Source organism: Streptomyces pseudovenezuelae, assembly GCF_001513955.1.
Lineage (GTDB): Bacteria > Actinomycetota > Actinomycetes > Streptomycetales > Streptomycetaceae > Streptomyces > Streptomyces pseudovenezuelae.
Genome location: NZ_KQ948149.1, coordinates 96,227 through 152,837, shown reverse-complemented (window position 1 = coordinate 152,837; position 56,611 = coordinate 96,227). Strand labels below are relative to the sequence as shown.

General features: G+C 70.7%; 51 protein-coding genes, 2 pseudogenes and 1 riboswitch (1 of these 54 only partly in view). Of the genes and pseudogenes, 19 read left to right on the top strand and 34 right to left on the bottom strand.

From position 1 onward, the window contains the following. The 3 genes in view from AQI94_RS25030 to AQI94_RS25020 are tightly spaced (at most 1 nt apart) and all read right to left on the bottom strand, a layout consistent with a single transcriptional unit that may run on beyond the window. Positions 1–672, bottom strand: partial view of a DUF3710 domain-containing protein gene (locus tag AQI94_RS25030; protein WP_031040382.1) — the 5' portion only. The gene continues 87 nt to the left of window position 1, outside the view; 672 of the gene's 759 nt are visible here — the first part of the coding sequence; its start codon is at positions 670–672; its stop codon lies off the left edge, out of view. Position 673: 1 nt separating this feature from the next. Next, positions 674–1,225, bottom strand: coding sequence for a dUTP diphosphatase (gene dut, locus AQI94_RS25025; RefSeq protein WP_031040380.1), 552 nt, complete (start codon positions 1,223–1,225; stop codon positions 674–676). Continuing rightward, positions 1,222–1,806, bottom strand: a complete 585-nt coding sequence (locus AQI94_RS25020; RefSeq protein WP_031040377.1) for a PaaI family thioesterase — start codon at positions 1,804–1,806, stop codon at positions 1,222–1,224. Before AQI94_RS25020 ends, dut begins: the two co-directional genes overlap by 4 nt. 113 nt (positions 1,807–1,919) lie before the next feature. Between AQI94_RS25020 and AQI94_RS25015 the strand changes: the two genes are divergently transcribed. After that, the gene (locus tag AQI94_RS25015) at positions 1,920–2,384 is read left to right on the top strand and encodes a DUF3093 domain-containing protein (protein WP_031040375.1); all 465 of its coding nucleotides are present in this window, start codon (positions 1,920–1,922) and stop codon (positions 2,382–2,384) included. 65 nt (positions 2,385–2,449) lie between these two features. On the opposite strand, the gene AQI94_RS25010 is transcribed toward AQI94_RS25015, so the two are convergent. The 4 genes from AQI94_RS25010 to AQI94_RS24995 all read right to left on the bottom strand — a co-directional run bounded on the left by AQI94_RS25010 (position 2,450) and on the right by AQI94_RS24995 (position 5,955). Further along, the gene (locus AQI94_RS25010; RefSeq protein WP_107064218.1) at positions 2,450–3,346 is read right to left on the bottom strand and encodes a hypothetical protein; all 897 of its coding nucleotides are present in this window, start codon (positions 3,344–3,346) and stop codon (positions 2,450–2,452) included. A 13-nt stretch (positions 3,347–3,359) separates the two neighbouring features. Further along, positions 3,360–3,656, bottom strand: coding sequence for a DUF4193 domain-containing protein (locus tag AQI94_RS25005; RefSeq protein WP_005481602.1), 297 nt, complete (start codon positions 3,654–3,656; stop codon positions 3,360–3,362). A 405-nt stretch (positions 3,657–4,061) separates the two neighbouring features. Next, on the bottom strand, positions 4,062–5,297 hold the full coding sequence (locus AQI94_RS25000) for a sensor histidine kinase (RefSeq protein ID WP_031040371.1): 1,236 nt from the start codon (positions 5,295–5,297) through the stop codon (positions 4,062–4,064). 4 nt (positions 5,298–5,301) lie between these two features. Further along, the gene (locus AQI94_RS24995) at positions 5,302–5,955 is read right to left on the bottom strand and encodes a response regulator transcription factor (protein ID WP_010983842.1); all 654 of its coding nucleotides are present in this window, start codon (positions 5,953–5,955) and stop codon (positions 5,302–5,304) included. A gap of 413 nt (positions 5,956–6,368) precedes the next feature. On the opposite strand from AQI94_RS24995, the gene AQI94_RS45115 reads away from it, so the two are divergent. Continuing rightward, on the top strand, positions 6,369–6,533 hold the full coding sequence (locus AQI94_RS45115) for a hypothetical protein (protein ID WP_164784887.1): 165 nt from the start codon (positions 6,369–6,371) through the stop codon (positions 6,531–6,533). Between the two features lie 111 nt (positions 6,534–6,644). Here AQI94_RS45115 and AQI94_RS24990 read toward each other — a convergent pair whose 3' ends face one another. Together AQI94_RS24990 and AQI94_RS24985 are read right to left on the bottom strand one after the other, a co-directional pair. Next, on the bottom strand, positions 6,645–7,460 hold the full coding sequence (locus tag AQI94_RS24990; protein WP_031040367.1) for an inositol monophosphatase family protein: 816 nt from the start codon (positions 7,458–7,460) through the stop codon (positions 6,645–6,647). Positions 7,461–7,468: 8 nt separating this feature from the next. After that, on the bottom strand, positions 7,469–8,596 hold the full coding sequence (locus AQI94_RS24985; protein WP_031040366.1) for a ferrochelatase: 1,128 nt from the start codon (positions 8,594–8,596) through the stop codon (positions 7,469–7,471). 168 nt (positions 8,597–8,764) lie between these two features. On the opposite strand from AQI94_RS24985, the gene AQI94_RS24980 reads away from it, so the two are divergent. From AQI94_RS24980 to sepH, 3 genes are all read left to right on the top strand, one after another. Continuing rightward, positions 8,765–10,003, top strand: coding sequence for an MFS transporter (locus tag AQI94_RS24980; RefSeq protein WP_031040363.1), 1,239 nt, complete (start codon positions 8,765–8,767; stop codon positions 10,001–10,003). After that, the gene (locus AQI94_RS24975; RefSeq protein ID WP_031040361.1) at positions 9,963–11,282 is read left to right on the top strand and encodes a D-arabinono-1,4-lactone oxidase; all 1,320 of its coding nucleotides are present in this window, start codon (positions 9,963–9,965) and stop codon (positions 11,280–11,282) included. The genes AQI94_RS24980 and AQI94_RS24975 overlap by 41 nt, the downstream gene beginning before the upstream one ends. Before the next feature lie 431 nt (positions 11,283–11,713). Continuing rightward, positions 11,714–12,748, top strand: a complete 1,035-nt coding sequence (sepH, locus tag AQI94_RS24970) for a septation protein SepH (RefSeq protein WP_031040359.1) — start codon at positions 11,714–11,716, stop codon at positions 12,746–12,748. A gap of 65 nt (positions 12,749–12,813) precedes the next feature. Here the strand turns inward: sepH and AQI94_RS24965 are convergent, their stop codons facing one another. Further along, positions 12,814–13,671 carry a sulfurtransferase gene (locus AQI94_RS24965; RefSeq protein WP_031040356.1) on the bottom strand — a complete coding sequence of 286 codons (858 nt, stop codon included), beginning with the start codon at positions 13,669–13,671 and terminating at the stop codon, positions 12,814–12,816. A gap of 295 nt (positions 13,672–13,966) precedes the next feature. Here AQI94_RS24965 and AQI94_RS24960 point away from each other — a divergent pair, with 295 nt between their 5' ends. Continuing rightward, positions 13,967–14,758, top strand: a complete 792-nt coding sequence (locus tag AQI94_RS24960) for a VOC family protein (protein WP_031040353.1) — start codon at positions 13,967–13,969, stop codon at positions 14,756–14,758. Positions 14,759–14,776: 18 nt separating this feature from the next. Here AQI94_RS24960 and AQI94_RS24955 read toward each other — a convergent pair whose 3' ends face one another. The 4 genes from AQI94_RS24955 to AQI94_RS24940 are packed head-to-tail and all read right to left on the bottom strand — an operon-like array spanning position 14,777 to position 20,219. Further along, positions 14,777–15,436 (bottom strand): thymidine kinase, encoded by a 660-nt coding sequence (locus tag AQI94_RS24955; RefSeq protein WP_031040351.1) that lies wholly within the window; start codon positions 15,434–15,436, stop codon positions 14,777–14,779. A gap of 50 nt (positions 15,437–15,486) precedes the next feature. After that, positions 15,487–16,737, bottom strand: coding sequence for an alkaline phosphatase family protein (locus tag AQI94_RS24950; protein WP_031040347.1), 1,251 nt, complete (start codon positions 16,735–16,737; stop codon positions 15,487–15,489). After that, positions 16,737–17,324, bottom strand: a complete 588-nt coding sequence (locus AQI94_RS24945; RefSeq protein ID WP_031040346.1) for a DUF5998 family protein — start codon at positions 17,322–17,324, stop codon at positions 16,737–16,739. The genes AQI94_RS24950 and AQI94_RS24945 overlap by 1 nt, the downstream gene beginning before the upstream one ends. Before the next feature lie 51 nt (positions 17,325–17,375). Next, on the bottom strand, positions 17,376–20,219 hold the full coding sequence (locus tag AQI94_RS24940) for a bifunctional acetate--CoA ligase family protein/GNAT family N-acetyltransferase (protein WP_062229940.1): 2,844 nt from the start codon (positions 20,217–20,219) through the stop codon (positions 17,376–17,378). Positions 20,220–20,407: 188 nt separating this feature from the next. Here AQI94_RS24940 and AQI94_RS24935 point away from each other — a divergent pair, with 188 nt between their 5' ends. Further along, complete coding sequence (locus AQI94_RS24935; RefSeq protein ID WP_007385204.1) at positions 20,408–20,689, top strand: HPr family phosphocarrier protein; 282 nt, start codon at positions 20,408–20,410, stop codon at positions 20,687–20,689. A 126-nt stretch (positions 20,690–20,815) separates the two neighbouring features. Here the strand turns inward: AQI94_RS24935 and AQI94_RS24930 are convergent, their stop codons facing one another. From AQI94_RS24930 to AQI94_RS24915, 4 genes are all read right to left on the bottom strand, one after another. After that, positions 20,816–21,511 carry a GntR family transcriptional regulator gene (locus AQI94_RS24930; RefSeq protein ID WP_031059752.1) on the bottom strand — a complete coding sequence of 232 codons (696 nt, stop codon included), beginning with the start codon at positions 21,509–21,511 and terminating at the stop codon, positions 20,816–20,818. Between the two features lie 188 nt (positions 21,512–21,699). Beyond that, positions 21,700–22,452 (bottom strand): M23 family metallopeptidase, encoded by a 753-nt coding sequence (locus AQI94_RS24925; RefSeq protein WP_031059749.1) that lies wholly within the window; start codon positions 22,450–22,452, stop codon positions 21,700–21,702. A 13-nt stretch (positions 22,453–22,465) separates the two neighbouring features. Further along, a riboswitch (cyclic di-AMP (ydaO/yuaA leader) is annotated at positions 22,466–22,630 on the bottom strand. A 191-nt stretch (positions 22,631–22,821) separates the two neighbouring features. After that, complete coding sequence (locus AQI94_RS24920) at positions 22,822–24,210, bottom strand: M16 family metallopeptidase (RefSeq protein WP_031059747.1); 1,389 nt, start codon at positions 24,208–24,210, stop codon at positions 22,822–22,824. Beyond that, positions 24,207–25,601 carry a M16 family metallopeptidase gene (locus tag AQI94_RS24915; protein WP_199814406.1) on the bottom strand — a complete coding sequence of 465 codons (1,395 nt, stop codon included), beginning with the start codon at positions 25,599–25,601 and terminating at the stop codon, positions 24,207–24,209. The genes AQI94_RS24920 and AQI94_RS24915 overlap by 4 nt, the downstream gene beginning before the upstream one ends. Before the next feature lie 327 nt (positions 25,602–25,928). Between AQI94_RS24915 and AQI94_RS24910 the strand changes: the two genes are divergently transcribed. Further along, positions 25,929–28,382: a DNA gyrase/topoisomerase IV subunit A gene (locus AQI94_RS24910; RefSeq protein ID WP_031059741.1), complete on the top strand. Its 2,454-nt coding sequence runs from the start codon at positions 25,929–25,931 to the stop codon at positions 28,380–28,382. Here AQI94_RS24910 and AQI94_RS24905 read toward each other — a convergent pair. Then, positions 28,379–29,470 (bottom strand): CobW family GTP-binding protein, encoded by a 1,092-nt coding sequence (locus AQI94_RS24905; RefSeq protein WP_031059739.1) that lies wholly within the window; start codon positions 29,468–29,470, stop codon positions 28,379–28,381. The two genes, AQI94_RS24910 and AQI94_RS24905, sit on opposite strands and share 4 nt — an antisense overlap. Positions 29,471–29,855: 385 nt before the next feature. On the opposite strand from AQI94_RS24905, the gene AQI94_RS24900 reads away from it, so the two are divergent. Continuing rightward, entirely contained in the window at positions 29,856–30,293 is a 438-nt protein-coding gene (locus AQI94_RS24900) for a DUF6082 family protein (protein ID WP_318658117.1), read from the top strand. Between the two features lie 80 nt (positions 30,294–30,373). Here AQI94_RS24900 and AQI94_RS24895 read toward each other — a convergent pair whose 3' ends face one another. Continuing rightward, complete coding sequence (locus AQI94_RS24895; RefSeq protein ID WP_031059733.1) at positions 30,374–30,610, bottom strand: hypothetical protein; 237 nt, start codon at positions 30,608–30,610, stop codon at positions 30,374–30,376. Positions 30,611–31,386: 776 nt separating this feature from the next. On the opposite strand from AQI94_RS24895, the pseudogene AQI94_RS24885 reads away from it, so the two are divergent. Next, positions 31,387–32,025: pseudogene (locus AQI94_RS24885) on the top strand (nucleotidyltransferase domain-containing protein); the annotation flags it as partial. A gap of 67 nt (positions 32,026–32,092) precedes the next feature. Here the strand turns inward: AQI94_RS24885 and AQI94_RS24880 are convergent. Next, complete coding sequence (locus tag AQI94_RS24880; protein ID WP_031059727.1) at positions 32,093–33,259, bottom strand: citrate synthase; 1,167 nt, start codon at positions 33,257–33,259, stop codon at positions 32,093–32,095. A gap of 340 nt (positions 33,260–33,599) precedes the next feature. Between AQI94_RS24880 and AQI94_RS24875 the strand changes: the two genes are divergently transcribed. The 7 genes from AQI94_RS24875 (at position 33,600) to AQI94_RS24850 (ending at position 40,335) form a co-directional block, all read left to right on the top strand. After that, complete coding sequence (locus AQI94_RS24875; RefSeq protein WP_404817933.1) at positions 33,600–34,421, top strand: helix-turn-helix domain-containing protein; 822 nt, start codon at positions 33,600–33,602, stop codon at positions 34,419–34,421. Between the two features lie 30 nt (positions 34,422–34,451). Then, positions 34,452–34,577 carry a hypothetical protein gene (locus AQI94_RS46260; protein ID WP_263973313.1) on the top strand — a complete coding sequence of 42 codons (126 nt, stop codon included), beginning with the start codon at positions 34,452–34,454 and terminating at the stop codon, positions 34,575–34,577. Between the two features lie 80 nt (positions 34,578–34,657). Further along, the gene (locus tag AQI94_RS24870) at positions 34,658–35,464 is read left to right on the top strand and encodes an SAM-dependent methyltransferase (protein WP_062229939.1); all 807 of its coding nucleotides are present in this window, start codon (positions 34,658–34,660) and stop codon (positions 35,462–35,464) included. Positions 35,465–35,622: 158 nt separating this feature from the next. After that, positions 35,623–36,885, top strand: a complete 1,263-nt coding sequence (locus AQI94_RS24865) for a citrate synthase (RefSeq protein WP_031043623.1) — start codon at positions 35,623–35,625, stop codon at positions 36,883–36,885. A 52-nt stretch (positions 36,886–36,937) separates the two neighbouring features. Beyond that, positions 36,938–37,882 carry a sucrase ferredoxin gene (locus AQI94_RS24860; RefSeq protein WP_031043627.1) on the top strand — a complete coding sequence of 315 codons (945 nt, stop codon included), beginning with the start codon at positions 36,938–36,940 and terminating at the stop codon, positions 37,880–37,882. A 105-nt stretch (positions 37,883–37,987) separates the two neighbouring features. Further along, positions 37,988–39,655: an ATP-binding protein gene (locus AQI94_RS24855; protein ID WP_051832089.1), complete on the top strand. Its 1,668-nt coding sequence runs from the start codon at positions 37,988–37,990 to the stop codon at positions 39,653–39,655. Beyond that, positions 39,655–40,335, top strand: a complete 681-nt coding sequence (locus AQI94_RS24850) for a response regulator (protein ID WP_031043638.1) — start codon at positions 39,655–39,657, stop codon at positions 40,333–40,335. Before AQI94_RS24855 ends, AQI94_RS24850 begins: the two co-directional genes overlap by 1 nt. A gap of 6 nt (positions 40,336–40,341) precedes the next feature. On the opposite strand, the gene AQI94_RS24845 is transcribed toward AQI94_RS24850, so the two are convergent. From AQI94_RS24845 to AQI94_RS24835, 3 genes are all read right to left on the bottom strand, one after another. Then, positions 40,342–41,412: an ABC transporter substrate-binding protein gene (locus AQI94_RS24845; protein WP_031043641.1), complete on the bottom strand. Its 1,071-nt coding sequence runs from the start codon at positions 41,410–41,412 to the stop codon at positions 40,342–40,344. A gap of 67 nt (positions 41,413–41,479) precedes the next feature. Next, complete coding sequence (locus AQI94_RS24840; RefSeq protein WP_031043643.1) at positions 41,480–42,358, bottom strand: ABC transporter permease; 879 nt, start codon at positions 42,356–42,358, stop codon at positions 41,480–41,482. Continuing rightward, complete coding sequence (locus AQI94_RS24835; protein WP_020121891.1) at positions 42,348–43,163, bottom strand: ABC transporter ATP-binding protein; 816 nt, start codon at positions 43,161–43,163, stop codon at positions 42,348–42,350. The genes AQI94_RS24840 and AQI94_RS24835 overlap by 11 nt, the downstream gene beginning before the upstream one ends. A gap of 162 nt (positions 43,164–43,325) precedes the next feature. On the opposite strand from AQI94_RS24835, the gene AQI94_RS24830 reads away from it, so the two are divergent. Next, positions 43,326–44,018 (top strand): response regulator, encoded by a 693-nt coding sequence (locus AQI94_RS24830; protein ID WP_031043649.1) that lies wholly within the window; start codon positions 43,326–43,328, stop codon positions 44,016–44,018. A 41-nt stretch (positions 44,019–44,059) separates the two neighbouring features. Here the strand turns inward: AQI94_RS24830 and AQI94_RS24825 are convergent, their stop codons facing one another. The 6 genes from AQI94_RS24825 to AQI94_RS24800 form a co-directional block, all read right to left on the bottom strand. After that, complete coding sequence (locus AQI94_RS24825) at positions 44,060–45,652, bottom strand: solute symporter family protein (protein ID WP_031043652.1); 1,593 nt, start codon at positions 45,650–45,652, stop codon at positions 44,060–44,062. Then, complete coding sequence (locus tag AQI94_RS24820; RefSeq protein ID WP_031043655.1) at positions 45,652–46,212, bottom strand: DUF485 domain-containing protein; 561 nt, start codon at positions 46,210–46,212, stop codon at positions 45,652–45,654. Before AQI94_RS24820 ends, AQI94_RS24825 begins: the two co-directional genes overlap by 1 nt. Positions 46,213–46,272: 60 nt before the next feature. After that, positions 46,273–46,965, bottom strand: a complete 693-nt coding sequence (locus tag AQI94_RS24815; RefSeq protein WP_031043657.1) for a response regulator transcription factor — start codon at positions 46,963–46,965, stop codon at positions 46,273–46,275. After that, entirely contained in the window at positions 46,962–48,113 is a 1,152-nt protein-coding gene (locus AQI94_RS24810) for a sensor histidine kinase (RefSeq protein ID WP_031043660.1), read from the bottom strand. Before AQI94_RS24810 ends, AQI94_RS24815 begins: the two co-directional genes overlap by 4 nt. Next, positions 48,110–48,643: a hypothetical protein gene (locus tag AQI94_RS24805; RefSeq protein WP_031043662.1), complete on the bottom strand. Its 534-nt coding sequence runs from the start codon at positions 48,641–48,643 to the stop codon at positions 48,110–48,112. Before AQI94_RS24805 ends, AQI94_RS24810 begins: the two co-directional genes overlap by 4 nt. Before the next feature lie 242 nt (positions 48,644–48,885). Beyond that, positions 48,886–51,009, bottom strand: coding sequence for a DNA gyrase/topoisomerase IV subunit B (locus tag AQI94_RS24800; RefSeq protein WP_031043665.1), 2,124 nt, complete (start codon positions 51,007–51,009; stop codon positions 48,886–48,888). Positions 51,010–51,451: 442 nt separating this feature from the next. Between AQI94_RS24800 and AQI94_RS24795 the strand changes: the two genes are divergently transcribed. After that, positions 51,452–51,682 (top strand): DUF7455 domain-containing protein, encoded by a 231-nt coding sequence (locus AQI94_RS24795; RefSeq protein WP_007385181.1) that lies wholly within the window; start codon positions 51,452–51,454, stop codon positions 51,680–51,682. Between the two features lie 123 nt (positions 51,683–51,805). Here the strand turns inward: AQI94_RS24795 and AQI94_RS24790 are convergent, their stop codons facing one another. The 4 genes and pseudogenes from AQI94_RS24790 to AQI94_RS45745 form a co-directional block, all read right to left on the bottom strand. After that, on the bottom strand, positions 51,806–52,669 hold the full coding sequence (locus tag AQI94_RS24790) for a S1 family serine peptidase (RefSeq protein ID WP_031043669.1): 864 nt from the start codon (positions 52,667–52,669) through the stop codon (positions 51,806–51,808). Positions 52,670–52,789: 120 nt separating this feature from the next. Further along, entirely contained in the window at positions 52,790–54,328 is a 1,539-nt protein-coding gene (locus tag AQI94_RS24785) for an RNA polymerase sigma factor (RefSeq protein ID WP_031043673.1), read from the bottom strand. Between the two features lie 421 nt (positions 54,329–54,749). Continuing rightward, positions 54,750–55,637: a FadR/GntR family transcriptional regulator gene (locus AQI94_RS24780; protein WP_078902700.1), complete on the bottom strand. Its 888-nt coding sequence runs from the start codon at positions 55,635–55,637 to the stop codon at positions 54,750–54,752. Between the two features lie 162 nt (positions 55,638–55,799). Then, a pseudogene (locus tag AQI94_RS45745) lies at positions 55,800–56,611 on the bottom strand (ABC transporter ATP-binding protein); the annotation flags it as partial.

Here is a 56,611-nt window from a genome sequence, read left to right as displayed (position 1 = left end):
CTCGGGGACCATCTGGGCGTCGTTCGGCAGCTTGAGGACGATCGGGTCGCGGGGTGCCATCGGGCCCTCGCCGCGGACCACGACCGTGTCCCGGAAGATCTGCTCCAGGAGTCCGGCCGCCTGCGGCTGCACCGCGCCCTGGCCGGAGATCACACCACGCAGGAACCAGCGCGGGCCGTCCACACCCACGAACCGCACGACCTGGAAGCCGCCCGTCCCGTCCGGCAGCTGCACCGGCACCTGGGCCCGCAGCTCCCAGCCCAGCGGACCCTCGACCTCGTCGATGATGCCGCCCTGCTGGGTGATGCCGGAGCCGATCTCCTCGCGCACCTCGCCCCAGATGCCCTCGCGCTTGGGAGCGGCGAAGGCCTGCAGCTGGATGGCGCTGTCGCGCAGCACGACGGTGGCCGCGACGATCGCGTCGCCCGCGACCTCGACCCGCAGCTCCATGCCGTCGACACCCGGTACGAACAGACCGCCCAGGTCCACGCGGCCCTCGGCGGGGTCGCGGACCTCGGTGTCGTCCCAGGGCCCGTCGGGGCGCGGCTCCGGCTCCAGCCTTACGCGCTCACGCTCCACGTCGTCCGCCTCAGTGTCGACGCTGTCGACGACCTGCTCGGCCTCGCCGGCCGCGTCCTCGGCGGCACCCTTCTTGTTGCGACGTCCGAACACGTCACTGTCCTTCCCGGTCGGATACGACCGATGCGTATCGATTCCCACCCGTTGTGCCGCCCGAAGCGGCCTCAGCGCTTGTATCGCCCCCGTCGCCCACGGCGGCGTGACCGCCGGTGGACCCGAAGCCCCCCTCGGCCCGCGCCGACTCGGGAAGCTCCGCGACCTCCTGGAAGCGGACCCTCTCGACCTGCTGGACGACGAGTTGGGCGATCCGGTCGAAACGCTCGAACCGCACCGACTCGTGCGGGTCGAGATTCACCACGATCACCTTGATCTCCCCACGGTACCCGGCATCAACCGTCCCCGGGGCATTCACGAGAGCGACACCGCAGCGGGCGGCGAGACCGGATCGTGGGTGCACGAAGGCCGCGTACCCCTCCGGAAGCGCCACAGACACCCCCGTGGGCAGCACGGCCCGCTCTCCCGGCTTCAGTTCACGACTCTCGGTGGTCCGCAGATCGGCTCCCGCGTCACCCGGGTGCGCGTACGACGGAAGCGGTACGTCGGGGTCGACGCGCCGGATCAGCACGTTCAGGGGGGTACGGCTCACGGGTTCACCTCGAAGGCACGGGCACGCCGGACCTGGTCCGGGTCGTCCATGGCGGCCCGGATCTCCTCCGGGCGGCCGTTGTCGATGAAGTGGTCGACCTTGACCTCGATGAACAGGGCGTCGGCGCGGACCGCGACCGGCCCCTCGGGCCCGCCGATCCGGCCGGTGGCGGTCGAGTAGATCTTCCGCCCCGCCACCGCCGTCACCTCGGCCTCCAGGTGCAGCACGGTGCCGACCTGCACGGGCCGCACGAAGTCGGTCTCCAGGCGTCCGGTCACGGCGATCGTGCGCAGCAGCCAGTTGAGCGAGCCCAGGGTCTCGTCGAGGGCGGTCGCGAGCACTCCGCCGTGCGCGAGGCCCGGAGCGCCCTGGTGGGCGGGGCGCACGGTGAACTCGGCGGTGACCGAGACCCCCTCGCCGGCCCGCGCCTCCAGGTGCAGTCCGTGGGGCTGCTCGCCGCCGCAGCCGAAGCACCGGCCGTAGTGCGCACCGAGCAGCTCACCGGGCGCGGGGGCGTCCGGGTGGCGCACAGGTCGCGTCGCGTCGGCGGGAGGCTGGAGAGCCGGGGAAGTACCACTCACAGGCGCAGACCTTACCCGCCCGCCCGTCACCCACCGCCACCCTGCCGGACGGCGCTTCGCGCCGGCTCCCCCTGACAGTGGAGGTATCAGGACCCCGTGCCAAGCTTGGTTTCATGCAGCCCTCCGCCGTCCCGTACGACGAACGCCTCACCGCCCCCCGCTCCTGGTGGCTCATCTCCTTCCTGGTCGGGGTCGCCTTCGCGCTGATCCTGCTTCCCTTCGGGACGCTTCCGCTGCTCGGCGGTCTGGTCGGCGGCACCGCCGCGGCGGCGGTCGTCGCCAGTTCCTACGGCTCGCTGCGCATCCGGATCGTGGGTGACTCGCTGATCGCGGGCGAGGCGAAGATCCCGGTGTCGGCGCTGGGCGAGGCGGAGATCCTGGACCCGGAGGAGGCCCGCGCCTGGCGGACCTACAAGGCCGACACCCGCGCCTTCCTGCTGTTGCGCGCCTACATTCCGAGGGCGCTGAAGGTCGAGGTCACCGATCCGCAGGACCCGACGCCGTATCTGTACCTGTCGACGCGCGAGCCGGAGCGGCTGGCCGAGGCGCTGAAGACGGCCCGCACGACCGCCGCCTAGAACGTTCGTGCAGGGCTTCACCCGACCGCGAGGACGGTGAGGCCCTGCCACTTCTCACGGAAGTCTTACTTCTCCAGTTCCAGCGGGTTCGCCGGCACCTCCAGGGCCGGCAGCGCGGGAAGATCGCCCCAGGGCACCTGGGTCCTGCGCAGGTCCTTGCGGATCCGTTCGGCGAGCTTTCTGGTGTCCCGGCGGTTCATGACGGCACCCACGGCCGCGCCGACCAGGAACGGCATGAGGTTCGGCAGGTCGCGGATCATCCGCTTCATGATCTGCTGCCGCAGCTGCTGCTTCATCTGGGTGTTGAGCGCACCGCTCACGGTCGACGGCTTCTTCACGTCGATCCCGCGCTCTCCTGACCAGGAGTTCAGATACGCGGTGCTGCGCTCCTTGAGGTTGCCGGGCGGCCGTGCGCCGTAGACCTCGTGGAGTTCGGCGATCAGCTTCAGCTCGATCGCGGCGACGCCGGTGATCTCGGCGGCCAGTTCGGTCGGCATCGCCGGCGGCACGGGAAGCATCGCCGCCGCACCGACCCCCGCTCCGACCGTCGCCGTGGCGCTCGCGGCTCCCGCGACGAGCTTGTCCGCGATCTCCTCCGGTCCGAGACCGGGGAACTGGCGGCGGAGGGTCGCGAGGTCCCGTACGGGGACACGCGGGGCTATCTCGATGATCCGGTCGGCCAGGTACGCCAGCCCCGCCCTGGCGCGGCTGCCGCCCTTGCGGACCCCTTCCCGGGTCCTTTCCCGGATCGCCGCCACCCGTCGTCTGGCGACGGGCGCGGGCGTCCTGGTCGAATCGGTCGGCGCCGGGTGGTCGGCCCGGTCGGCCACCGGTTCGAGCGAGGCTCCCGGGTCGAAAGAGCCCCGCTCGTCGTCACGCGCGCGGTGGGGGCCGTCGGACGGCCCCTGCCCCGCTCCCTGCCGGAGGGAGCGGCGCTTCCAAGGAGGGGTCGAGCCAGTCATGCCCGACCCGCCCTCAGTCGCAGTCGCGGCAGATCGGCTGGCCGTTCTTCTCCCGGGCCAGCTGGCTGCGGTGGTGCACCAGGAAGCAGCTCATGCAAGTGAACTCGTCCTGCTGCTTGGGCAGCACCCGGACGGCCAGCTCCTCGTTCGAGAGGTCCGCTCCGGGCAGTTCCAGGCCTTCGGCGGCCTCGAACTCGTCGACGTCCACTGCGGAGGTCGACTTGTCGTTCCTACGCGCCTTGAGCTCTTCAAGGCTGTCCGAGTCGACGTCGTCGTCGGTCTTGCGTGGGGTGTCGTAATCCGTTGCCATGTCGCTCTCCCCCTCTGGGTGTCTGCGGTGTCTCCAGCGCACGTAACGCGTGAGAGGCCGGACTTGTGCCCGACCCGAGGCGGAGATTTTGCCTCACATCAAGGTCTGTTACTCAATCGACACCCAACCGGACTCCTCTTGAGTGATCGGGTTGGATGGCGATCGGGACCGTACACGGTCCGAATCCCGCACTTCAAAGGCGTCTCACCGTGTACTTCCCGTGATCAGGACCCCTGAAAACCCGGAGTTTCCCGACTTTCCGACAGGGTGCATGATCACGGAGAGTTGATGGCGGGAAAATCTCCCTTGTGATCGATCACACATTCGGCAGTCCTCTCGCTGCCCAGAAAATTCCGCGCAAAGCGAACATCCCTGTGTATCGATCCCGGTGCGGGGGCCATGGTCTCAGACCGGAAGGGTGACTCGCATCACCAGTCCACCCCCTTCGCGTGGCTGAGCGGTGATGTGCCCGCCGTGCGCCCGTGCCACGGACCGCACGATGGACAGTCCGAGACCGACGCCCTTGTCGCTGCCGGTGCGGTCGGCGCCGCGCAGCCGCTTGAAGGGCTCGAAGAGATTGTCGACCTCGTACGCCGGCACGACCGGGCCCGTGTTGGAGACCGTGAGGACCGCGTGGCCGTGCTCGACCGCCGTGGTGACCTCGACCCAGCCGTCCTCCGGCACGTTGTAGCGCACGGCGTTCTGCACCAGGTTCAGGGCGACGCGCTCGAGCAGGACGCCGTTGCCCTGGACCATGGCCGACTTCTGTTCGCCGCGGATCGCCACGCCCTTGGCCGCCGCCTCACCGTGCACCTGGTCGACCGCCTGCTCGGCGACCTCGGCCAGGTCCACGGGCTTGCGCTCGACGATCTGGTTGTCGCTGCGGGCGAGCAGCAGCAGGCCCTCCACGAGCTGTTCACTGCGTTCGTTGGTGGCCAGCAGCGTCTTGCCCAGCTGCTGGAGCTCCACCGGGGCACCCGGGTCGGACAGGTGCACCTCCAGAAGCGTGCGGTTGATCGCCAGCGGTGTCCGCAGTTCGTGCGAGGCGTTGCCGACGAAGCGCTGCTGGGCCGTGAAGGCCCGCTCCAGGCGCTCCAGCATGTCGTCGAAGGTGTCGGCCAGTTCCTTGAGCTCGTCGTCCGGGCCGTCCAGCTCGATACGGCGGGAGAGGTCGGAGCCGGCCACCGCGCGCGCGGTGCGCAGGATCCGGCCGAGCGGCGACAGGACGCGGCCGGCCATCGCGTAGCCGAAGGCAAAGGCGATGATCGCGAGGCCGAGCAGGGCCAGCAGCGAGCGGCTGAGGAGGTTGTCCAGGGCGTGCTGGCGCTGGTCGTTGACGCAGCTGTCCATCGCCTTGTTCATGACGTCGGCCGGGACGTCCGTGGGCAGGTTGCAGACGTCGCTGGCGACCCTGCCCGTGGTGATCTTGAAGGGGAGCTCGCTGCCGACGTTCAGCGCCTGGGCGGCGACCAGGTAGATGATCGACAGCAGCAGGATGCCCGCGATCAGGAACATGCCGCCGTACAACAGCGTGAGCCTTATGCGGATGGTCGGGCGCAGCCACGGCAGCGGCGGCGCCGGCCTCCTGGGGTCCCAGGTGGGCTTCGGGGGCGCCTGGGGCGGCGCGGGAGTCGAGGCCACGGGATCAGATCCGGTAGCCCGAGCCGGGGACCGTGACGATGACCGGGGGTTCGCCCAGCTTGCGGCGCAGGGTCATGACGGTCACCCGCACGACGTTGGTGAAGGGGTCGGTGTTCTCGTCCCAGGCCTTCTCCAGGAGCTGCTCCGCGGAGACGACGGCGCCCTCGGAGCGCAGCAGCACCTCCAGGACGGCGAACTCCTTCGGAGCGAGCTGGACCTCCTTGCCGTCGCGGAACACCTCGCGGCGGTTGGGGTCGAGCTTGATCCCGGCGCGCTCCAGGACCGGCGGCAGCGGCACACTGGTGCGCCGGCCGAGCGCACGCACGCGTGCCGTCAGCTCACTGAACGCGAAGGGCTTGGGCAGATAGTCGTCGGCGCCGATCTCCAGGCCCTCGACGCGGTCGCTGACGTCACCGGAGGCCGTGAGCATCAGCACGCGCGTGGGCATGCCGAGTTCGACGATCTTGCGGCAGACGTCGTCCCCGTGGACCAGGGGGAGGTCACGGTCGAGGACGACCACGTCGTAGTCGTTGACGCCGATGCGCTCCAGGGCGGCCGCGCCGTCGTACACGACGTCGACGGCCATGGCCTCCCGGCGCAGTCCGGTGGCCACCGCATCGGCGAGCAGCTGCTCGTCCTCGACGACGAGTACGCGCACGTCGCTTGTCCTTCCTGTGTCCACCCGCGTAGCGCGCTTCGGGAACGCGCGGGCAGGGGGTCGGGTGAGTGTTGGCTCCATCCTGCCCTTTTCGGCCATAAGTCGGCTGTAAGGCGGGTGAGGGGCACCTGAAAGACGGGTGTGAGAGCGGGAATGCGGGATTTTCTCGCGCGGTTGAGGTTTCCGTCGGAGGGAGCGGGGGGAGGACGGCTTTACACCCCGCGATCACGCTCTGCATGTGCCGTACCACCATGCGGCACGGCACTGTCCGCTTCCGCAGAGCGGGCGTGGGTGTCCGGCACCGTCGCCGCCCGGCCTGGGCAGCGCTGGGCACCCGCACAAGACGTGATCGCCCCTTCCGAACGGCACACCCCCGTGCCACCGACCCACGACCCAGGACGAGGGGGCGCAGCATGGACGCATTCACCGCAGGACTTCTGCAGCGGATAAGGGCGACCGAGACCGACCTGACGCGGGCCCGCGACGAGGGCGACGACTTCCTCGTCGAGGTGGAGCAGGGCGAGCTCGACGACCTGCGCCGCCTCGCGGCCGAACACGGTGTGGAGGTCAGCGCCTAGCGTCTGATCGGCTTCGCGGCACTGCAGCGGGCCCCCGGCGAATCCAGCGCCGGGGGCCCGCTGCGTCGCTCCACGCCCCTGTTCACCTCGTGTTCGCCCGCAGTCGGCCGGTCAGTCGTGCCAGGCGCCGAAGTCCTCCAGGAGCTGCTGAAGGGGCTCGAAGACGCCCGGGGTGCCGGCCACGGTGAGGGCGGGGTTCGGGCGCTCTCCGGGGCGGCCACCGGTCAGGGCGCCCGCTTCTCGGGCGATGAGGTCGCCCGCCCCGTAGTCCCAGGCGTTCAGGCCCCGCTCGTAGTAGCCGTCCAGGCGGCCCGCGGCCAGGTCGCACAGGTCGACGGCCGCCGATCCGCCGCGGCGGATGTCGCGCAGGCGGGGGATCAGTCTGGCGGCGACCTCGGCCTGGTGGGTGCGGACCTCGGTGACGTAGTTGAAGCCGGTCGACACCAGGGCCTGCTCCAGGGGCGGCGCCGGGCGGCAGGTCAGCCTGCGCTCGCCCTCCCATGCGCCGGTGGCCCGGGCGCCCTCGCCGCGGACCGCGTGGTACGTCTCGCCGCGCATCGGTGCCGCGACGACCCCGACGACGGTTTCGCCGTCCTGCTCGGCGGCGATGGAGACGGACCAAGTCGGCAGCCCGTAAAGGTAGTTGACCGTGCCGTCGAGCGGGTCGATGACCCAGCGGACGCCGCTGGTGCCCTCGGTGGCGGCACCCTCCTCGCCGAGGAAGCCGTCGTCCGGGCGGTGCTCGGAGATCAGGTCGGTGATCAGCTTCTCGGCCGCGATGTCCATCTCGGTCACCACGTCGATGGGGCTGGACTTGGTCTTGGCGACCGCGAGGTCGGCCGGACGGCCGTCGCGCAGCAGGGTACCGGCGCGGTGGGCGGCCTCCTGGGCCAGCCGCAGCAGTTCCGCGTGCAGGGGGTCGGTCACGGGGCTCCTCACGCGTACGGGCTGTCGACGCCCGCGGCGGCGGGCTTGGGGGCGCGGGCCGGGCAGCAGCCGACCGGGCAGACGTCGTGGGCGGCCCCGAGCGCGCCGAGGGCGCAGGGCGTGACCTGCTGTCCGCGCTCCACCGCGGCCCGCTCCAGGACCAGGTCGCGGACGGCGGCGGCGAAGCGGGGATCGTCGCCGACGGTCGCCGAGCGGCGCATCGGCAGGCCGAGCTCCGCCGCCTTGGCCTTCGCCTCGGTGTCGAGGTCGTAGAGGACCTCCATGTGATCGGAGACGAAGCCGATGGGGGCGATCACGACCGCCGGGACGCCGGACCCGTGGCGCTCCTCCAGGTGGTCGCAGATGTCGGGCTCCAGCCACGGGATGTGCGGGGCGCCGGAGCGCGACTGGTAGACGAGCTGCCAGGGGTGGTCGACGCCGGTGCGCTCCCGGACGGCGTCGGCGATCAGCCGGGAGACCTCCAGGTGCTGCGCGACGTACGCGCCGCCCTCCCCGTGGCCCTCGACCGGCCCGGAGGTGTCCGCGGACGCGGTCGGGATCGAGTGGGTCGAGAAGGCGATGTGGGCGCCGTCGCGGACCTCTTCGGGGAGCTCGGCGAGGGACGCGAGCACCCCGTCGATCATGGGCTCCAGGAAGCCGGGGTGGTTGAAGTAGTGCCGCAGCTTGTCGATCCTCGGCACCTCCAGGCCCTCCGCCTCCAGCGCGGCCAGCGACTCGGCGAGGTTCTCGCGGTACTGGCGGCAGCCCGAGTAGGAGGCGTAGGCGCTGGTGGCCAGGACCAGGATGCGGCGGTGGCCGTCGGCGACCATCTCGCGCAGGGTGTCCGTGAGGTAGGGCGCCCAGTTGCGGTTGCCCCAGTAGATCGGCAGGCCCAGGCCGTGGTCCGCGAAGTCCTTGCGCAGGGCGTCCAGCAGGGCGCGGTTCTGGTCGTTGATGGGGCTGACCCCGCCGAACAGGAAGTAGTGCTGACCGACTTCCTTCAGGCGTTCCTTGGGGATGCCACGCCCGCGCGTCACGTTCTCCAGGAACGGGACCACGTCGTCCGGGCCCTCGGGGCCTCCGAACGAGAGCAGGAGCAGGGCGTCGTAGGGGGTGGCGTCGAGCGCGTCTCGCATGGGTCGATCCTGTCATCCGGTACTGACAGCCGGGAAACGGCGGGGTGGCCGGCCGGGTTCCCGCCGGTCCCGCCGGGTACGTCGGGGCCCCTCACCCGTAAGCTGTATGAGGCGCATTCGTGCCTTACCGCCACCCGAGCCGCTGCTCACCGGCCGACCGGAGACCCTGTGCCCAGCCCTTACCGCGCCCTGTTCGCCGCCCCCGGCTCCAAGGGTTTCTCCGCCGCGGGTTTCGTCGGCCGGATGCCGCTGTCGATGATGGGCATCGGCGTGGTCACGATGATCTCGCAGCTCACCGGCAGGTACGGCCTGGCGGGCTCGCTGTCGGCCACCATCGCGCTGGCCGCCGCGGTGATCGGCCCGCAGGTCTCCCGGCTGGTGGACCGGCACGGCCAGCGGCGGGTGCTGCGCCCGGCGACGCTGGTCGCCCTGGTGGCGTCCGCCGGGATGCTGCTGGCCGCGCACTTCGGCTGGCCGGACTGGGTGCTGTTCGTGTGCGCCGTCGGCATCGGCGCGGTGCCGAGCCTCGGCGCGATGATCCGCGCGCGGTGGGCGGCCCTGTACCGCGACACCCCGCAGCTGCACACCGCGTACTCCTTCGAGTCGGTGATCGACGAGGTCTGCTTCATCTTCGGGCCGATCATCTCCATCGGGCTGTCCACCGCCTGGTTCCCGGAGGCGGGTCCGCTGCTCGCCGCCTGCTTCCTGGCGGTCGGCGTGTTCTGGCTGACCACGCAGCGGGCCACCGAGCCGGCCCCGCACCCGCGCGAGCAGGACGGCGGCCGTACGGCACTGCGCGCGCCGGGCCTGCAGGTCCTGGTGGCCACCTTCGTGGCGACCGGGGCGATCTTCGGGGCGGTGGACGTGGTCACCGTGGCCTTCGCCGACGAGCAGGGCCACAAGGGCGCCGCCAGCCTCGTGCTCGCCCTCTACGCCGCGGGGTCCTGCGTGGCGGGCCTGGTGTTCGGGCTGTTGCACTTCGGGGGACGGCCCGAACGTCGCTGGCTGCTGGGCATATGCGCGATGGCCGTGAGTATGATCCCCCTCCTACTGGTCGGAAACTTGCCGTTTCTGGCCGTGGCGCTGTTCGTAGCGGGCCTGTCCATCGCTCCCACGATGATCACGACGATGTCCCTGATCGAACAGCACGTACCACGCGCGCAACTGACCGAGGGCATGACCTGGATCAGCACCGGACTCGCGGTGGGGGTCGCGCTCGGCTCCTCCGTGGCCGGCTGGGTGATCGACGCGGCCGGTGCGCGTGCCGGGTACGGGGTTCCGGCGGTGTCCGGGGCCGTCGCGGTCGCGGTCGGTTTCCTGGGGTACCGCCGGCTCAAGAGGCCGGATCCACGTCGGGGAGGCAGCGTTGAGCACGGCAGCGAGCGCGAAGAACGGCACGTGGCGTAACTGGGGCGGCAATGTCGCCGCGCGTCCCGCGCGGGAGGTCACGCCTGCCTCGGTCGACGAGCTGGCCGTCGCCGTGCGGAAGGCCGCCGAGGACGGTCTCAAGGTGAAGGCCGTCGGCACCGGCCACTCCTTCACGTCGATCGCCGCGACCGACGGTGTGTTGATCCGCCCTCAACTGTTGACCGGCATCCGCGACATCGACCGGGACGCCATGACCGTCACGGTGGAGGCCGGCACACCGCTCAAGAGGCTCAATGTGGCTCTCGCGCGTGAGGGCCTGTCGCTCACCAACATGGGCGACATCATGGAGCAGACGGTCTCGGGAGCCACCAGCACCGGCACCCACGGCACGGGCCGCGAGTCGGGCTCGATCGCCGCCCAGATCAAGGGCCTTGAGCTGGTCACGGCCGACGGCTCGGTGCTCTCCTGCTCCGAGAAGGAGAACCCCGAGGTCTTCGCGGCCGCCCGGATCGGCCTGGGCGCGCTCGGCGTCGTCACCGCGCTCACCTTCGCCGTCGAGCCGATCTTCCTGCTCACGGCCCGCGAGGAGCCCATGAGCTTCGACAAGGTCACCAGCGCCTTCGACGAGCTCTGGGCCGAGAACGAGCACTTCGAGTTCTACTGGTTCCCGCACACCGGCAGCACCAACACCAAGCGCAACAACCGCAGCGCGGGCCCGGAGAAGCCGGTGCCGCAGATCCAGGGCTGGATCGAGGACGAGTTCCTCTCCAACGGCGTCTTCCAGGTGGCCCAGTGGGTGGGCCGCGCGGCGCCGGGCACGATCCCCTCGATCGCGCGGATCTCCAGCAAGGCGCTGTCGGCGCGGACCTACACCGACATCCCGTACAAGGTCTTCACCTCGCCCCGCCGGGTGCGGTTCGTGGAGATGGAGTACGCCGTCCCGCGCGAGGCCGTGGTCGAGACACTGCGCGAGCTGAGGACGATGGTCGAGCGCTCGGGGCTGAAGGTCAGCTTCCCCGTGGAGGTGCGCACCGCGCCCGCCGACGACATCACGCTGTCCACCGCCTCGGGCCGGGACAGCGCGTACATCGCCGTCCACATGGTCAAGGGGACGCCGTACCAGGCGTACTTCACGGCCGCGGAACGGATCTTCACGGCGCACGAGGGGCGCCCGCACTGGGGCAAGCTGCACACGCGCGACGCCGAGTACTTCGCCGGCGTCTACCCGCGCTTCGGCGAGTTCACCGCGCTCCGGGACCGCCTCGACCCCGACCGGCGCTTCCAGAACGACTACTTGCGCAGGGTGTTGGGCGCATAGGGGGACGGTTGCCGGACGTACGTCCGAAGCCAATAGTTCCGTTTCTGGTGATTCCGTGAACTACACCACGTCCAAGATCGCGGAAACCGCTCAACGAGCGGCCGGACAGCGATTCTTGAACGAAGTTGAGTGGCGCGCCAATCCACGCACGTGGCCCAAATGGAGTACTGTTGCGAGCCCTGGGTCCGGTCTCCCGCCAGGGCGTCCGTGGCCTTCAAGGGCGGCCGGGAGGGGGCTAGTTGCACAGGGTGACGGAGTTGGTCACTTAGCGTTGCGAATAGGTAACCGTGCCATAACGGCGATCCAGGGCCCGTGCCCGACACGCCGGGCAACTCGGCAAGGTTGTGGCAGGCTGCACCCGGGCAGGCCACACTCGACTAGCGGAAGCAGCGACGCACGTGACGTCGGCAGGCACCACCCGGGAGGTCCCCATGCCCGAACTGCGTGTCGTGGCCGTCTCCAATGACGGCACACGGCTGGTGCTGAAGGCTGCCGACTCAACGGAGTACACGCTTCCGATCGACGAGCGGCTGCGCGCAGCGGTGCGCGGCGACCGTCCCCGCCTCGGTCAGATCGAGATCGAGGTCGAAAGCCATCTCCGTCCCCGCGACATCCAGGCGCGTATACGCGCCGGTGCCACCGCGGAAGAGGTAGCCCAGCTCGCAGGTATCCCCGTAGACCGTGTACGGCGCTTCGAGGGCCCCGTGCTCGCCGAGCGCGCCTTCATGGCCGAACGAGCCCGCAAGACCCCGGTCCGCCGGCCCGGCGAGAACGCGGGGCCGCAGCTCGGCGAGGCCGTGCAGGAGCGGCTGTTGCTGCGCGGCGCCGAGAAGGACACCGTCCAGTGGGACTCCTGGCGCCGCGACGACGGCACCTGGGAGGTTCTGCTGGTCTACTGCGTCGCGGGCGAACCGCACTCGGCGAGCTGGACCTACGACCCGCCCCGGCGGCTCGTCCAGGCCGTCGACGAGGAGGCCCGCTCGCTGATCGGCGAGTCCGAGGACCTCGGCGCGCCGGAGCCCAGCTTCCCGTTCGTGCCGCGGATCGCACGGCTGCCGCGCGACCGTCCGCTGGACCGCGCCCTCGACCGGCCGAGCCTGCCCCCGGCCGAGCCCGTCGAGGAGACGGTCGCCGAACGGGACTCGCTGACCAGCCTGTTGGAGGCCGTACCGAGCTTCCGGGGCGACATGGTCGTACCGGAGCGGCCCTCCGAGACGGCGAGCATCGAGGAACCGCCTGCCCTCGAGGAGGAGCCCGAGGTGGAGGAGCCGCCCGCTCCCGCCGCCTCGGCCGGTTCCGCCTACGCGGACGTCCTCATGCCGCGTTCGGTGGCCAGCCACCGCGACCGCCTCATCGGCGCGACCGACCGCCAGGCCGAGGCCGACGGCGTCCGCCCGGGCCGCAGAGCGGCGGTCCCGAGCTGGGACGAGATCGTGTTCGGCACGCGCAGGAAGAAGCAGGAGTAGTCCGTCGTACGAGGATCAGGGCCGCGCTCGTCGAGTGCGGCCCTTTTCCGTCGTACGGCCCGGGGCTACTGGGGATCCGGGCCCACGGCGACCGGTCGCTCCGGGTCCGAGGACCACTCCGACCAGGAGCCGACGTACAGCGCCGCCGGGATGCCCGCGACCGCCAGGGCCAGGACCTCGTGGGCGCCGGAGACGCCCGAGCCGCAGTAGACACCGACCTCGGTGTCCTCGGTGGCTCCGAGGGCCTTGAAGCGGGCGTTCAGCTCCTCCGGGGGCAGGAAGCGGCCGTCCGGGCCGACATTGTCCGTGGTGGGCGCGGAGCGGGCGCCCGGGATGTGGCCGCCGACGCGGTCGATCGGCTCCACCTCACCGCGGTACCGCTCCCCCGCGCGCGCGTCCAGCAGCACTCCCGCACGGGCCAGCGCCGCGGCCGCGTCGGCGTCGAGCAGACCGGCCGCCGCGGGCACCGGCTCGAAGTCGCCCTCGGACGGTGCCGGACCCGGCACGGAGGACTGCAGCGGCCCCCGCCAGGCCGTCAACCCGCCGTCTAGGACTCGCACGTCCGGGTGACCTGTCCAGCGCAGCAGCCACCACGCGCGGGCGGCCGCCCAGCCCTGTCCGCCGTCGTAGACGACCACCGGCGTCCCCGAGGAGACGCCCGCACGGCGCATCGCGGCGCCGAACTCCGCGAGGTCGGGCAGCGGGTGCCGCCCAGCGCCGCCGGCCGGTCCGGCCAACTCCCGGTCCAGGTCGACGTAGTGCGCGCCCGGGATGTGCCCGGCCGCGTACTCGGCCCGGCCGTCGAAGGGCGGGGCACCGGCCGCCTTGGCCACGCTCAGCTGCCAGCGGACGTCGAGCAGGACGGGCGGGTTCGGGCCGGCCAGGTCGCTCGCGAGTTCGGATGCGGAGATGATGGCGTTCATGGCCACCATCCTCGCGCACGGGGTGGCCGCGTCGTCCAGGTCCGGCTACTCTGCTCCGCCGGACAGGCCCGGTCACCAGGCGTACGGGAACGGGCACATGCTGTACCGCCGATCGACATCCGTCGGCCATCGCGGGGCACGGGTCGGACAGCCGCGCGATCGCACCTCCCGGCACGGGAGGCCGTGCGGCGGCGCGCCCGGAGCGTGCCGTGCCGCGGGTGGTGCGAGCATCGGCACGGAGGTCCGGACAGCGGACACGAGACGGCCACCACGAGGGGCCGGGGAGAGAGTGACGATGACCGAGGCAAGGGGGTCGGCCGCCCCGCCCTCTCGGCACACGCCCGGTACGCCCTGCTGGGTGAGCCTGATGGTGCACGGGCCGGCCGCGACCCAGGAGTTCTACGGATCGCTGTTCGGCTGGGAGTTCGCGCCGGGCCCGCAGCAGCTCGGGCCCTATGTCCGGGCCCTGCTGGGCGGCCAGGAGGTCGCCGGGATCGGACAGCTGCCGCCCGACCGCCAGCTTCCGGTCGCCTGGACGCCGTACCTCGCCTCGGACGACATCGACCTGACGGCGGAGTCGGTACGGCTGTGCGGCGGGACGGTGGGGGTGGGACCGCTGGACGCCGGGGACGCCGGGCGGCTGGTCATCGGCTCGGACCCGTCCGGCGCCGTCTTCGGCGTGTGGCAGGCGGCGGCCCACCTGGGCACCTCCGTGGCGGGCGTACCGGGCACTCCCGCCTGGCACGAGCTGCTCACCGTCGAGACGGTGAGCGTCGCCAAGTTCTACGAGACGGTGTTCGGTTGCGAGGGTGAGCCGGTGGGCTCCGCCGGCCTCGACTACGTCACTCTCCACGCCGGCGGCCGTCCCGTGGCCGGTCTTCACGGCGTCGGCCACGCACTCCCCCGCGACCGCGGGCCGCACTGGATGACGTACTTCGAGGTGGCCGACGTGACCGCTTCCGCCCGCCTCGTCACCGACCTGGGCGGCCATGTGCTGCGCCCGCCGCACGACAGCGCGCACGGCCGTGTGGCGACGGTGGCGGATCCGGAGGGGGCGCGGTTCTCGTTGATCGAGAACCCGCACTGAGGCCCTGCCGGCCTCGGGTCAGAAGCGCGCCCCGGCCGACGGGACCGGCAGCACGTCCGGTGACAGCGCGGCCGCGCGTGCCGTGCCCGCGGTCATACGGCGACGGTGGTGGCGGCGGCACAGGACCTCGTAGCCGATGTCCTCGGCCTGGTTGACGTCGCCGACGACCACCTGGGCACCCTCGACGACCATCTCGCCGCCCACCGTGCGGGCGTTGTGGGTGGCCCGGGCTCCGCACCAGCACAGGGCCTCCACCTGGAGGACCTCGACGCGGTCGGCCAGTTCCACCAGGCGCTGGGAGCCGGGGAACAGCTTGGAGCGGAAGTCGGTGGTGATGCCGAAGGCGTAGACGTCGAGGTCCAGGTCGTCGACCACGCGGGCGAGTTGGTCGATCTGCTCCGGCGCGAGGAACTGCGCCTCGTCCGCGATCACGTAGTCCGCGCGGCCGCCCTGCGACAGGTGGTCCACGAGGTAGGCGTACAGGTCCTGGCCGTCCTCGACCTCGACCGCGTCGGTGACCAGGCCGAGGCGCGAGGACAGCTTGCCCTCGCCGGCCCGGTCGTCCCGGGTGAAGATGATGCCCGTCAGGCCACGCGCCGAACGGTTGTGCTCGATCTGGAGAGCCAGCGTGGACTTCCCGCAGTCCATGGTTCCGGAGAAGAACACCAGCTCGGGCATGGGTGGTCGAGCACCTTTCGATTTCTGCGGCGGACAGGGCCGGATCGGCTTCAGGAGCGTACTTCGAGCAGCGGGACGAGCTGCTCGGCGGGGGTCATCGAACCGTGGTTGCCGACCATCGCCGACTCCTTGGGCTCCCGCTCGGAGGCGATGAGGAGCACGTCGTCGCGGGCCGCGGCGACCACGTCCCCGATCCGCTCGTACACCCGCTCGTCGAACTGGTCCGGCGGCCCGAACCAGCCCGCCGCGATGGCCTCGTCCCGGGAGGCGACCCAGAACTGCTCGCCGAGAACCTCGCGCCAGCAGGTCAGCACATCGCCCGCGGCACCGGGTACCGCGTAGACGTGGCGGGCCCGGCCCTCGCCGCCGAGCAGGGCGACCCCGGCGCGCAGTTCCCAGTCCTCGTCGAAGTCGATGCGGTGCTGCTCGTCGAAGGGGATGTCGACCATGCCGTGGTCGGCGGTGACGTACAGCGCGCTGTGCGGCGGCAGTTGCTCGGCCAGGCGCTGGACCAGACGGTCGACGTACATCAACTGGCCGCGCCAGGTGTCGGAGTCGACGCCGAAGCGGTGTCCCGCGCCGTCGACCTCGGCGTAGTACGTGTAGACCAGCGAGCGGTCGGCTGCGGCGAGTTGCTCGGCCGCGAGGTCCATGCGCTCCTCGCCGGACAGCCGCCCGTGGAACGTCCCGCCGCTGAGCGCGACCTTGGTCAGCGGGGTGTTCTGGAAGGTGGGCGAGGAGACCTGGGCGGCGTGCACCCCGGCCCGGTCGGCGAGTTGGAAGACGGTGGGGTACGGCTGCCAGACCTGCGGCTTGGTCCACGGCTGCCAGCGCAGCTGGTTCATCAGCTCGCCGGTGGCCGGGTTGCGCACGGTGTAGCCCGGCAGGCCGTGGGCGCCGGGCGGCCGGCCGGTGCCGACGGAGGCGAGGGAGGTCGCGGTGGTCGCCGGGTAGCCGGTGGTCAGGGGGCGGCCGGTGCCGCCGCGCGAGCCGGCCAGCAGGGAGGTCATGAAGGGCGCCTCGTCCGGGTGCGCCTTCAGCTGCTCCCAGCCGAGACCGTCGATCAGGAACACGCAGTTCCGGTCGGCGGGGGTGAGCTCGGTGATCGTGGCGGTGGTGCCCGGTACGGCCATGCCGGCGGCCAGGGTGGGCAGCAGGTCGGAGAGGGAGCCGCTGCCGTACTCGGGGACGGGGGCGGTGTCGAGGGCGAGGGGTTCCGGGTGGTCCCAGGCTGCGGAACCAGCGGGGGTGGACGCGGAGCGTCCTCGATCATGGGCGGCGGAGAAGGACGCGTGGGCCATCAGTGGGGGAGGTCCGCGGTCGCCTCGGAGATGGACTGCGCGAAGGCGAGGGCCTGGCGCACGGTGTCCGGGCCGTCCCCGGCCTCGCTGACCCGCAGGCTGAGGTCGTCCGCCGTGGAGTTGCCGGTGTAGCCGTGGTCCGCCTCGCAGTTGGGGTCGCCGCAGGCGGCGGGCTCCAGGTCGATGCGGGAGACGGCTCCCCAGCCGATGGTCAGCACGACCTCGCGGGGCAGGGTGCCCGGCTGGTACTGCTCCGGGTTCGCGACGACCCGGCTGACCACGACCGACGAGATCCGGCCAAGCTTCACGGACTCCGTGGAGGTGGTGGCGTACGGCGTCGGGGACGTGGTGTCCGCGGCCTGTTCGTCGGTGTGGCTCACGATGAAGCGGTTGCCGGTGAGAACGAGCACGGTCACGTGCCGCCGCACCTCGTTCTGGTCGAACGTCGTCTCCTGGTGGACCAGGTACGACCGGATGGGCTCGCCGCCCACAGCGGCCTCCACCGCCTCGGCCACGAGGGCCGGGTAGTAGCCGCTGCGCTCGATCGCCGCACGCAGCCCCTGGGTCGTCGTACTGGTCTTGGCCATGACGTCCATCCTACGGTGGCGCGCTGGCTGCGAGGCACCGCTCGCCGCCGCTCAGTACGTGGGAAGGGTCCGCGGGCCGAGGTCGTCGCGGGCGGGCGGCGGCGCGAGCCGTACGGAGGCGCCGAGCACGCTCAGGCCGCGCGGGGCGACGACGACCGGCTCCAGGGTGACCGCGACGACCTCGGGATGGTCGTCGACCAGCCGGGACACCCGGAGCAGGAGTTCCTCCAGCGCGGGTGTGTCGACCGGGGTGGAACCGCGCCAGCCGAAGAGGAGGGGCGCGGTCCGGATCGAGCGGACCAGGGTCGCCGCTTCCCTGTCGGTGACCGGAATCAGCCGGTGCGCGGTGTCGTCGAGCAGTTGTGAGGCGGCCCCGGCGAGCCCGAAGGACAGCACCGCGCCGGCGGCGGGGTCGATGACGGCCCGGATCACGGTGTCGACCCCGCGCGGGGCCATCCCCTGCACCACCGGCCGCAGTTCCTCGGGCGTGCCGAACAGCTCGGTCAGCTCGGTGTACGCCCGCCTCAGCTGTTCCTCGTCCGCGAGATCGAGGCGTACGCCGCCGAGGTCGGCGCGGTGGCGCAGGTGCGGGGCGGTGGCCTTGAGGGCGACCGGGTAGCCGAGGGTGGCCGCGGCCCGCAGGGCGTCGTCGGCGGAGGCGGCGGGCAGGGCGCGGTGGACCTGGATGCCGTACCTGGCGAGCAGCTCACAGGTGTCCTCGGTGCCGAGGGTGAGGCCCTGCCCGCGCGTGAGCAGGCCGTCGATCAGGGCGGCGGCGCCCTTCGCGTCGATGTCCGCGTCGATGGACTCGGGCACCTTGCCGGGCTCGGCGGCCTCCCGGCGCCACTGGGCGTACTGCACGGCGTCGGCGAGGGCCCGCACCGCGCGCTCGGCGGCGGGGTAGGCGGGGATGAGGCGGTCGCTGTTCCCGGGCGCGGGCGGCTGCGCGGGGGCCGGTGTCGCGCGCAGCCGGTCCAGGGCGCGGAACGGGTGGTCGGCACGGATCTTCGGCGGGCCCGCGGTGGCCTGGGGCGCGGTGCTGGTCGCCGCAGACAGGGCCTCCGCGAGGCCTCCGAGCTCGACGTGGACCACGAGGACCGGCTTGCCGGGGACCTGCTCCGCCGCGGACCTGAGCGCCTCGGCCAGGGCGGCGTCGCCCGCGGTGCCCTCGCCGACCGCCGGGATGGCCGTCACGATCACCGCGTCGCAGGAGTCGTCGGCCAACGCGCGCGCGAGGGCCGCGTGGAAGTCCTCCGGCGTCGCCGCCGTCGTCAGGTCCAGCGGGGTCGACGGCCGCAGCCCCTCGGCCACGCACGCGTCGTAGGTGAGCAGGCCGAGCGACTCGGAGTTGCCGAGGATCGCCACCCTGGGGCCGGTGGGCAGCGGCTGGCGGGCCAGCAGGAGGCCGGTGTCCACGAGTTCGGTGATGGTGTCCACGCGGATCACCCCGGCCTGCCTGAGCAGCGCGGACACCGTCGCGTGCGGCAGCCGCGTGGCGCGGACGGCGTGGCCCTGCGGGGCGGTGCCCGAGCCCTGCACGACGACCAGGGGCTTCGCCGCCGCCGTACGCCTGGCGAGGCGGGTGAATTTGCGGGGGTTGCCGATGGACTCCAGGTACATGAGGACGACGTCGGTGTCCGGGTCGTCGTACCAGTACTGAAGGACGTCGTTGCCGGAGACGTCGGCGCGGTTGCCGGAGGAGACGAAGGTGGAGACGCCGGTCACGCCGGTGACGCCGGCGCCGCGCCGGTGCAGCCGGGAGAGCAGGGCGATGCCGATCGCGCCGGACTGGGCGAACAGGCCGATCCGGCCCGGGCGGGGGGTCTCGGGGGCCAGTGAGGCGTTCAGCCGGACGTCCGGGGAGGTGTTGATGATCCCGAAGGCGTTCGGGCCGATGATCCGCATGCCGTACGCACGCGCGTGCCGCACCAGTTCACGCTGGCGCTCGCGCCCGTCGGGGCCGCTCTCGGCGTACCCGGCGGAGAGCACGACGAGTCCCTGCACGCCGTGGGCCCCGCACTCGGCGACGACCTCGGGGACCTGCTCGGCCGGGACGGCGACGACCGCGAGGTCGACGGGGCCGTCGATGTCGCGCACCGAGCGGTGTGCGGGGATGCCGTCGAGGTCCTTCTGCTCCTCGGGGAAGGCCTTGTTCACGGCGTGCAGGCGGCCGGTGAAGCCGTACTCCTTGATGTTGCCGAGCACGCTGCGGCCCACACCGCCCGGGGCGCGTCCGACGCCGACGACGGCGACGGAGCCGGGGGTGAGCAGCCGCTGCACGGACCGCGACTCGGCGCGCTGTTCGCGCGCGTACTGCACGGCGAGCGAGCGGTCGGTGGGCTCCAGGTCGAACTCCAGGCGGACCACGCCGTCCTCGAAGCTGCGCTTCTGGGTGTACCCGGCGTCGGTGAACACCTTGATCATCTTGACGTTGGCCGGCAGCACCTCGGCGGCGAAGCGCCGGATGCCGCGCTCGCGGGCGACGGCCCCGATGTGTTCGAGGAGGGCGGAGGCCACGCCCCGGCCCTGGTGGGCGTCCTGCACGAGGAAGGCGACCTCGGCCTCGTCGGCGGGAGCGGAGGCGGGCATGCCGTCGGCGCCGATGCGGTCGTAGCGTACGGTGGCGATGAACTCGCCGCCGACCGTGGCGGCGAGACCCACCCGGTCCACAAAGTCGTGGTGCGTGAAGCGGTGGACGTCCTTGGCGGACAGGCGCGGGTAGGGCGCGAAGAAGCGGTAGTACTTCGACTCGTCCGAGACCTGCTCGTAGAAGCTGACCAGGCGATCGGCGTCGTCGACGGTGATGGGCCTGATGCGTGCGGTGCCGCCGTCGCGCAGCACCACGTCGGCTTCCCAGTGGGCGGGGTACTCGTGCCGGTCCGACGCGCTCTGCATGGGCCCCAGAGTACGGCTCGCGTACGACAACGGCGCGAGGCAGTCTGTGGAGAACGCGCGAGGACGGGCGTCGGGCCGAGGCCGCGGTCCGACGACTCACCCCGGGAGGGACCCCGGGTCCACTCCGGGGACACTTCACGTGTGGGAAACTGGTCTAGACAACCCTGAGAACCGAAGGGCAGCATCACATGGCTGAGCGCCGCGTCAACGTCGGCTGGGCCGAGGGCCTCCACGCCCGCCCCGCTTCCATCTTCGTCCGGGCCGCCACGGCCGCAGGTATCCCGGTGACGATCGCCAAGGCCGACGGCAACCCCGTCAACGCGGCCTCCATGCTGGCCGTTCTCGGCCTGGGCGCCCAGGGCGGCGAGGAGATCGTCCTCGCCTCCGACGCCGAGGGTGCGGACGCGGCCCTCGACCGGCTCGCGAAGCTGGTCGCCGAGGGACTCGAGGAGCTTCCCGAGACCGTCTGAGTTCGGGTGTCCTGAAAAGCACCGGAGGGCTCGTCCGAATTATCGGGCGGGCCCTTCGCTTTTCCCTTTTGCGGGCAGCATGAATACTCCCCCGCGAATTACTCTTCTTTGTATACGGCGCCCGTGTTAATGCCGGACACCCGTCACGTTTACAGGATGTTGCGAGGTCCTCACACGGTCCGCGCGGTCCTGTCCCGAGGGGGACCGCAGCCGGTGCGCCGCGCCCGAGCGTTCGGTGTGCAGCGCCGTGATCGCCCGCGCGCGCTCACCGTCCCCGCGTGCCACCGCGTCCACGATCGCGCCGTGCTCCGCCCAGGACTCCACCGGGTCGGCGGGCGCGTCCACGACGTACATCCAGGCGATCTTGTGCCGCAGCTGGGTCAGCATCGAGGTCAGCGCGGGGCTGCCGGAGGCCTGGGCGAGCGTCTCGTGGAACCAGCCCCCCAGGGAGCGCAGATCGTCGCTGTTGCCCCGCCTGGCCCGCTCCTGGCCCAGCCTGACCAGGCCGCGCAGCACTTTCAGATGGGCCTCGGTGCGCCGCTGGGCGGCCCGGGTGGCGCCGAGCGGTTCGAGGAGCATGCGCATCTCCAGGAGGTCGGCGCCCTCCTGCTCGGACGGTTCGGCCACGCACGCGCCCGCGTGCCGCCGCGTCACCACGAAGCCCTCGGCCTCCAGGGTGCGCAGGGCCTCGCGGACGGGGACACGGGAGACGCCGTAGCGACGGGCGAGCAGTTCCTCGGTGAGCCGGCTCCCGCGCTCGTGGACACCGGCGACGATGTCGTCCCGGATCGCCGTGCATACCGAGTGCGCCGGAATACGCATGTCCGACCTCCGTCTTAATCCCCGTGAAACGTCGCCGATTGACGTGTGTTCAGTGACTCTATTGCAATGAGCGGGAATTTCCGACGGCGGACCGGAATCCGGGGATATTTTTTGGACAACGGGCCGCTGGAAACGACGAAACCCCGGCTCGGGGAGCCGGGGCCTCGCGAAGCGTGCGCGACGGGTCGTCAGACGTTCACTCCGTGCGAGCGCAGGTAGGAGACGGGGTCGATGTCCGAGCCGTATTCCGGGCTGGTGCGCGCCTCGAAGTGCAGGTGCGGTCCGGTGACGTTGCCGGTCGCGCCGGACAGGCCGATCTGCTGGCCGGGGGTGACCGACTGGCCGACCGAGACGCCGATGGACGACAGGTGGCCGTACTGGGTGTACGTGCCGTCGGCCATCCTGATCACGATCTGGTTCCCGTACGACCCTCCCCAGCCCGTCTCCACGACGGTGCCGCGGCCGACCGCGTGCACGGAGGTGCCGCTGGCGGCGTGGAAGTCGACACCGGTGTGGCTCCCGGAGGACCACAGGGAGCCGCCGCTCTTGTAGCCGGTGGAGATGTAGGAGCCGGAGATCGGGGCGACGAAGGCGTTGAGGCGCTTGCGCTCGGCCTCGCGGGCGGCGCGCTCCTTGGCCTCGCGTATCTCCTTGGCGCGCGCCTCGGCCTTGCGCTTGGCCTCGGCGGCCGCCTTCTTCTGCGCGGCGGCCTGGGCCTGGGCCTCGGCCTGGGCGCCGAGCTGGTCCGCGAGGGAGTCCCCGACGGTGACGACGGGCATGAGGCCGGTCTGCTCGACGGAGTTGTCGGCGGCGAGCGCCGGGGCGGCGACGGCACCGATGACGCCGGTGGTGGCGAGGGCCGCGACGCTCGCGGCACGGGCGGTGGTGCGCTTCATGCGGCTGGGACGACGGTGCTTCCCGGTGGCGCAGGTGAACGCCATGTGGTGGCTGGTCCTTTCCTTCCTTCTCGCCTACCGGGTTAGCTGACGGGTTCGGAGCAGGAAGGTCTCCTACGGACCCCCTCGCGGTGCGCGGGCGTCCGATTCACCCCAGGGACGTGTGGTGTGGGTCCCCGGCTCCCCTGGCTCGCGCCATGCGGGGACTCGGCGATGACTGTCCGGTGCCGCGGGCGCGGCGCAGTGCCTGACGGACAGCCCAGAGGACGCTAAGCGGGCCTGCTTTCGATCCCCAAACCGAACAGGGCTTTTGTAGCGCATCCCACAGGGCAGACAGGCAACCTCCTGCCCAATCCGGACATCTGAGGGCCCTGGTGACGTTTGCGCCACCAGGGCCCTTGAAGCCGGGTTCCGCTACTCGGCCGTCACGACCTTGACTTCGCCGATGCCGAGGGCCTCGACGGGCTCCTTGATGGCGGCCGCGTCGCCGACCAGGATCGTCACCAGCCGGTCCACCGGGAAGGCGTTCACGACGGCGGCGGTGGCCTCGACCGTGCCGGTCGCGGCGAGCTGCTGGTACAGGGTCGCCTGGTAGTCGTCGGGCAGGTGCTGCTCGACCTGGTCGGCCAGCGTGCTCGCGACGGCCGCGGCCGTCTCGTACTTGAGCGGCGCCACCCCCACGAGGTTCTGTACGGCGACATCGCGCTCGGCGTCGGTGAGTCCGCCCTCGGCGAGCGTGCGCAGCACCTTCCACAGGTCGTCCAGCGCGGGACCGGTGTTCGGGGTGTCGACCGAGCCGCTGATGGCGAGCATCGCGGCGCCCGAGCCGTCCGGGGCGGACCTGAGGACCTGGCCGAACGACCGTACGCCGTAGGTGTAGCCCTTCTCCTCGCGCAGGACGCGGTCCAGGCGGGAGGTGAGGGTGCCGCCGAGGCAGTACGTGCCGAGCACCTGCGCGGGCCACACGCGTGCGTGCCGGTCGGCGCCGATACGGCCGATCAGCAACTGCGTCTGGACGGCGCCGGGTCGGTCCACGATGACGACCCGGCCGGTGTCGTCGGCGGTCACCGGCGGCACCGGGCGGGGCTGGGCCGTGGAGCCCGTCCAGGAGCCGAGGGTGTCGCCGAGCAGCGCGTCCAGGTCGATGTCGGTGAGGTCGCCGACGACCACGGCGGTCGCGGTGGCGGGGCGCACGTGCTTCTCGTAGAAGGCGCGCACGGCCGCGGAGTCGATGTTCTCGACCGTCTCCTCGGTGCCCTGGCGGGGTCGCGACATGCGCGCGTCCGCCGGGAAGAGCTCCCTGGAGAGCTCCTTGGCCGCGCGGCGGGACGGGTTGGCCAGCTCGTGCGGGATCTCGTCGAGGCGGTTGCGGACGAGCCGCTCGACCTCGCTGTCCGCGAACGCGGGCGCCCTGAGGGCGTCGGCCAGCAGACCGAGCGCCTTGGCCAGGCGGGAGGCGGGCACTTCGAGGCTGAGGCGGACGCCCGGGTGGTCGGCGTGCGCGTCGAGGGTGGCGCCGCAGCGCTCCAGCTCGGCGGCGAACTCCTCGGCGGAGTGCTTGTCGGTGCCCTCGGAGAACGCGCGCGCCATGATCGTGGCGACACCGTCCAGGCCGGCCGGCTCGGCGTCCAGGGGCGCGTCCAGGAGGACCTCGACGGCGACGACCTGCTGGCCGGGGCGGTGGCAGCGCAGGAGGGTCAGGCCGTTGTCGAGCGTCCCGCGCTCGGGGGCGGGGAAGGCCCAGACCTTGGGCTCGCCCGCCTGCGGCTGCGGGTGGAATTCCATCGTGGCGAGCTCGGTCACTTGGCCGCCTCCTCGTTCTCGTCGGTGGCTTCTACCGTCGCCGCGGACTCCGGGTCATCGGCGGCGTCCTCGGCGCTGTCGGCGATCTCTGCCGGGGCGGTGGGCTCGTAGACGAGCACCGCGCGGTTGTCGGGCCGCAGTTTGGCCGCAGCGACCGCCTGGACGTCCTCGGCGCTCACCTCCAGGACCCGCTGCACGGCGGTGAGGGCCAGCTGCGGGTCGCCGAACAGCACCGCGTACCGGCACAGTTCGTCGGCGCGGCCCGCGACGGTGCCGAGCCGGTCCAGCCACTCGCGCTCCAACTGGGCCTGGGCGCGCTCCATCTCCTCGGCCGTCGGGCCCTCCGCGGCGAACCGCGCGAGCTCCTCGTCGATGGCGGCCTCGATGACCGGCACCTCGACGTCACCGGAGGTCTTCACGTCGAGCCAGCCCAGCGAGGGCGCACCGGCCAGGCGCAGCAGGCCGAAGCCGGCCGCGACGGCCGTACGGTCGCGCCGCACGAGCCGGTTGTAGAGACGGGAGGACTCGCCGCCGCCCAGGACGGTCAGGGCGAGGTCGGCCGCGTCCGCCTCGTGGGTCCCGTCGTGCGGCAGCCGGTAGGCGGCCATCAACGCGCGCGCGGGGACCTCCTCCTCGACGACCTCACGCAACTGCTCGCCGATGATCTCGGGCAGGGAGCCGTCGCGAGGGGCGGGCTTGCCGTCGTGCGAGGGGATCGAGCCGAAGTACTTCTCCACCCAGGCGAGCGTCTGCTCGGGGTCGATGTCGCCGACGACCGACAGGACGGCGTTGTTGGGCGCGTAGTACGTACGGAAGAACGCGCGCGCGTCCTCCAGGGTGGCCGCGTCCAGGTCGGCCATCGAGCCGATCGGGGTGTGGTGGTAGGGGTGGCCCTCGGGGTAGGCGAGCGCGGTCAGCTTCTCGAAGGCGGTGCCGTAGGGGACGTTGTCGTAGCGCTGCCTGCGCTCGTTCTTGACGACGTCGCGCTGGTTCTCCATCGACTCGTCGTCGAGGGCGGCCAGCAGCGAGCCCATGCGGTCGGCCTCCAGCCAGAGGGCGAGCTCCAGCTGATGGGTCGGCATGGTCTCGAAGTAGTTGGTGCGCTCGAAGCTGGTGGTGCCGTTGAGCGAGCCGCCCGCGCCCTGGACGAGCTCGAAGTGACCGTTGCCCTTGACCTGGCCGGAGCCCTGGAACATCAAGTGCTCGAAAAGGTGAGCCAGGCCGGTACGCCCCTTGACCTCGTGGCGCGAGCCGACGTCGTACCAGAGGCACACCGCCGCGACCGGGGTCAGGTGGTCCTCGGAGAGCACCACGCGCAGCCCGTTGGCCAGGCGGTGCTCGGTCGCTGTCAGGCCCCCGGTGCCTGCCTGGTCTGTGGCCGTGTGACCCATGGGCATGTACGTCCCTTCGATCGCGGTCGCGGTCGTCAAAACCGCGTTTTTCCTGCCGGTCCTGCCACTGTATGCAAGCGTGCGGACCCTCGGCGAAGTTCCCGGAGCGCGTACGCCCACAGCGGATCGCGTAGCCTGCGGGCAACCGTGAGCAAGTCGCTGTGCGGACGTCGGTCCGGGCGGCCCGGCCGGGCCCCGGCCCGGACTGTCAGTGCCGCGGTCCACAATGGTCCGCGTCAGATCCCGTTCACGCTTCAGCAAGAGTGAGCCAAAGGGCCGACGTGAGCGACCCGTAGGCGAGCGACCAGAAAAGAGGAGCCGGCAGCGATGGCCCGCCGCAGCACGAAGACCCCGCCGCCCGACGACTCGTACGAGGAGCGGATCCTCGACATCGACGTCGTGGACGAGATGAAGGGCTCGTACCTCGAGTACGCGTACTCGGTCATCTACTCCCGCGCGCTCCCCGACGCCCGCGACGGACTCAAGCCGGTGCACCGGCGCATCGTCTACCAGATGAACGAGATGGGCCTGCGCCCCGACCGTGGCTATGTGAAGTGCGCCCGCGTGGTCGGCGACGTCATGGGCAAGTTGCACCCGCACGGCGACGCGTCGATCTACGACGCCCTGGTGCGCATGGCCCAGCCCTTCTCGATGAGCGTCCCGCTCATCGACGGTCACGGCAACTTCGGTTCGCTGGGCAACGACGACCCGCCGGCCGCCATGCGGTACACCGAGTGCCGCGCCGCCGAGGCCGCGAGCCTGATGACGGAGTCCATCGACGAGGACACCGTCGACTTCGCGCCCAACTACGACGGCCAGGAGCAGGAGCCGAGCGCGCTGCCCGCCGCCTTCCCGAACCTCCTGGTGAACGGCGCCTCCGGCATCGCGGTCGGCATGGCCACCAACATGGCGCCGCACAACCTCACCGAGGTCATCGCGGCCGCCCGCCACCTGATCCGCTACCCGAACGCGGATCTGGACGCCCTGATGAAGCACATCCCGGGCCCCGACCTGCCCACCGGCGGCCGGATCGTCGGTCTCTCCGGCATCCGGGACGCCTACGAGACGGGCCGCGGCACCTTCAAGATCCGCGCGACGGTCGCGGTGGAGACGGTGACGGCCCGCCGCAAGGGCCTGGTCGTCACCGAGCTGCCCTTCACGGTCGGCCCGGAGAAGGTGATCGCCAAGATCAAGGACCTGGTCGGTTCGAAGAAGCTCCAGGGCATCGCCGACGTCAAGGACCTCACCGACCGCGCGCACGGCCTGCGCCTGGTCATCGAGATCAAGAACGGCTTCGTGCCGGAGGCGGTCCTGGAGCAGCTCTACAAGCTGACGCCGATGGAGGAGTCCTTCGGCGTCAACAACGTGGCGCTGGTGGACGGACAGCCCCTCACCCTGGGCCTCAAGGAGCTCCTGGAGGTCTACCTCGACCACCGCTTCGAAGTGGTGCGCCGCCGCAGCGAGTTCCGTCGCACCAAGCGGCGCGACCGGCTGCACCTGGTCGAGGGCCTGCTGACCGCACTCGTCGACATCGACGAGGTCATCCGCATCATCCGCTCCAGCGACAACTCCGCGCAGGCCAAGGAGCGCCTGATCGAGCGCTTCTCGCTGAGCGAGATCCAGACGCAGTACATCCTGGACACGCCCCTGCGGCGCCTGACCAGGTTCGACCGCATCGAGCTGGAGTCGGAGCAGGACCGGCTCAACGCGGAGATCGCGGAGCTGACCCGGATCCTGGAGTCGGACGCCGAGCTGCGCAAGCTGGTCTCCGCCGAGCTGGCCGCGGTCGCCAAGAAGTTCGGCACCGAGCGGCGCACGGTCCTGCTGGAGGCCGGAGCGACGGCCCCCGTGGCCGCCGTACCGCTCCAGGTGGCGGACGACCCGTGCCGGGTGCTGCTGTCCTCGACGGGACTGCTGGCCCGTACGGCGAACGGCGAGCCGTTCCCGGAGGAGCCCGGCGGCAAGCGGGCCAAGCACGACGTGATCGTCTCCGTGGTGCCGGCCACCGCGCGCGGCGAGATCGGCGCGGTCACCTCGTCCGGCCGTCTGCTGCGGCTGAACGTCATCGACCTTCCGCAGCTCCCGGAGTCGGCCGCGAACCTCGCGGGCGGTGCCCCACTGGCGGAGTTCCTCTCCCTGGAGGACGACGAGACACTGATCTGCCTCACCACGCTGGACGAGTCCTCGCCCGGTCTGGCGCTCGGCACCGAACAGGGCGTCGTCAAGCGCGTGGTCCCCGACTATCCGTCCAACAAGGACGAGTTGGAGGTCATCACCCTCAAGGACGGCGACCGGATCGTGGGCGCGGTGGAACTGCGCACCGGCGACGAGGACCTGGTCTTCATCACCGACGACGCGCAACTCCTGCGCTACCAGGCCTCGCAGGTCCGTCCGCAGGGTCGTCCGGCGGGCGGTATGACGGGCATCAAGCTCACCGAGGGCGCGAAGGTCATCTCCTTCACGGCGGTGGACCCGGCGGTGGACGCGGTCGTCTTCACGGTCGCGGGCTCGCGCGGCACGCTCGACGACTCGGTCCAGACGACGGCCAAGCTGACCCCGTTCGACCAGTACCCGCGCAAGGGCCGTGCCACGGGCGGCGTCCGCTGCCAGCGGTTCCTCAAGGGCGAGGACTGCCTGTCCCTGGCCTGGGCGGGCGCCGTCCCGGCCCGCGCGGCGCAGAAGAACGGCACGCCGGCCGACCTCCCGGAGATCGACCCGCGCCGCGACGGATCGGGCGTGTCGCTGGCGAAGACGGTGTCGGTGGTGGCGGGGCCGGTCTAGGCCGGTTCCTCGGGGTCCTCTTCGGTGCCCTGCACGAATCGCAGGACGCCCCACATACCGGCCTCGTCGGCGGTGTGCGGGGCGTCTGTCGTATCCGCCCTGCACGCCTCCAGTTCCTTGCCGAGCGCCCGGGTGTCGATACCGGAGCCGATGAGGACGAGCTGGGTGAGCCGGTCGTCCCCGGCGTCCCAGGGCTCCGGGTAGAACCGCAGGAAGCTGCCGACGGCGTGGACGGCGTAACGGTTGCGGGCGTCGTACGGCCCGAAGTCGACGTACCCCTTGATCCGGTACAGCCCCTCCGGCCTGCTGTCGAGGAAGGCCATCAACCGACGGGGGTCCATGGGCACGTCGGAACGGAAGGCCACGCTGTCGTAGCCGGAGTGCAGGTGGTCCTCGTGGCCGTGCCCGTCAGTGTGGTCGTCGGTGTGGTCGTCGAGGTCGTCGAAGGAGAGCTGTCCGATGCGCTCCTCGCCGGGCCGGCAGTCGAAGAGGAACTCGGGGTCGATGCGGCCGTAGGTGGCCGGGACCACGGCCGCGCGGTCGACGAGGGACCGGACGACCGCCAGAACGCGCTCCGCGTCCTCGGGAGCCGCGCGGTCGAGTTTGTTGACCACGACGAGGTCGGCGAGGCCGAGATGCCGGTCCAGCTCGGGATGCCGGGCGCGGGTGTCGTCGAACTCGGCGGCGTCGACGACCTCGACGAGACCGCCGTAGACGATGTCCGGCTGCTCGCTGGCGAGCACCATGCGGACGAGTTCCTGCGGTTCGGCGAGTCCGCTGGCCTCGATGACGATGACGTCGATGCCGGTGTCCGGGTGGGCGAGCCGGGAGAGGTACTGGTCGAGCTCTCCGACGTCGACGGCACAGCACAGGCAGCCGTTCCCGAGGGAGACGGTCGAGTCGCCGAGCGCGCCGGCGACGGCCATGGCGTCGATCTCGATGGCACCGAAGTCGTTGACGACCGCTCCGATACGGCTGCCTCCGCTGCGGTGGAGGAGATGATTGAGGAGCGTGGTCTTGCCGGAACCCAGGAATCCGGCGAGCACGACGACCGGGATCTGCCGGGGACTCCCGCTCGGCTGACTCAACGTACGACCTCTTTCGCGCTGCTGCGTGCACCGGATCGCGGTCCCGGCGCACGTACGAGGTTTGAATGCCGGACCAGGATACGAGCCGGAACAATCACCGCGAAGTGAACGATTGTTAGCAGCACTTGCGGGGCAGACGTTGGGGAAGGCGCCGGTTCGTGCGACCCTCACTTCCCTCCGTGCGCCTCCTCTCCGCCTCCCCCGCCGATCAGAGCCGCTCGGCACCCTGGGAGACGGCAAGCGCCGCCCACCGCTCGCCGGTCCCCATCAGTCGACCCGCACCCCGACGACCGGCGGACGGCCGTTTGAATCAGGGGTTGACATGGCCACACAGAGCTCTGCGGTACGGAGGATCGGATCCGCTGTCAAAGCGGGGGTAGCAGCCGTGACCCACTCGATCGCAGCCCCAGGTCTGCGGCAGCACAGGCGGGCCACGCTCGCCGAGCAACACAGGCTTCACTTCGACCTGCTGTGCAAGGCGATGGACGATCCGGCCCTGGCTGCGGTTCTCGACACCTACGAGACCGACATCCCTCTTGAGAAGCAGCGCCAGTTCCTCTTCGCCAACGCGCTCTACATCAACGCCCTGTACTACTACCGCATCGGGGCACTCTCGAAGACGGAGTTGTACGGTCACCTGCGTGTGATGTGCCAGAACCAGGTGTTCCGTGACTACTGGGAAGCCACGCGCCATCACCGGAAGAGCCTGCCAGACACCTCGGAGGAGTCCGCCCTGGGCCGGATGACGGACGAACTCATCCAGGAGCTCGCCGAGGCCGAGACCGACCAGTGGTGGGTCGTCGGCGAACTGCCGGACGAGTAGCGGCGCGACGCCGGACGGGGGGTCTGACGCGATCGCCGCGTCAGACCCCCCGTCAGACGACAGACATCAGGCGCCAGACATCAGGCGTCAGGAATGTCCTGCTTGGCGCGAAGGAGCGTCTCGCGTGTAATGACCACGATCCGTTCATAGTCCGCTCGTGCGGCGTCGGACGGGAGCTCCGAATCGAGTTCCGCGGTGGCTTCGCGCCCGATGACGGCGAAGTCGCCGTTGCTGAGCTCGAAGATGTCGGGGCAGGTCGAGCCGGTAGCGCTGCCGCGCTCGCGAGGAGAAGCCCCGACACGTCGCACGATTTTCACGAAGAGATACCGCCTTCTTACGGGCTGGGAGAGGGGATGTGACCTCCCGGCCGGCGGCCTCCGGACAGATGTGTCGGAGCTGACTTTCTCCGAGCAAGGGGTGTTCGCCGGAGCGCGCCCGGCGAGGGGCCAGCGACAACCTACCGCTCTCCGGAGGGTCTGGTGCGCCAGTTGTCAGAGGCGTTGGGGTGAACTCTCACAGCGACTCTTGACCGCGTCCGTGGCTCCGCACCCGCCGCATCATCCCTCGCACCGCTCGCACAGCTCGCTGGGGCATCGAGTCCGACAGCGGCAAGACCGACCACTTCCTGGCCTTCGCCCAGGCCGCCACCCCCGTTCTGCTACCGCAGGATGGTGCGCCGGGCGGCCCGACCTGCGAGGACCGGCATGCAGAGCCGTCGGCATGGGACCGCCTCCACGCCGATCTCGGCATACGGCTACTGCCCCACCCCCGCGACCGAGCGCCGGAACCTCGCCCAGCGGATCCGGGAGGCCGTCCAGGCGTGGTCAGAAGTGCCCTGGGACGAGCTCGGCCGCGATGCGGAGGAGGACCCCCGTCAGCTCTTCGGGCCTGCGGAGTCGAGTTTCGGGACCCGCAACGGCCTGTGGCCGATCGCGAGCACATGGCTGTACCCGCTACCTGAACGGCGAAGCCCGAGCCTTGGTACGGCCCGGACCGGCGGCATGTGAGGTGCCGGCAGGGGACGACACGCACCGGCAGGAGACGGCCCCGCACGAGATGACACGGCTTCCGAGCCCGCTGATAGATTCCCGCGGTGAGCGAGCAACTGCCCAGTGGCGGCATCGAGCTGTCGCCGGATGAGATCGCAGACCTCCAAGCCAGGTGGTCGTCTTGCTGGACCCCGACTGAGGTCGCGCAGCGGTTGGCCGGGGTCGGAACACCCTGGTACGTGGCTGCGGGATGGGCGCTGGATCTGTTCCGCGGCAGGCGGACGCGCGCGCATGGAGATATCGAGATCGCGATTCCAGCCGCGCGTTTCCCCGAGATGCGCCACCTCTTCCCCGGATACGTCTTCGACGCGGCAGGCAGCGGCAGGATCTGGGAGAACGCCGCACCGGAGGTGCTGGCCGCCACGCATCAGACATGGCTCCGCGATCCGGCCACCGGCAACTACCTGCTCGACGTCTTCCGTGAACCGCACGACGGCGACACCTGGATCTGCCGACGTGACGAGAGGATCCGGCTTCCCTACAGCGACGTCATCCACCACACGCGAGACGGCATCCCGTATCTGGTGCCTGAACTGGTCCTGCTGTTCAAGGCCAAGCATCTCCGCGGCAAGGATCAAACGGACTTCGACGCGACCGTCCCGCACCTGACCCCGGATCAGCGCGAGACCCTGACCGAGCTGCTCACCCGCGTGCACCCGGGACATCCCTGGCTCGCAGCTCTCCAAGCCGGCCCTCGGCAGAGGGCGTACGGGCTGCGGGAGCAGCGGCTCGACAACGCGGCCGAGGAACTCAAGCCGCCGCCGGCACTACCGCCGGAGGTGGCGGGCCCACATACCGAGCCGCCGGGCGGATGATCTTCGAGTCCCGTGCCTGTTCGAGGATGTTGGCGCTCCAGCCCACCACCCGCGCCGCTGCGAAGGTGGGCGTGAACATCTCGCGGGGCAGGCCGCACAGTTCCATGACCACGCCCGCGTAGAACTCGACGTTGGTGTGGAGTTCGCGGCCGGGCTTGAGTTCGGCCAGGATCGCCTCCACGCGCTGCTCCACCTCGATCGCGAAGTCGACCAGCGGGCCGCCGAATTGCTGCGCTATGCCGCGCAGCATGCGGGAGCGCGGGTCTTCGGTGCGGTAGACGGGATGACCGAAGCCCATGATCCTCTCCCCGGCCAGGACGTGCTCGCGGATCCACGCATCGATCCGCTCGGGGCTACCGATCGCGTCCAGTGTGTCCAGCGCCCGGCTTGGAGCACCGCCGTGCAGCGGGCCTGACAGGGCGCCCACCGCACCGACCAGAGCGGCAGCGACGTCCGCGCCCGTGGAGGCGATCACCCGGGCCGTGAAGGTGGATGCGTTGAAGCCGTGATCAATGGTGGCGATCAGGTACTGCTCGATCGCCCGGGCCTGTTTCGCGCTCGGTTCGGAGCCGGTCAGCATGTAGAGGTAGTTCGCGGAATACGACAGATCGGTGCGCGGCTCGACCGGCTCCAGGCCCCGCCCGAGCCGGTACAGGGCCGCCAGCATGGTGGGCACGGCCGCCACGGCCGCCACCGTGTCCGCGCGACGCTGCTCGGCGTCGGTGTCGTACACCGGCCGGAACCCCTTCATCGCCCCGAACAGTGACAGCGCGCTGCGCAGGCCGGCCAGTGGACCGGAGGAGCCGCCGGCCGCGACAACGGCGGGCAGCGCGGCCCGCACCCCGTCGGGCAACCGACGCAGCTGCCCCGTGTACGCGGCGAAGGCGGCCTGCTGCGCGGAGTCGGGCAGGTCGCCGTGGATCATCAAGTGCCACACGTCCTCGAAGCTGCGGGTCTGCGCGAGGTCGACGGCGGAGTACTCCCGATAGTGATAGAAGCCTTCCCGCCCCCGGACATCTCCCAGCGCGGTGTCGGTGACGACGACCCCCGCGAGGCCTCGCGGCACGTCGACAGGGGCAGCGGCAGGTTGATCGATCTGCATGGTCTCCTCCTTCAACTTGATTCGACTGTCTATGCTGGACTCCATCAATGTCAATATTGATTGAATCAAGTTGAAGCGGTTGATCGGCCGAGGCATTCAACGCACAGACCCCTGACCGCCACGAGGCCGCCTTCGATGGGCGCCGCTCCCGCAAGTACCCTGCACGGAAAGGAAGTTCAACGCGCAACCAGTCGCCTGATAATTTCAGAGAGCCAGGATCCATCTGGTCGCGTCAGCAAGTCGGTGCCAGAATCGTGCATATGACAGCCCCTCAGGAGGTGTGGACGTGAACGACAGCCGCTCGGCTGCCGGCAGCAACAGCGCGCCCACCGTTCTCCGCATGATCCTGGGCCGACGTCTTCAGGAACGCCGTCAGGACGCGGGAGCCTCGCTGGAGGACGCGGCACGGACCCTGCGAGTGGGTCCCCTGACCATCCGCCGCCTGGAGAAGGCCGAGGTAGCCCTCAAGCCGCTCTACGTGGAAAAGCTCCTGGAGACCTACGGGGCCGACCGGCAGGAGATCGACGAGTTCGTCGAACTCGCCGAACGCGCCAACGAACCCGGCTGGTGGCACACCTACCGTGACGTCCTGCCGAACTGGTTCAGCGCCTACGTCAGCCTGGAGACCGGCGCCCGGACCCTGCGCACCTACGAGCCCCACTACGTCACCGGACTCCTCCAGACGCACGCCTACGCGCGCGCGGTGCTGCAGGGCGGCTTGCCGAGCGAGGCCGAGGAGGACCTGGCACGGCGGGTGGATCTGCGGCTGCGCCGCCAGAGCCTGCTGGACAGGTCCGACGCGCCCACGCTGTGGGTGGTGATGGAAGAGGCCGTACTGCACCGGGTGGTGGGCGGCCCCGAGGTCATGCGGGAGCAGCTCGAACGGCTCCTGGAGGTCTCGGAGCTGGATCATGTCAGCGTCGACGTCGTGCCGTTCACCGCCGGCGCCCATGTGGGCGCGTGTGCCCCGTTCACGTACTTCCGCTTCGAGGAGCCGGAGCTGCCGGACATCGTCTACACCGAGGTCCTCTCCGGCGCGATGTACCTGGACCAGCGCTCCGACGTGTCGGCGCACCTGGAGGCGCACAACCGGATGGCGCTGCTGACCTCGGACGCGGACAGCAGGGCACTCCTGAACCGCATGCGCAAGGAGTACTCATGACCGGCACCGGCTGTCAGGCACACAAGCGGGATGCCGGCCGCCGATCTGGGCGAGCAGGGCTGGGAGTCCTCGCGGAGGATCCACACCCCGCAGGAGATCGCCGTGTTCCTCGCGGGAATCAAGCAAGGCCAGGCCGACCATCTGGCCTCCAAGTGAACCCGGGCCAGGGGAACTGAGCCGTCCTTCCGGCGACTTCCCGCCCGACACCCCCACGTACAGCACCTGAAAGGCACAGGATGACCAGCTCGCACGCCGCGCGGGAGATCGACACCAGCCGGCCCCACTCCGCCCGGATGTACGACTACTACCTCGGCGGCAAGGACCACTTCGACATCGACAAGCAGGCGGCCGAGACCGTCGCGGCGGCCTACCCCGGCATCTTCACCTGCGCCCGGGAGAACCGGGCGTTCATGCACCGCGCCACCCGCGTCCTCGCCCGTGAGCACGGCATCCGGCAGTGGCTCGACATAGGCACCGGCATTCCCACCGAGCCGAACCTCCACCAGGTCGCCCAGTCGGTCGTCGCTGACGCCCGCGTGGTGTACGCCGACAACGACCCGCTGGTCCTCCGGTACGCCGAGCGTCTGATGCGCAGCACACCGCAGGGCCGCACCACGTACATCGAGGCCGACGTCAACAACGCGGACGCCCTGCTGAACGCGCCGGAGCTGGCCGAGGTGCTGGACACGGGCCGGCCGGTGGCACTGTCCCTCAACGCCCTCATGCACTTCGTCACGGACGCGCAGGACCCGTACGGCATCGTGAGCCGACTGCTGGCCGAGCTCCCCTCGGGCAGCGCCCTGGCCCTCAGCCACTGCACTCCCGACTTCGATCCGGACACCTGGCAGAAGGTCACCGACATCTACACCGGCGCTGGTACACCGGTGCAGTTCCGCAGCCGGCCCGAGGTCACCCGCTTCTTCGAGGGCCTCGACCTGCTCGACCCGGGCGTGACGGTCGGTCACCGCTGGCGTCCGGACGAGACGCCCACCGCTTCGGACGCCGAGGTCAGCCTGTGGACCGGGGTGGGCATCAAGCCCTGACGCCGTGGGCAGCCGCCGTGCCGTGCGAGCAACGTCCCTCGCACGGAGGGCGACCGGCTGCCGAGCCGCGTCGGCGCGGACGGCGGCGCCGGGGAGCCGGCCCGCGCCGTCGCCACCACTCCGATCCACCCACCCGGCTGCGGATACGGTGACCTCTTATGCGCGATCAAGACCCCCTCCCCGGTCCCGCCGAACACCGGCTCAGCACCAAGGAAGCCGCCGAACTGCTGGGCGTGAAGCCCGAGACCGTCTACGCCTACGTGAGCCGCGGCCAGCTCAGCAGCCGGCGCGTCCCCGGCGGCCGGGGCAGCACCTTCGACGCCACGGAGGTCGAGGCCCTCGCCCGGCGCAATCGCCGGGAGAGCGGCGGGAGTCCGGGCACCGGCGGCGACCTGTCCGTACGGACCCGCATCACGTTCATCGACCGGGACCGTTACTACTTCCGGGGGGTCGACGCGACCGAACTCGCCGCGCGTCACTCCTACGAAGAGATCGCGGAGTGGCTGTGGACCGGCCGGATGCAGCCCGGCGTCACCTTCACCGCCCCCGACGCCACCGTCGACACGGCCCGCCGCGTGGTGGACGCGCTGCCCGAGCACACCGGCCCCACCGACCGGTTGCGGGTCGCCGCGATCGCCGCCGCGGCGGCCGACCCGCTGCGTTTCGACCTGTCCGAGGAGGCGGTGCTCGGCACCGCGCGAACCCTCATCCCCACCCTTGTCGCCGCCCTGCCGCCCGTGCTCCACGACCGCCGCAGGGACGACGGCCGGCTGGCCCCCCGGCTGTGGACACGGCTGAGCGGACGCAAGCCCGACGAGGCGTCCCTGCGCGCCCTGGACACCGCACTCGGCCTTCTCGTCGACCACGACCTCGCCGCCTCGACCCTCGCGGTACGCGTCGCCGCCTCGGCACGCGCGCACGCCTACGCGGCCGTCTCCGCCGGACTCGGCGTCCTGGAAGGGCCCTTGCACGGCGCGGCCAGCGGGCTCGCCCACCGCTTGCTGCTCGACGTGCTCGACCGGGGCGACGCGGCCCCGGTGATCGCGGAGGAGCTGCGGGCCGGCCGCCGCATCCCGGGCCTCGGCCACCGGCTCTACCCGGGCGAGGACCCACGCGCGCGTGCCCTGTTCGCTCTCCTGGAGGAGATCCCGCGCGCCGAGCCCGCCCTCCTCGCGGCCCGCGACATCGTGGCCACCACCGCCCGCGACGTCCCCCTGCACGCCAATGTGGACCTGGCCCTCGCGGTACTCACCGCCTCCTCCGGGATGCCGTCGACGGCCGGAGAGACGATCTTCGCCGTCGCCCGTACGGCGGGCTGGATCGCCCACGCGCTGGAGGAGTACGGGGAACGCCCGCTCCGCATGCGCCCGAGCGGCACCTACGTGGGCCCGAAACCACCGCAGCCACTGCCGGAGCACTGACGGGAAGGCGGCCGGAAGCCGCCGTGCGCCGAGTCAGGTTAGGCTCACCTCTGTGAGTACCTGCTCAACGGTCTCGCACGACCTCGACGAGCCCGTTTCCGGAACCGCGGCCACCGCGCGGACCTGGCTGCTGCTGGAGCAGTCCGGCCCCTGGGGCGCCAAGGCGCTCACTTCGAGCCACCTCGACCCCGCGCTGGGCCGTGCCCTGGAGGCCGCCGCGAAGGACACGGGTGTGCGCATCGCGCTCATCCGCCGCCCCGGACGGCACGCCGACAGCAGAACACCCACCATCCGGCAGGTGTACGCCGCCCACACCGCGCCCGGCAACGTGTGGCTGCGCAGTGCGACGACCCGCGACCCGCGCGACCTGCTCGGCCTGGACCTCGCAGCGCTCGGCAGCGGCGATCACAGCGGGTTCGACGCGGTGCTCGGCGGTCGCCCCCACACCGGCGATCCGCTCGCCCTCGTCTGCACCAACGGCAAGCGGGACCGCTGCTGCGCGCTCCTGGGCCGTCCGCTCGCCGCGGAACTGGCCGCCTCGGGCGTCGAGGGCGCCTGGGAGGTCACCCATCTGGGTGGTCACCGGTTCTCCCCGACCCTGCTCGTCCTGCCGTACGGCTATGCCTACGGCCGCGCCGAGGCCCATGCCGTCAAGGAAGTCCTCCACAGCGTCCGGGAGGGCCGGATCGTGGTCAAGGGGTGTCGCGGCAACTCCGCCTGGGAGCGTCCCGGTCAGGCTGCCGAGCTGGCCGTCCGCACGGCGGCGGGCGAATACGCGGCCGAGGCCCTGACCGTCGTACGTACGGAAGGCACGGCCCCGCACTGGGAGGTGACCGTGGCGCACACCGACGGCCGCCACTGGCGCGTGCTCGTGGCCCAGACCGCGTCCCTGCCGCCCCGTCCCGAGAGCTGCGGGGCCTCGGTGCTCGGCTCGCCCGCGCGGATGGACGTGGTGGCGGTGCACGAGCTCAGGACGTCGACGGCACTGGCGAGCTGACCGGACGGCGGTCGGCCGCCCCGCAGGACCGTCCACGTGTTGATCAAGAGATCCATGCCACACCCCCTGCGGCGACTCCGGCGTCTCCCCGTACCGTTCATGGGTATGAGCCGCACTCCCCCCGCCCGCCGCCTGCGCCTCGGACTGCCCCGCCGGGTGTTCTCGCAGGTTCTTCTGATGCAGTTGGCGATCGCCGCGGGAGTCGTGGTGCTCGCGACCGGCCTGTTCCTCGCGCCTTTGAGCAACCAGCTGGACGACCAGGCGATGCGCCGGGCGCTGGCCATCGCCCAGACCACCGCCGCGGAGTCGCAGATCGCCGAGCAGGTCAAGGACACGCCCCCGCTGCCCGACGGCCCCGTCCAGCGGGAGGCCGAGCGGATCCGCAGGGCGACCGGGGCCGAGTACGTCGTGGTGATGGACTGGCGAGGCGTCCGCTGGTCGCACCCGACCCGCGGCGAGGTGGGCAGGACCGTCTCGACCGACCCGGGCCAGGCCCTGTCCGGCAAGGAGATCATGCAGATCGACAGCGGCACCCTGGGCCGCACGGCCCGCGGCAAGGTGCCGTTGTACGACAGCCGGCACAAGATCGTCGGGGCCGTCTCCGTCGGCATCGCCTACGACAGTGTGCGCGCCCGGCTGATCCACGCGATCCCGGGACTGTTCGCGTACGCCGGCGGGGCCCTCGCCGTCGGCGCGCTGGCCGCCTGGGTCATCTCCAGGAGGGTCCAGCGGCAGACCCGTGACCTGGCCTTCTCCGACATCTCCGCCCTCCTCGCCGAGCGCGAGGCCATGCTGCACGGCATCCGGGAAGGCGTCGTCGCGCTGGACCGCGCCGGACGCCTGCGCCTGCTCAACGACGAGGCCCGGCGGCTGCTGGGCATCGGCGACGAGGCGGTCGGGCGCACTCCCGACGAGGCGCTCGGGGACGGCCGTACGGCCGATGTCCTGGCCGGCCGTGTGACGGGCACCGATCTGGTCACCGTGCGGGGCCAGCGGGTGCTGGTCGCCAACCGGATGCCCACCGACGACGGCGGGGCCGTCGCGACCCTGCGCGACCGCACCGAGCTGGAGCAGCTCGGCCGCGAGCTCGACTCGACCCACGGTCTCATCGACGCCCTGCGCGCCCAGGACCACGAGCACGCCAACCGTATGCACACGCTCCTGGGGCTGCTGGAGCTGGAGATGTACGACGACGCCGTGGAGTTCGTCGGGGAGGTCGTCGGCGACCACCGGGCCACCGCGGAGCAGGTCACCGAGAAGATCGAGGACCCGCTGCTCGCCGCGCTGCTGGTGGGCAAGGCGACCGTCGCCGCCGAGCGCGGGGTCGCCCTGTGGGTCTCCGACCGGACCCGGCTGCCGGACCGGCTGGTCGATCCGAGCGGACTGGTCACGATCGTCGGCAACCTCGTGGACAACGCCCTGGACGCCGTCGCCGGCGACCTCCACGCGCGCGTGGAGGTCGAGCTGCGCACCGAGGGCCGTGCCGCCGTCCTGAGGGTGCGGGACACCGGACCCGGAATCCCGGTGGAACAGCGGGAACTCATTTTCACGGAGGGCTGGTCCACCAAGGAGCCCCCCGCGCACCGGGGGCGGGGCCTCGGGCTCTCCCTGGTACGCAAGCTCGCCGAGCGCCAGGGGGGCAGCGCGGCCGTGGCGGAGGCGGACGGCGGAGGCGCGGAGTTCACCGTCGTACTGCCCGACGCACTGGCAGAGCCGCAGCCGGCGCTCACCGCGTCGCCCAGCCGTCAGCCGGCCACCGAGGAGAAGTCGTGATGATCGAGGTCCTGGTCGTGGACGACGACACCCGCGTGGCGCGCGTCAACGCCGCCTACGTCGAGAAGGTTCCCGGCTTCCACGTGGCCGGCGAGGCCCACAGCGCCGCGGACGCGCTGCGGCAGCTGGAGGCGCTGCCCCACGTCGACCTGGTCCTCATGGACCACTACCTGCCCGACGAGACGGGCCTGGCGGTCGTCCAGGAGATGCGCCGGCGCGGCCACCAGACCGACGTGATCATGGTGACGGCGGCACGGGACGTGACGACCGTGCAGGCGGCGATGCGGCACGGCGCGCTGCAGTACCTGGTCAAGCCGTTCGCCTTCGCGGGCCTCAGGGCCAGGCTGGAGGCGTACGCCGAGCTGCGGCGCACTCTGGACGGCGGCGGCGAGGCGGAACAGGCGGAGGTCGACCGCATCTTCGGTGCCCTCTCCTCGCCGGCGGAGCCCGATCTGCCCAAGGGGCACTCCCCGACCACGGTGGAGCTGGTCCGCAGGTCTCTGATGAACGCCGAAGGGCCTCTGTCGGCGCAGGAGATCGCCGACCGGACCGGGGTGAGCCGGCAGACCGCCCAGCGCTATCTGAAGCTCCTGGAGCGCACGGGGCGGGCCAGACTCACCTTGAAGTACGGCGATGCGGGCCGCCCGGAACACCGTTACGTGTGGGCGACCCGCGCGTGAGGGGGCTCAGCCGGCGTTCTGCGCGGCCTTCTGGACGAACTCCGTCGTGTACGTCTTGTCGAGGTCGACGTCGGCGTTCTGGATGTTGGGGTTGAACGCCTTGAGGACCTTCTCGACGGTCTCGGGACCGTTCTGGGGCATCACGCCGTCCTTGGTGAACATCGGCAGCGTGTTCTTGATGGCCACCGCGTACAGCAGCTTGTTGCCCTGCGAGTAGTCGGCGGGCATCTTGTCGGCGATCTGGGTGGCGCTGTGGGTGGACATCCACTTGAGTGTCTTGACGAATGCATTGGCCAACTTCTGGACGGTCTCCTTGTGACCGTTGACCCAGTCCGTCTGCATGTACAGGCTCGACGACGGATAGGGACCGCCGAGTGCCTCGTCGGAGCCCTGAGGCGTGCGCATGTCCAGGAGGATCTTGCCGGCCTTCTTGTCCAGGATCGTCGCGACGGTCGGGTCGGTCGTCATGCCGCCGTCGATGGCGCCCTGCTGGAGCGCCGAGATGAACGTCGGTCCCGCGCCGACGGCGACCGGGGTGAAGTCGCTGACCTTCACGCCGTTCTTGACGCCGAGGTACTTGGTGAGGAAGTCGGTCGAGGAGCCGAGGCCCGTGACCCCGAGCTTCTTGCCCTTGAAGTCCTTGGCCGAAGTGATGTCGCCCGCCGCCTTGTTGGAGACGATCTCCACCTCGCCGGGCGCGTGCGAGAACTGCACGACCGACTCCACGTCCTTGCCCTTGACCTGCAGGTCGAGGGTGTGGTCGTAGAAGCCGACGGCCCCCTGGACCTGGCCGGAGACGAGCGCGGTCTCGGCCTGGACTCCGGCGGGCTCGCTCAGCAGCTCCACGTCGAGCCCCTCGGCGTCGAAGTAGCCGAGCCGCTGGGTGAGCATCGCGGGCAGGTAGATGACCTTGTCCAGGCCACCGACCATGATCTTGACCTTGGTTCCCTTGCCGTCGCCCTTGCTTCCGGAGTCGGCCGACGCCGTACTGGCGGCGTCGTTGGCACAGGCGGTGAGCGAGGAGAGGGCGAGCAGGCCGGCGGCGGCCAGGGAGGCGTGTCTGGCGATCTTGCGCATGGGGTTCACGTCCTTGTGAGGGGCGGTGCGGGAAGGGCTGAGACGGGGGTGGTTGCCGGGGACGGGGTCAGCTGTCGGACGTCGTCGGCTTCCAGCGGAAGATGCGGCGCTCGGCGAAGGTGAGCAGTCCTTCGGCGAGGAGCGCGACGACAGCGAGGATGACCATCGCGGCGTACACACCGGCCGCGTTGAAGGTGCCCTGCGACTGCGCGACGAGCAGGCCGATGCCCTTGGTCGCGCCTATGTACTCGCCGACGATCGCGCCGATGAGGGCGAAGCCGAAGCTGACGTGCAGGCTGGTGAAGATCCACGAGGTCGCGGACGGGATGACGACCTGAAGCGTCACCCTGCGGTCGCTCGCGCCGAGGATGCGGGCGTTGGCGACCAGGTTGCGGTCGACCTCCCGGGCGCCCTGGAAGGCGTTGAAGAAGACCGGGAAGAAGACCAGGACGACGGCCGAGGCGACCTTGGAGGCCGGTCCGAGTCCGAACCAGATCACGAAGATGGGCGCAAGGACGATCCTCGGTATGGAGTTGAGCACCTTGATGTATGGACCAAGGACGTCGGCGAGCAGGGTGATCCGCCCCAGCGCGATACCGAACACCACACCGGCCACCACGCCGACGACCCAGCCCAGCAGCGCCTCGTAGAGCGTGTACCAGATCTGTTCGCCCAACGAACCGAGTGCGGTCCCGTGCGTCACCCAGGTCCAGATCTGGTCCCAGATCTTCGAGGGCATGGAGAAGTTGAAGGGATCGATGACCTCGGCCCGCGAGAGCACTTCCCACAGACCGAGAACGGCCACCAAAAGCAGCACCCGGGACGCGGTGACGACGATCCGGCGTCTGCGGGCGGCACGCGCGCGTGAGTGCGCGCGACCGGTCTTGTCGGCGGGGTCGGCCAGGGCCGGTGCGGCCTGGGCCTCGGGAATGACGTCAGGCGACATGGGCGGCGCTCCTCTCGCGCGTGATGCGGACCTCTTCGCCGAGGGACTCCCAGATCTCGCGGTAGATCTCGATGAACCGCGGCTCCAGTCGCACCGACTCGACCTTGCGCGGCCGCGGCAGGTCGATGTCGAAGACCTGCTTGACGGTGGCGGGTCCGGCCGTCATCACGACGACCTTGTCGGCCAGCGCGATGGACTCCTCCAGGTCATGGGTGACGAAGACGACGGAGGCGCCCGTGCCCTCCCAGAGTTCGAGGAGTTCGTCGGACATCAGGGCCCGGGTCTGCACGTCGAGCGCGGAGAACGGCTCGTCCATCAGCAGGATCTCGGGATCGTTGACGAAGGTGGCGGCGAGCGCAACCCGCTTGCGCATGCCTCCGGAGAGCTGATGGGGGTAGCGGTCCTCGAAGGCCGCGAGCCCGACCCGGGCCAGCCATTCCCGCGCCTTCTGCCTGGCCTCCGCCTTGGGCACACCGCGGAAGCGCGGGCCGGCCATGACGTTCGACAGGACCGTGCGCCAGGGGAAGGTGGCGTCCTGCTGGAAGACGAATCCGACCTTGTCCCCGACTCCCCTGACCGGCTCCCCGACGACCAGAACCTCGCCCTCGGAGGGCTCCTCCAACCCGCTGACCAGCGTCAACGTGGTCGACTTGCCGCAGCCCGTGGGCCCGACGACCGCCACGAACTCCCCACGCCCCACCGTGAGGTCAAGGCCCCTGACGGCCGTGTGCAGACCCCCCGACGGGGTCCGGAATGTCTTGCTCGCGCCCCGCAGCTCGATGGCGGGGCTGGTGTCTGCGCTCATGGCCGGGGACGGTAGATGTGGCCTGCGCCACGGCATCAGTCTTCTGGGCACATGCCGTTCTTTTGCCTGCAACAGCCTGTTGTGCTCGTTTTGCGCGCGCTACAAACAGCGAAGCCGAAACACGGGCGTTACGCCCGCCAGGCCTTGAGGGAGAGAGGCCCGATGATTGACGTCCTGGTCGTGGACGACGACTTCCGCGTCGCCGAGATCAACGCGAAGTACGTGGGGAAGGTTCCCGGCTTCCGGGTCGCTGCCCGCGCCCACAGCGCCGCCCAGGCGCTGGCCAGCGTGCAGCGCGGGACCATCGACCTGGTCCTGCTCGACCACTACCTGCCCGACCAGACGGGCCTCGAACTCGTCCACCGCATGCGGGAACAGGGCCACGGCACCGACGTCATCATGGTCACGGCAGCAGGCGATGTGACGACCGTCCAGGCCGCTATGCGCCTGGGCGCCCTCCACTACCTGGTGAAACCCTTCACCTTCGCCGCGCTGCGCACCCGCCTGGACTCCTACGCCGCCCTGCGCCGCACCGTCGACCGGGTCGGCGGCCGCGGCATCGCCGGTCAGGAACAGGTCGACCGGATCTTCAGCGCGCTGCGCACCACACCGGTTCCGGTCTCCCCCGGCCTGCCCAGCGGCCACTCGGAGCCGACCACGGACCTCATCTGCCGTGTCCTGCACCACGCCGAGCACCCGCTGTCGGCCCACGAGGTCGCCGCCGAGACGGGACTGAGCCGCTCCACCGCGCAGCGCTACCTCCGCCACCTCGAACAGGCCGGCCGCCTCCGTCTCTCCCTCAGATACGGCGACACGGGCCGCCCGGAACACCGGTACGCGTGGGTGGCGCCCTAGCCGTACGACGACGAAGGCGCCGTACGGCTAGGGCGCCACCCCTACACGGCTCCGGCCCCCGTGAGCGACCGCACCTCGGTCTCCGCGTGCTTGGCCTCGTCGGCGACCTCCGCCGAGGTGACCGTTCCGAGCCAGCCCGCGACGAAGCCCAGCGGGATGGAGACCAGACCGGGGTTCTGCAGCGGGAAGTACTGGAAGTCGACGCCGGGGAAGAGGGACTCGGGGCTGCCGGACACCACGGGCGACAGCAGCACCAGGGCCATGGCCGGGATCAGTCCGCCGTAGACGGACCAGACGGCGCCACGGGTGGTGAAGCCGCGCCAGAACAGCGAGTAGAGCAGCACCGGCAGATTCGCGGACGCGGCGACGGCGAAGGCGAGGCCCACCAGGAAGGCGACGTTGAGATCGCGGGCCAGCAGGCCGAGGGCGATCGCGATGACACCGATCCCGACCGCGGCGGTCCTGGCCACGGCCACCTCGCTGTGCGGCTTGGCCCGTCGACGCCGGAGCGAGGCGTACAGGTCGTGGGCGACGGAGGCCGAGGAGGCGAGGGTGATGCCGGCGACCACGGCGAGGATCGTGGCGAAGGCGACGGCGGCGACGATGGCAAACAGAACCGTTCCTCCCGTGGAGTCGGCACCGCCGCCCAGGTCCAGGGCCAGGAGGGGAACCGCGGTGTTCCCCGCGGCGTTCGATCCCCGGACCGTCTGGGGCCCCACGATCGCCGCGGCACCGAACCCCAGGACGATCGTCATCAGGTAGAAGCCGCCGATCAGCCCGATCGACCAGACCACCGAACGCCGTGCGGCGCGTGCCGTGGGCACGGTGTAGAAGCGGGACAGGATGTGCGGCAGCCCTGCCGTGCCGAGCACGAGAGCGAGTCCCAGGCTGATGAAGTCGAGACGGGCGGTCCAGTCCACGCCGTACTTCAGACCGGGTGCCAGGAACGACCTGCCGTGGCCGCTGCGCTCCGCCGCCGTGAGCAGCAGCTGGTCGACGTCACCGTGGAACCGCACCAGCACGAGCACGGTCAGTGCGACGGTCCCGCCCAGCAGCAGGACCGCCTTGACGATCTGGATCCAGGTCGTCGCCCGCATCCCTCCCAGGGACACATAGATCACCATGAGCGCCCCGACGGCGATCACGGTCCAGGACTGCGCCGCCTCGCTGGTGCCTCCGAGCAGCAGCGCGACCAGGCTGCCCGCGCCCACCATCTGCGCCACCAGATACAGAACGGACACCGTGACCGAGGACGTCCCCGCCGCGATCCGCACCGGCCGCTCGCTCATCCGCGCGGCGACGACATCGGCGAGGGTGAACCGCCCGCAGTTGCGCACCAGTTCGGCGACGAGGAACAGCACCACCAGCCAGGCCACGAGGAAGCCCACCGAATAGAGCATCCCGTCGTACCCGAAGAGCGCGATGAGACCGGAGATACCGAGGAAGGACGCGGCCGACATGTAGTCGCCCGCGATGGCAAAACCATTCTCCATCGGGGAGAACAGCCGCCCGCCCGCGTAGAACTCCTCCGCCGAACCGTGCCGGTGGCGGCTCACCCAGGTCGTGATCCCGAGCGTGACCGCGACGAACGCGCTGAACAGCAGCAGCGCGAGGGTCTGGTGATTCCCCGTCACTATGACGCACCGCCCCGGGCCGTACGCGTCAGTTCCTGGGTGTCCCAACGCAGTTCGAGTGCGGCCCGGTCCCGGCGCAGCCTCGCGTGCCGCGCGTAGGCCCAGGTCAGCAGGAAGGTGGTGAGGAACTGCCCGAGTCCCGCGACCATCGCCACGTTCACCGCGCCGGCCACCGGCCGTGCCATCAGTCCCGGCGCGCTCGTCGCCGTCACGACGTAGGCCACGTACCAGGTGAAGAACCCGATGCCCGCCGGCACCACGAACCTCCGGTACCTGCTGCGCACCTCCTGGAAGGCCGCGCTGCGCTGCACCTCGAGGTAGACGTCGGCCGCCGCGGCGGCCCTGTCCTCGCGCTCCGCGCGTGCTGTCGCGACCTGGGCCACGGGGGTGCCGTCGCCGCTCGTCTCGCCCCAGCCGGAGGCGAGCTCGTCGTACCAGGGATCGTCGTACCGCACCCCGGCCGACGCATCGGCGCGGGCCGCATCGAGGCCGTCGTGGTTCTCGGCCGGGCTCTCGGCATCCCCCTCGCTTCCGCGGGGACGAGCGTTGCTTGACTGCATGCCCAAGGATGGACAGAACGGGAAGATCCCTGACTCTTCTTCCCCGCGCTCTTCACCCCATCAGGTGATTCCTCCCATCGGTGGCCGTACAAGCCCCTTCGCATAGGCGTAACGCACCGCCTGGGCACGGTCCTTGATGCCCGTCTTGGCGAAGAGGTTGTTGATGTGGGTCTTCACCGTGGCGGTCGAGACATGCAGTTCGCGGGCGATCTCCTGATTGGTCAGCCCTTCCGCGATCAGCGCCAGCACCTCGACCTCCCGGGCGGTGAGCCCGTCGGGCGCCTCCGCGGGCACCGGCTGCGGCGGCTCGGGGTCCGACAGCCGCTCCAGCAGCCGCCGTTGGACGCTCGGTGACAGTCCGGCGTCCCCGGAGAGCACGCTCTGCACGGCCCTTACGATCTCGTCGCCACCCGCGTCCTTGGTGAGATAACCGCGCGCCCCCGCCTTGAGCGCGGGAAACAGCGACTCGTCGTCGCCGAACGTCGTCAGCACCACGACCTGGGTCCCGGGGTACCCGGCCCGGATCCTCCGAGTCGCCTCCACCCCGTCACAACGGGGCATGCGCAGGTCCATCAGCACCACGTCCGGGGCGAGTTGAGCGACGAGCTCCACCGCCTCCTCCCCGTCCGCGGCCGCGCCCACGACCTCGACACCGGGCAGCAGACCGAGCAGCATCACGATGCCTTCGCGGACCACGGTCTGGTCGTCCGCGACCACCACCCGCGCGGGCCTCGCCTCCGCCCCCTCCGTCATACCGGCACCTTCAACGTCACCACGAACCCTTCGTCGTCCGGCCCGGCGTGCAGCGAACCGCCCAGCAGTTCGGCGCGCTCCCGCATCCCCAGCAGACCGTACCCGCCACCGGTGGCGGTGAGTTCACCCGGCGAACCACCCGAGTCCCGCACGACCAGCGTCACCTGCTCCGCGCCGTACTCCAGCCGCATCCGGACCTTGGCCCCCGGGGCGTGCTTGCGGACGTTGGTCAGGGCCTCCTGCGCGACTCTGCGCACAGCCTGCGACGCCTCGACCGGCAGCGGTCTGCGCTCACCCGAAATGGTGGTCTCGGCTCCGTCGCCCGTCCCGACGAGCTGGCTCAGGAAGTCCTCCAGCGGAGTCATGTCCCCGCGCAGGGCCGACAGCGCCTGCCGGGTCTCCTCAAGACCGTCGCGAGCCATGCCCCGGGCCGCCACCACCCTTTCGAGGACCTGACCCCGGTCCGCCCCCCTCTCGATCAGCAATCGGGCCGCCTCCAGGTGCACGAGCTGCGCGGAGAGACTGTGGGCCAGCACGTCATGGATCTCCCGAGCGATCCGGGCCCGCTCCGCGAGTGCCGCCGACTCCGCCTCGGCCGCCCGGGCGGCCCGCTCCTGGTTGAGCAGCCGCTGCGCGTTGCCGCGCGCCTCGGCGTCGAGTCGCAGGACATAGCCGGCCAGGGCGAGCCCCGCGGTCGTGGCCAGGGTCGTCAGCCACACGTCGTCGTTGACGGCGGCGTAGAGGGCGAGGGCGATCACGGTCACGGGCAGGGCGGCGGCGATGGGCAGCCGTTCCAGAGCGGTGACGGCGCAACCGCACCACAGCACGAGGGCGACGACCCCGAAGTCGGCGGCCTGGGCGAGGACCGCGATCGCCAGGAGTACACAGAAGAGTGCCAGGGAGGGCCAGAGCCGATGCGCCAGGGTCGTACGGAAGAGGGCCCAGGCGACGACGGCGGACAGGAGGATTCCTGTCACCGCCCCCACCACGCCCCAGCCCCGCACATGACTGCTGTTGAAAGCACCCCACAGGAGCATGGCGAGCACCAGCGACCGCGTGACCCAGCCGAGCAGCCGACGAGGACGTGTGGTCGCCTCGCGCCCGAGCGCCTCCCGGGATGGCCAGCGGGTCCAGACGTTGTCCGTCACACACGTTCCTTCCCCGAGGACCGGCCCATGGGCTGACCGTACGCCGGGACAGGGGCTACAGCAGCGCTCGCCGTGTTCAGGGAACGCGCACGCCAGTCGAGGGTCCCGGAACGCACGAGCAGGGTGGCCGCGAGGGCGAGCAGCAGCGCGGAGGAGTCCTGGTGGACACCGAGCACCGCACCGAGCGCGAAGAGGCCGACCCGCAGTCCGATGCCGACGGCCCAGACAGCCCCGCTCGCCCTGGTGCTCCGGCTCCACACCGAGCCGTCCGCTTCGGCCCATATCCGGCTCGTCCAGGCCCAGCCGGCCCCGATGGCGAGGCCGATGAGGAGTTCGGCGGTGAGCAGCGCGATCGATGCCGTGCGGTGCTGGGCGTCCAGCAGCCCCGGCTCGCGCAGTGCCACGACGGCCAGGACCACGGGCAGCAGCCACCAGCGCCGCCCGGTGTCGATCCGGCTCCCCCGGAACTGCCGGGCGAGCAGCACGACCACCGCGACCACGATCAGCAACGCGTCGACGAGCCCGGACATCACAGCCTCCGTGAGCGAGGAAGGGACTGCCGGCAGCGGATGCCGCCGACACCTTCGAAGCTACGGAAGTCCGCGGGTCGGGAGATCGGAGCAGGGGTGGATCACGGGTGGATTCCCGGGCTGTCGTGTTCTCCACCCAGGGGTGGAGAACACGGGCCGCGACGGATTCGACACTCCCCTCGCGCAAGGAGGCCTCAGTCCTGGGCCACCCAGGACTGAGGCCTTCCACGCTCAGCGCACCGCTACGCGTCGATGCGCGACCGGTCCAGCGTCGCCGCCGAACCCGAGATGAACTCCTTCCGCGGCGCCACGTCGTTGCCCATCAGCAGATCGAAGACCTGCTCGGCGGCCTCCAGATCGGCGAGGTTGATCCGCCGCAGAGTCCGGTGCCGCGGGTCCATCGTCGTCTCGGCCAGCTGGTCGGCGTCCATCTCGCCGAGACCCTTGTAGCGCTGGATGGAGTCCTTGTACCGGACCCCCTTGCTCTGGAACTCCAGCAGTTTCTCGCGCAGCTCACGGTCGGAGTACGTGTAGACGTACTTGTCCTGCCCCTTCTTCGGCTGGACCAGCTCGATGCGGTGCAGCGGCGGCACCGCGGCGAAGACCCGGCCCGCCTCGACCATGGGCCGCATGTAGCGCTGGAACAGCGTCAGCAGAAGGCAGCGGATGTGTGAGCCGTCGACGTCGGCGTCGGTCATCATGATGATCTTGCCGTAACGGGCCGCGTCGATGTCGAACGTCCGGCCGGACCCCGCTCCTATGACCTGGATGATCGCACCGCACTCGACGTTCTTGAGCATGTCGGTGACGGACGACTTCTGGACATTGAGGATCTTGCCCCGGATGGGCAGCAGCGCCTGGAACTCGGAGTTCCGGGCGAGCTTCGCGGTACCGAGCGCGGAGTCGCCCTCGACGATGAACAGCTCGCTGCGGTCGACGTCGTCGCTGCGGCAGTCGGCGAGCTTGGCGGGCAGCGAGGAGGTCTCCAGAGCCGTCTTGCGGCGCTGCGCGTCCTTGTGCTGGCGGGCCGCGATGCGGGTGCGCGCGGCGGCGACCGCCTTCTCCATGACGACCCGGGCCTGGGCCGCGGCATCCCGCTTCGTGGACGTCAGGAACGCCTTGAGCTCCTTGGAGATCACGGTGTTCACGATGCGGCGGGCCGCCGAGGTGCCGAGGACCTCCTTGGTCTGGCCCTCGAACTGCGGCTCGGCCAGGCGCACGGTGACGACCGCGGTCAGGCCCTCGAGAGCGTCGTCCTTGACGATGTCGTCCTCGGCGACACGCAGCAGTTTCTTGGCGCGCAGCACCTCGTTCATCGTCTTGGTGACGGCCTGCTCGAAGCCGGCGACATGGGTGCCGCCCTTGGGCGTGGCGATGATGTTGACGAACGACCTCAGGGTCGTGTCGTAGCCGGTCCCCCAGCGCATCGCGACGTCCACGCCGAGTTCGCGGGTGACCTCGGTGGGCGTCATCTGGCCGTGGTCGTCGAGGACCGGAACGGTCTCCTTGAAGCTGCCCTGGCCGGAGAAGCGAAGGACGTCGTTGACCGGCTTGTCAGCGGCCAGGTACTCGCAGAACTCGCTGATGCCTCCGTCGAAACGGAACGACTCCTCGCCCTTGCTGCCCCCTTCGCCCAGGCCGTACTCGTCACGGACGACGATGGTCAGGCCGGGCACCAGGAAGGCGGTCTGGCGAGCGCGCTGGTGGAGGTTCTCCAGGGAGAGCTTGGCGTCCTTGAGGAAGATCTGCCGGTCGGCCCAGTACCGCACGCGCGTGCCGGTCCGGGTCTTGGGGACCCTCTTGGTCTTGCGCAGGCCGCTGGTGGCGTCGAACTTGGCGTCGGGGCCGTTCGCCGCGAAGGCGCCCGGCACGCCGCGCCGGAAGCTGATCGCGTGGGTGTTGCCGGCCCGGTCGACCTCGACGTCGAGCCGCGCGGACAGCGCGTTCACCACGGAGGCGCCCACGCCGTGCAGGCCACCGGAGGCGGCGTACGAGCCGCCGCCGAACTTGCCTCCGGCGTGCAGCTTGGTCATGACGACCTCGACGCCGGACAGGCCCGTCTTGGGCTCGACGTCGACCGGGATACCCCGCCCGTTGTCCCGGACCTCCACGGAGGCGTCGTCGTGGAGGATCACGTCGATGTGGTCGCAGTATCCGCCCAGGGCCTCGTCGACGGAGTTGTCGATGATCTCCCACAGGCAGTGCATCAAGCCACGGCTGTCGGTTGATCCGATGTACATACCAGGGCGCTTGCGTACGGCCTCGAGCCCCTCGAGGACGAGCAGGTGCCGCGCGGTGTAGTTGGACCCGTCCCGGTCTGCTCCTGCCAGCAGAGCTGTGGACGGCACGGACGTCTCGGCGGTCACGCGGTTCGCTCCTCGCTGAATTTCAGGTGGGGCCCTTGTGGGTAAGGGCGCGGCTTCGGTCGCCGCCAAGAGGGTACCGAGGCCTGGTAGAGCCGTTGTAACGCCACCCTCGTGCGGAAACACAGAGTAGTCCAGGGTCGCATGCCTGTTCGATCCCTCGATGGGGTGAAGTACATATCACGTTCCCTTACAGGCATGAACCATTTAGGCTCCGGGCACGTCCTCATGAACAACCGGCAACCCAGCCGGGGGGACCGACCTTGACCGACAGCGCGAAACCGTAAGACACATAGACACGCAATACGGCACATTCGCCGCCAAACCGGCAGCAGCCAGCCGTCCGGAAAATTTCTCTCTGGGTGAAGCCCCGAGCGGGAACGTTTTGGGGCTGGTTGGATGTTGACCCTGGTACGACAGCTCGTCGAGCTAGAGAAGAGGCGACGTGACTACTGTTCTGACCCCCGCGAGCCCGCTGACGGCCGCTGACCGCTGCGACCGCTGCGGCGCCCAGGCGTACGTGCGCGTCGTGCTGCTCAGCGGTGGAGAGCTGCTCTTCTGCGCCCACCACGGTCGCAAGTTCGAGCCGGAACTCAAGAAGATCGCCGCTGAGATACAGGACGAGACGGAGCGACTCACGGCCGTTCCCGCATCCGTATCAGAAGAAGAGCGCTGACACTTCGCGTCCACGACGAGCCAGCTCCGGCACAGGCCGGCACAAGGGCGGCTGCCCCTGCTCCCAGGGGCAGCCGCCCTTGCTCATACCTTCACGAGGGCGCTCAGCACCCCCAAGGCGCCGTCACGCGGTCCCCTGGCGTCCGTCGGCCGCCTTGCGACCGTTCCGGTCCAGCGCCCGCATGAGGTCGGACACACGGGCGTAGACACCAGGCCGGCCCGCCCGCCCGCAGCCGCTCCCCCATGACACCAGCCCGATCAGCTTCCCCCGGGCGACGAGCGGCCCGCCGCTGTCCCCCTGGCAGGCGTCACGGCCGCCCCAGTCCTCCCCGGCGCACAGCATGCTGGCGGCGCTGTAGGTGCCCTCGGCACCGCCCGGATAGGCCTTCCCACAGTCCGCGTCGGACACTACGTGCACGTTTGCCCCCCGCAGACTGCGCGCGTAGTCGCCGCCGCCCGTGACGTCACCCCAGCCGTACACGGTGGCGCCGGTTCCCGGCTCGTACGCGGCGTCGCCGGCGGCCGCCATGGCGATGACCGCGCTCTGCGGCAGCGGTTCGGCGAGGGTGAGGACGGCGAAGTCCCCGACGCTGCTCTGCGGGTCGTAGCCGGGGTTCACCCAGGCTCCCCGTATGGCGATCTCCTTGCCCTGGTCCGAGAGCAGATCCGTACGGCCCGCGATGACACGGAAGTCGCTCACCTGCTCGGGCGGTGCCCCCAGGACGTTCTCGCCCATGCAGTGGGCCGCGGTGAGCACCGTGGTCCGGCCGACGGCGACACCGCCGCAGAACTGCCCGGCGCGCGTACCTCCGAACCGGTCACGGCTGGACAGGGCTACCGTCCAGGGCGCCTTGGACACATCGACCGGGAATCCCCCGACGACGACGCTGTCGGCGGCCACAGGGGCGGCCGACGCCAGCGGTATGGCCGCCGCCACGGCCGCCATGACCAGCGGCCGGGCCAGCGCCCGGGCAATGGGGTGACGCATGCATGCTCCTCACTCCGGGTGGTGATCGGAAACCCAGAGTCATGCAGTGCGCCCGTGCGCGCAGCACGAAGGCCCGGCCCCCGAAGAGGGACCGGGCCTTCGGTGTCGTACGACGACGACCTAGTCGAGGTAGTCGCGCAGCACCTGGGAACGCGACGGGTGGCGGAGCTTCGACATGGTCTTCGACTCGATCTGGCGGATGCGCTCACGCGTGACGCCGTAGACCTTGCCGATCTCGTCGAGGGTCTTCGGCTGACCGTCCGTGAGGCCGAAGCGCATCGACACCACGCCCGCCTCGCGCTCGGAAAGGGTGTCGAGGACGGAGTGCAACTGCTCCTGCAGGAGTGTGAAGCTGACCGCGTCGGCCGGGACGACGGCCTCGGAGTCCTCGATGAGGTCACCGAACTCGCTGTCGCCGTCCTCGCCCAGGGGGGTGTGCAGGGAGATGGGCTCGCGGCCGTACTTCTGGACCTCGATGACCTTCTCGGGGGTCATGTCGAGTTCCTTGGCCAGCTCCTCCGGGGTGGGCTCGCGGCCCAGGTCCTGGAGCATCTGGCGCTGCACGCGCGCGAGCTTGTTGATGACCTCGACCATGTGCACCGGGATACGGATGGTGCGGGCCTGGTCGGCCATCGCGCGGGTGATCGCCTGACGAATCCACCAGGTGGCGTACGTGGAGAACTTGTAGCCCTTGGTGTAGTCGAACTTCTCGACCGCGCGGATCAGACCGAGGTTGCCCTCCTGGATTAGGTCCAGGAAGAGCATGCCGCGGCCGGTGTAGCGCTTGGCCAGGGAGACCACCAGACGGAGGTTGGCCTCCAGGAGGTGGTTCTTGGCGCGGCGGCCGTCCTCGGCGATGATCTCCAGCTCGCGCTTGAGCTTGGGGGCGAGCTTGTCGGCGTTGGCCAGCTTGTCCTCGGCGAACAGACCGGCCTCGATGCGCTTGGCGAGCTCGACCTCCTGCTCGGCGTTGAGCAGCGGGACCTTGCCGATCTGCTTGAGGTAGTCCTTGACCGGGTCGGCGGTGGCGCCGGCAACGGCGACCTGCTGGGCAGGCGCGTCGTCCTCGTCGTCGTCGGAGAGGACGAAGCCCTTGTTCTCGGCCCCCTCCTCTTCCTCTTCGCCGGGCTTGATCTCTTCGAGGACTTCTTCCTCGACGACCTCGGCGTCGTCCTTCTTGCCGGTCGTCTTCTTGGCCGTCGCCGTCTTCTTGGTGGCGACGGTCTTCTTCGCGGCCGCCTTCTTGGTGGCGACCGTCTTCTTCGCGGCGGGCTTCGTGGGCGCTTCGCCCTCGACTGCGGGCTCAGCGGCGGGAGCCGCCGGGGTGGCGGTGGCGGTGGCCTTCTTGGTGGTCACCGTCTTCGCCGCGACCGTCTTGGTGGCGGTGCGCTTGGCCGGACTCTTCGCTGCGACGCTCTTTCGGGTGCGCTTGGGCTCCGCGGCACTGACCATCAGCGTCACACCCTCTTCCTCGAGGATCTGGTTGAGGCTGCGCAGTACGTTCTTCCACTGAGTGGCCGGAATCTGGTCAGCTTCGAAGGCCCGACGCACGTCATCGCCGGCGATCTGCCCCTCAGCCTTTCCCCGCTCAATGAGAGCCATGACAGAGACGGACTCGGCGATCTCCGGCGGGAGCGTACGGGATGTGCTGGCCGACACGAACAACCTCTCGGAACGTTGGAAAACGGCTTCCGGCCCCGTCCACAGCGGACAGGAGCCGACCACCGGCCTGGGAGTGGCCGACGGCGCGGGCGGGGGGCCGGGAGGATGCACAGCGCCTGAAACGGCGTCTGTATTCCCTCCGCGGCTGTCACCTCTTAGGTCATCGCGCTGTTCCCGCGAGCGTTACGCCCAATCTGCGTGGCCCGAGTCACACCCCGTAAGCGGCCAAAAACGGTCAGACGCGGACAGACAAGGTCACCCATCCGTTCGGACCAGCGGAGCCCGGAATGCCGTCATCGCACCGTGGGACCCCGCAGGATCCCTGGGATCCTGCGGGGTCCCACGGAGGCGGCTCGGCGGCCGGACGATGCCGCAGGAGGGGAAGGACATCCTCGACCGCGCCACCCGCGGTGCGCGGTCAGTGCTCGCGCGGCGCCGGCACCACGCGCTCGACCTCGGGATGAACGGTGAGCAGTTGACGCATGGCCGCTTCGGCCGCAGCGGCATCGCCGGTGGCGAGGGCGTCGACGATCCGGCCATGGTGCGCCAAGGACGTCTCGTTCGGCCGGTCACAGCCGGTGACCGGGTTGCCGGAGACCTGGAGGGCGGCGGAGACGATCCCGGAGAGATGCTCCAGCATGCGGTTGCCCGCGAGCTGGATGAGCAGGGAGTGGAACTCGGCGTCGGCACGGGAGAAGGTGAGCGCGTCGCCCTGACCCATGGCGTGCCCCATGATCTCGACCATGTCACCGAGGCGCTGCTGGACGTCCTCCCGGCCATGGCCCGCGGCCAGACGCGCGGCGAGCGGCTCGATCGTCCAGCGCAGCTCGCTCAGCTCGCGGCGCTGATCGTCGCGCTGGGGTCCGAAAGCCCGCCATTCGATGATGTCCGGGTCCAGCAGGTTCCAGTCACTGACGGGACGCACGCGCGTGCCGACGTTCGGGCGGGCACTGACCAGCCCCTTGGCCTCCAGGACGCGGAGCGACTCACGAACGACGGTACGGGAGACCTCGAAACGCTGGCCGATCTCCTCGGGGACCAGCGGCCGGTCGGCCCCCAGGTCACCGGAGACGATCATCTGGCCCAGCTGCTGGACGAGTTGGCCGTGCAGTCCGCGCCCGCGGCTGCCGGCGGCCCGTCGGCCCACGCGGCCCAGCTCCGGGTCCGAGCCGTCCCAGGCGGAGGCTCCGACGCGGCCCGCGGCCGGGGCATCGGCGTAGGAGTAGCGGTCGAGATCGCCCGGGCCGGCCAGACCGGAGTCGGCGGAGCGGGCGGCGGTCATCATGGTGTGCGCAAGGGTACTCACGGATCCTTTGTCGGCGTCGTCTCCAACTCCCTTGAGGTCTTTGGTGAAAAGCACACGAAAGGGTGATCGCTCACCCCGTCGCAATTGACGCCTTATCGGAAAGAAATGCGCTTTCGTCGGGAAGTTGTGCGCAGGTCGGGACCGGAAGCGCACGGACGGTCGTCATCGGACCCTGCTGCGCAGGGTCGTGAGCAGATATGCGCACAGCAGGGCGGTCAGCGACAACGCCAGTGCTCCGCCCACCGGTTGGGCGATCACTCGCGCCGCTCCGACGAGATAGCGCTCTCCGCCGAAGGGCCACTGCAGCAGGAAGACCTCACGCAGCCTCGCCGGAAGGCCCGCCGCAGCTCGCACAGACTCCCCCTCCAGGGCTCTTTGTACGAGGGGTACAACGAGCACGGGGACGGCGACCACCGCGGCCAGCCCTGCCGTGGTGGACCGGAACACGCCCGCGGCCAGCACCCCGGCCCAGGCACACGCGACCACGAGCCCGAACCAACTCGCGCTCAGCGAGAACCAGTCCGCGGGAACTTCCGTGAGTTCCCGCCCGTAGACGAGATAGAGCACTTCGGCGTCGCAGCCCACCGTGAGGAAGGCCAGCGCGAGCGCGATGGCGGTCGAGACGACGAGTTTCGCGGTGAGCAGCCCCAGTCGGCGGGGGACGGTGCCGCGGTCCGCGGCCAGGGCGGGGTGGCGGAACTCGTCGCCGAACGCGAGTGCGCCGAGCAGTCCGGCCCCGAGCGCAGCCGGGGGCAGCGGCAGCTCCCTCGGCCATGCGGCCAACAGACGCGCCTGCGGGGTGTGACCGACACGCGCCAGGAGTACGGCGGTGAGGGCGGATGTGACAAGCACGGCAGCGGCGGTCAGGAACCCCGTGCCGATCCCTGCCGCGCGGCGCAGTTCGTAGCGCAGGGGGCGCAAGGGGCCGGGGGCGGACCTGACGGAGATGGGGGGCGGGAGGGGGGGTAGGGGGG

Excerpts from the sequence above, each read along its gene's own strand:
- AQI94_RS24950 (WP_031040347.1), bottom strand. The coding sequence starts at position 16,737 with ATGGCCCACGCGTCCTTCTCCGCCGCCCATGATCGAGGACGCTCCGCG.
- AQI94_RS24925 (WP_031059749.1), bottom strand. The coding sequence starts at position 22,452 with ATGGCGTTCACCTGCGCCACCGGGAAGCACCGTCGTCCCAGCCGCATG.
- AQI94_RS24820 (WP_031043655.1), bottom strand. The coding sequence starts at position 46,212 with ATGCAGTCAAGCAACGCTCGTCCCCGCGGAAGCGAGGGGGATGCCGAG.
- AQI94_RS24960 (WP_031040353.1), top strand. The coding sequence starts at position 13,967 with ATGACCGAGGCAAGGGGGTCGGCCGCCCCGCCCTCTCGGCACACGCCC.
- AQI94_RS24830 (WP_031043649.1), top strand. The coding sequence starts at position 43,326 with ATGATTGACGTCCTGGTCGTGGACGACGACTTCCGCGTCGCCGAGATC.
- AQI94_RS24845 (WP_031043641.1), bottom strand. The coding sequence starts at position 41,412 with ATGCGCAAGATCGCCAGACACGCCTCCCTGGCCGCCGCCGGCCTGCTC.
- AQI94_RS24910 (WP_031059741.1), top strand. The coding sequence starts at position 25,929 with ATGGCCCGCCGCAGCACGAAGACCCCGCCGCCCGACGACTCGTACGAG.
- AQI94_RS24850 (WP_031043638.1), top strand. The coding sequence starts at position 39,655 with ATGATCGAGGTCCTGGTCGTGGACGACGACACCCGCGTGGCGCGCGTC.
- AQI94_RS24840 (WP_031043643.1), bottom strand. The coding sequence starts at position 42,358 with ATGTCGCCTGACGTCATTCCCGAGGCCCAGGCCGCACCGGCCCTGGCC.
- AQI94_RS24790 (WP_031043669.1), bottom strand. The coding sequence starts at position 52,669 with ATGCGTCACCCCATTGCCCGGGCGCTGGCCCGGCCGCTGGTCATGGCG.
- AQI94_RS24985 (WP_031040366.1), bottom strand. The coding sequence starts at position 8,596 with ATGCGAGACGCGCTCGACGCCACCCCCTACGACGCCCTGCTCCTGCTC.
- AQI94_RS46260 (WP_263973313.1), top strand. The coding sequence starts at position 34,452 with ATGCCGGCCGCCGATCTGGGCGAGCAGGGCTGGGAGTCCTCGCGGAGG.
- AQI94_RS24940 (WP_062229940.1), bottom strand. The coding sequence starts at position 20,219 with ATGCAGAGCGCGTCGGACCGGCACGAGTACCCCGCCCACTGGGAAGCC.
- AQI94_RS45115 (WP_164784887.1), top strand. The coding sequence starts at position 6,369 with ATGGACGCATTCACCGCAGGACTTCTGCAGCGGATAAGGGCGACCGAG.
- AQI94_RS25010 (WP_107064218.1), bottom strand. The coding sequence starts at position 3,346 with ATGACTGGCTCGACCCCTCCTTGGAAGCGCCGCTCCCTCCGGCAGGGA.
- AQI94_RS24965 (WP_031040356.1), bottom strand. The coding sequence starts at position 13,671 with ATGAACGCCATCATCTCCGCATCCGAACTCGCGAGCGACCTGGCCGGC.
- AQI94_RS24930 (WP_031059752.1), bottom strand. The coding sequence starts at position 21,511 with ATGCGTATTCCGGCGCACTCGGTATGCACGGCGATCCGGGACGACATC.
- AQI94_RS25005 (WP_005481602.1), bottom strand. The coding sequence starts at position 3,656 with ATGGCAACGGATTACGACACCCCACGCAAGACCGACGACGACGTCGAC.
- AQI94_RS24875 (WP_404817933.1), top strand. The coding sequence starts at position 33,600 with ATGATCCTGGGCCGACGTCTTCAGGAACGCCGTCAGGACGCGGGAGCC.
- sepH (WP_031040359.1), top strand. The coding sequence starts at position 11,714 with ATGCCCGAACTGCGTGTCGTGGCCGTCTCCAATGACGGCACACGGCTG.
- AQI94_RS24815 (WP_031043657.1), bottom strand. The coding sequence starts at position 46,965 with ATGACGGAGGGGGCGGAGGCGAGGCCCGCGCGGGTGGTGGTCGCGGAC.
- AQI94_RS24915 (WP_199814406.1), bottom strand. The coding sequence starts at position 25,601 with ATGGGTCACACGGCCACAGACCAGGCAGGCACCGGGGGCCTGACAGCG.
- AQI94_RS24935 (WP_007385204.1), top strand. The coding sequence starts at position 20,408 with ATGGCTGAGCGCCGCGTCAACGTCGGCTGGGCCGAGGGCCTCCACGCC.
- AQI94_RS24945 (WP_031040346.1), bottom strand. The coding sequence starts at position 17,324 with ATGGCCAAGACCAGTACGACGACCCAGGGGCTGCGTGCGGCGATCGAG.
- AQI94_RS24880 (WP_031059727.1), bottom strand. The coding sequence starts at position 33,259 with ATGCAGATCGATCAACCTGCCGCTGCCCCTGTCGACGTGCCGCGAGGC.
- AQI94_RS24855 (WP_051832089.1), top strand. The coding sequence starts at position 37,988 with ATGAGCCGCACTCCCCCCGCCCGCCGCCTGCGCCTCGGACTGCCCCGC.
- AQI94_RS25015 (WP_031040375.1), top strand. The coding sequence starts at position 1,920 with ATGCAGCCCTCCGCCGTCCCGTACGACGAACGCCTCACCGCCCCCCGC.
- AQI94_RS24805 (WP_031043662.1), bottom strand. The coding sequence starts at position 48,643 with ATGTCCGGGCTCGTCGACGCGTTGCTGATCGTGGTCGCGGTGGTCGTG.
- AQI94_RS24870 (WP_062229939.1), top strand. The coding sequence starts at position 34,658 with ATGACCAGCTCGCACGCCGCGCGGGAGATCGACACCAGCCGGCCCCAC.
- AQI94_RS24835 (WP_020121891.1), bottom strand. The coding sequence starts at position 43,163 with ATGAGCGCAGACACCAGCCCCGCCATCGAGCTGCGGGGCGCGAGCAAG.
- AQI94_RS24955 (WP_031040351.1), bottom strand. The coding sequence starts at position 15,436 with ATGCCCGAGCTGGTGTTCTTCTCCGGAACCATGGACTGCGGGAAGTCC.
- AQI94_RS24865 (WP_031043623.1), top strand. The coding sequence starts at position 35,623 with ATGCGCGATCAAGACCCCCTCCCCGGTCCCGCCGAACACCGGCTCAGC.